The organism is Ilumatobacter sp. (assembly GCF_046290335.1).
GTDB lineage: Bacteria > Actinomycetota > Acidimicrobiia > Acidimicrobiales > Ilumatobacteraceae > Ilumatobacter_A.
The window spans coordinates 57,672-114,422 of record NZ_JBKAGH010000003.1 but is presented as its reverse complement, the minus strand read 5'-3'; the positions used below and the strand labels follow the sequence as shown (position 1 = coordinate 114,422).

The 56,751-nt window shown below is 67.6% G+C and carries 54 protein-coding genes, 3 tRNA genes and 1 other RNA gene (1 of these 58 cut by a window edge); 28 read left to right on the top strand and 30 right to left on the bottom strand.

Annotated elements, in window-relative coordinates:
* A complete protein-coding gene (locus tag ACE37B_RS13105) occupies window positions 1-1,053 on the top strand; it encodes an aspartate-semialdehyde dehydrogenase (protein ID WP_409923771.1) in 1,053 nt (350 codons plus the stop codon).
* A gap of 18 nt (window positions 1,054-1,071) precedes the next feature.
* Here ACE37B_RS13105 and ACE37B_RS13100 read toward each other — a convergent pair whose 3' ends face one another.
* Window positions 1,072-1,350 carry a MazG nucleotide pyrophosphohydrolase domain-containing protein gene (locus ACE37B_RS13100; RefSeq protein WP_409923770.1) on the bottom strand — a complete coding sequence of 93 codons (279 nt, stop codon included), beginning with the start codon at window positions 1,348-1,350 and terminating at the stop codon, window positions 1,072-1,074.
* 100 nt (window positions 1,351-1,450) lie between these two features.
* On the opposite strand from ACE37B_RS13100, the gene ACE37B_RS13095 reads away from it, so the two are divergent.
* Window positions 1,451-2,293, top strand: a complete 843-nt coding sequence (locus tag ACE37B_RS13095; protein WP_409923769.1) for an SDR family NAD(P)-dependent oxidoreductase — start codon at window positions 1,451-1,453, stop codon at window positions 2,291-2,293.
* Between the two features lie 9 nt (window positions 2,294-2,302).
* Here the strand turns inward: ACE37B_RS13095 and ACE37B_RS13090 are convergent, their stop codons facing one another.
* Window positions 2,303-3,400 (bottom strand): aldo/keto reductase, encoded by a 1,098-nt coding sequence (locus ACE37B_RS13090; RefSeq protein WP_409923768.1) that lies wholly within the window; start codon window positions 3,398-3,400, stop codon window positions 2,303-2,305.
* A 56-nt stretch (window positions 3,401-3,456) separates the two neighbouring features.
* Between ACE37B_RS13090 and ACE37B_RS13085 the strand changes: the two genes are divergently transcribed.
* Window positions 3,457-3,882 carry a MerR family transcriptional regulator gene (locus ACE37B_RS13085; RefSeq protein WP_409923767.1) on the top strand — a complete coding sequence of 142 codons (426 nt, stop codon included), beginning with the start codon at window positions 3,457-3,459 and terminating at the stop codon, window positions 3,880-3,882.
* Window positions 3,883-3,920: 38 nt separating this feature from the next.
* On the opposite strand, the gene ACE37B_RS13080 is transcribed toward ACE37B_RS13085, so the two are convergent.
* Complete coding sequence (locus ACE37B_RS13080) at window positions 3,921-5,003, bottom strand: NAD(P)-dependent alcohol dehydrogenase (RefSeq protein ID WP_409923766.1); 1,083 nt, start codon at window positions 5,001-5,003, stop codon at window positions 3,921-3,923.
* Between the two features lie 109 nt (window positions 5,004-5,112).
* Between ACE37B_RS13080 and ACE37B_RS13075 the strand changes: the two genes are divergently transcribed.
* The gene (locus ACE37B_RS13075; RefSeq protein ID WP_409923765.1) at window positions 5,113-5,802 is read left to right on the top strand and encodes a TetR/AcrR family transcriptional regulator; all 690 of its coding nucleotides are present in this window, start codon (window positions 5,113-5,115) and stop codon (window positions 5,800-5,802) included.
* Here the strand turns inward: ACE37B_RS13075 and ACE37B_RS13070 are convergent.
* From ACE37B_RS13070 to ACE37B_RS13050, 5 genes are all read right to left on the bottom strand, one after another.
* A complete protein-coding gene (locus tag ACE37B_RS13070; protein ID WP_409923764.1) occupies window positions 5,777-7,372 on the bottom strand; it encodes a PH domain-containing protein in 1,596 nt (531 codons plus the stop codon). The two genes, ACE37B_RS13075 and ACE37B_RS13070, sit on opposite strands and share 26 nt — an antisense overlap.
* A complete protein-coding gene (locus ACE37B_RS13065) occupies window positions 7,359-7,802 on the bottom strand; it encodes a PH domain-containing protein (protein WP_409923763.1) in 444 nt (147 codons plus the stop codon). Before ACE37B_RS13065 ends, ACE37B_RS13070 begins: the two co-directional genes overlap by 14 nt.
* A 119-nt stretch (window positions 7,803-7,921) precedes the next feature.
* Window positions 7,922-8,644 (bottom strand): hypothetical protein, encoded by a 723-nt coding sequence (locus ACE37B_RS13060; protein WP_409923762.1) that lies wholly within the window; start codon window positions 8,642-8,644, stop codon window positions 7,922-7,924.
* Between the two features lie 145 nt (window positions 8,645-8,789).
* Window positions 8,790-8,866: transfer RNA gene (locus tag ACE37B_RS13055), tRNA-Pro, on the bottom strand.
* Between the two features lie 14 nt (window positions 8,867-8,880).
* Window positions 8,881-9,366 carry a response regulator gene (locus ACE37B_RS13050; RefSeq protein WP_409923761.1) on the bottom strand — a complete coding sequence of 162 codons (486 nt, stop codon included), beginning with the start codon at window positions 9,364-9,366 and terminating at the stop codon, window positions 8,881-8,883.
* 344 nt (window positions 9,367-9,710) lie between these two features.
* Here ACE37B_RS13050 and ACE37B_RS13045 point away from each other — a divergent pair, with 344 nt between their 5' ends.
* The 13 genes from ACE37B_RS13045 (at window position 9,711) to ACE37B_RS12985 (ending at window position 21,003) form a co-directional block, all read left to right on the top strand.
* Window positions 9,711-10,373: a prepilin peptidase gene (locus ACE37B_RS13045; RefSeq protein WP_409923760.1), complete on the top strand. Its 663-nt coding sequence runs from the start codon at window positions 9,711-9,713 to the stop codon at window positions 10,371-10,373.
* On the top strand, window positions 10,370-11,020 hold the full coding sequence (locus tag ACE37B_RS13040) for an SAF domain-containing protein (protein ID WP_409923759.1): 651 nt from the start codon (window positions 10,370-10,372) through the stop codon (window positions 11,018-11,020). Before ACE37B_RS13045 ends, ACE37B_RS13040 begins: the two co-directional genes overlap by 4 nt.
* Before the next feature lies 1 nt (window position 11,021).
* Window positions 11,022-11,834, top strand: a complete 813-nt coding sequence (locus ACE37B_RS13035; protein WP_409923758.1) for a hypothetical protein — start codon at window positions 11,022-11,024, stop codon at window positions 11,832-11,834.
* Window positions 11,831-13,228: a CpaF family protein gene (locus tag ACE37B_RS13030; RefSeq protein ID WP_409923757.1), complete on the top strand. Its 1,398-nt coding sequence runs from the start codon at window positions 11,831-11,833 to the stop codon at window positions 13,226-13,228. The genes ACE37B_RS13035 and ACE37B_RS13030 overlap by 4 nt, the downstream gene beginning before the upstream one ends.
* Window positions 13,225-14,100 (top strand): type II secretion system F family protein, encoded by an 876-nt coding sequence (locus tag ACE37B_RS13025; protein ID WP_409923756.1) that lies wholly within the window; start codon window positions 13,225-13,227, stop codon window positions 14,098-14,100. Before ACE37B_RS13030 ends, ACE37B_RS13025 begins: the two co-directional genes overlap by 4 nt.
* Window positions 14,097-14,984: a type II secretion system F family protein gene (locus tag ACE37B_RS13020; RefSeq protein ID WP_409923755.1), complete on the top strand. Its 888-nt coding sequence runs from the start codon at window positions 14,097-14,099 to the stop codon at window positions 14,982-14,984. Before ACE37B_RS13025 ends, ACE37B_RS13020 begins: the two co-directional genes overlap by 4 nt.
* A 53-nt stretch (window positions 14,985-15,037) precedes the next feature.
* A complete protein-coding gene (locus ACE37B_RS13015) occupies window positions 15,038-15,298 on the top strand; it encodes a hypothetical protein (protein WP_409923754.1) in 261 nt (86 codons plus the stop codon).
* Window positions 15,299-15,334: 36 nt separating this feature from the next.
* Entirely contained in the window at window positions 15,335-15,760 is a 426-nt protein-coding gene (locus tag ACE37B_RS13010) for a TadE/TadG family type IV pilus assembly protein (RefSeq protein WP_409923753.1), read from the top strand.
* Window positions 15,757-16,266 carry a hypothetical protein gene (locus tag ACE37B_RS13005; protein WP_409923752.1) on the top strand — a complete coding sequence of 170 codons (510 nt, stop codon included), beginning with the start codon at window positions 15,757-15,759 and terminating at the stop codon, window positions 16,264-16,266. The genes ACE37B_RS13010 and ACE37B_RS13005 overlap by 4 nt, the downstream gene beginning before the upstream one ends.
* Complete coding sequence (locus tag ACE37B_RS13000) at window positions 16,263-16,667, top strand: hypothetical protein (protein WP_409923751.1); 405 nt, start codon at window positions 16,263-16,265, stop codon at window positions 16,665-16,667. The genes ACE37B_RS13005 and ACE37B_RS13000 overlap by 4 nt, the downstream gene beginning before the upstream one ends.
* A gap of 156 nt (window positions 16,668-16,823) precedes the next feature.
* Window positions 16,824-20,195, top strand: coding sequence for a LysM peptidoglycan-binding domain-containing protein (locus ACE37B_RS12995; RefSeq protein ID WP_409923750.1), 3,372 nt, complete (start codon window positions 16,824-16,826; stop codon window positions 20,193-20,195).
* Window positions 20,196-20,307: 112 nt separating this feature from the next.
* The gene (locus tag ACE37B_RS12990; protein WP_409923749.1) at window positions 20,308-20,697 is read left to right on the top strand and encodes a hypothetical protein; all 390 of its coding nucleotides are present in this window, start codon (window positions 20,308-20,310) and stop codon (window positions 20,695-20,697) included.
* A 93-nt stretch (window positions 20,698-20,790) separates the two neighbouring features.
* Window positions 20,791-21,003: a hypothetical protein gene (locus tag ACE37B_RS12985; protein WP_409923748.1), complete on the top strand. Its 213-nt coding sequence runs from the start codon at window positions 20,791-20,793 to the stop codon at window positions 21,001-21,003.
* Here the strand turns inward: ACE37B_RS12985 and ACE37B_RS12980 are convergent, their stop codons facing one another.
* Together ACE37B_RS12980 and ACE37B_RS12975 are read right to left on the bottom strand one after the other, a co-directional pair.
* The gene (locus tag ACE37B_RS12980) at window positions 21,004-21,372 is read right to left on the bottom strand and encodes a type II secretion system protein (protein ID WP_409923747.1); all 369 of its coding nucleotides are present in this window, start codon (window positions 21,370-21,372) and stop codon (window positions 21,004-21,006) included.
* A gap of 195 nt (window positions 21,373-21,567) precedes the next feature.
* Entirely contained in the window at window positions 21,568-21,939 is a 372-nt protein-coding gene (locus ACE37B_RS12975) for a type II secretion system protein (protein ID WP_409923746.1), read from the bottom strand.
* Between the two features lie 303 nt (window positions 21,940-22,242).
* On the opposite strand from ACE37B_RS12975, the gene ACE37B_RS12970 reads away from it, so the two are divergent.
* Window positions 22,243-22,803 (top strand): hypothetical protein, encoded by a 561-nt coding sequence (locus tag ACE37B_RS12970; RefSeq protein WP_409923745.1) that lies wholly within the window; start codon window positions 22,243-22,245, stop codon window positions 22,801-22,803.
* Between the two features lie 45 nt (window positions 22,804-22,848).
* Here ACE37B_RS12970 and ACE37B_RS12965 read toward each other — a convergent pair whose 3' ends face one another.
* The 3 genes from ACE37B_RS12965 to ACE37B_RS12955 form a co-directional block, all read right to left on the bottom strand.
* On the bottom strand, window positions 22,849-23,613 hold the full coding sequence (locus ACE37B_RS12965; protein WP_409923744.1) for an SDR family NAD(P)-dependent oxidoreductase: 765 nt from the start codon (window positions 23,611-23,613) through the stop codon (window positions 22,849-22,851).
* 160 nt (window positions 23,614-23,773) lie between these two features.
* Entirely contained in the window at window positions 23,774-24,493 is a 720-nt protein-coding gene (locus tag ACE37B_RS12960) for a DUF429 domain-containing protein (RefSeq protein ID WP_409923743.1), read from the bottom strand.
* A gap of 138 nt (window positions 24,494-24,631) precedes the next feature.
* Window positions 24,632-25,801 (bottom strand): type IV pilus twitching motility protein PilT, encoded by a 1,170-nt coding sequence (locus tag ACE37B_RS12955; protein WP_409923742.1) that lies wholly within the window; start codon window positions 25,799-25,801, stop codon window positions 24,632-24,634.
* A 39-nt stretch (window positions 25,802-25,840) separates the two neighbouring features.
* On the opposite strand from ACE37B_RS12955, the gene ACE37B_RS12950 reads away from it, so the two are divergent.
* Window positions 25,841-26,680, top strand: a complete 840-nt coding sequence (locus ACE37B_RS12950) for a prepilin peptidase (RefSeq protein WP_409923741.1) — start codon at window positions 25,841-25,843, stop codon at window positions 26,678-26,680.
* 17 nt (window positions 26,681-26,697) lie between these two features.
* Here the strand turns inward: ACE37B_RS12950 and ACE37B_RS12945 are convergent, their stop codons facing one another.
* The 4 genes from ACE37B_RS12945 to ACE37B_RS12930 all read right to left on the bottom strand — a co-directional run bounded on the left by ACE37B_RS12945 (window position 26,698) and on the right by ACE37B_RS12930 (window position 31,475).
* Entirely contained in the window at window positions 26,698-27,909 is a 1,212-nt protein-coding gene (locus tag ACE37B_RS12945; RefSeq protein ID WP_409923740.1) for a type II secretion system F family protein, read from the bottom strand.
* Window positions 27,910-28,102: 193 nt separating this feature from the next.
* Window positions 28,103-29,878 carry a GspE/PulE family protein gene (locus ACE37B_RS12940; protein ID WP_409923739.1) on the bottom strand — a complete coding sequence of 592 codons (1,776 nt, stop codon included), beginning with the start codon at window positions 29,876-29,878 and terminating at the stop codon, window positions 28,103-28,105.
* 47 nt (window positions 29,879-29,925) lie between these two features.
* Complete coding sequence (locus ACE37B_RS12935; protein WP_409923738.1) at window positions 29,926-31,350, bottom strand: hypothetical protein; 1,425 nt, start codon at window positions 31,348-31,350, stop codon at window positions 29,926-29,928.
* Window positions 31,347-31,475, bottom strand: a complete 129-nt coding sequence (locus tag ACE37B_RS12930) for a hypothetical protein (RefSeq protein ID WP_409923737.1) — start codon at window positions 31,473-31,475, stop codon at window positions 31,347-31,349. The genes ACE37B_RS12935 and ACE37B_RS12930 overlap by 4 nt, the downstream gene beginning before the upstream one ends.
* A gap of 378 nt (window positions 31,476-31,853) precedes the next feature.
* Between ACE37B_RS12930 and ACE37B_RS12925 the strand changes: the two genes are divergently transcribed.
* Window positions 31,854-32,717 (top strand): 5'-3' exonuclease H3TH domain-containing protein, encoded by an 864-nt coding sequence (locus tag ACE37B_RS12925; RefSeq protein ID WP_409923736.1) that lies wholly within the window; start codon window positions 31,854-31,856, stop codon window positions 32,715-32,717.
* A 71-nt stretch (window positions 32,718-32,788) separates the two neighbouring features.
* Here the strand turns inward: ACE37B_RS12925 and ffs are convergent.
* An RNA gene (ffs, locus tag ACE37B_RS12920) (signal recognition particle sRNA small type) lies at window positions 32,789-32,887 on the bottom strand.
* A 73-nt stretch (window positions 32,888-32,960) separates the two neighbouring features.
* Between ffs and ACE37B_RS12915 the strand changes: the two genes are divergently transcribed.
* Window positions 32,961-33,048, top strand: a tRNA-Ser gene (locus tag ACE37B_RS12915).
* Between the two features lies 1 nt (window position 33,049).
* Window positions 33,050-33,529, top strand: a complete 480-nt coding sequence (tadA, locus tag ACE37B_RS12910) for a tRNA adenosine(34) deaminase TadA (RefSeq protein ID WP_409923735.1) — start codon at window positions 33,050-33,052, stop codon at window positions 33,527-33,529.
* A gap of 22 nt (window positions 33,530-33,551) precedes the next feature.
* On the opposite strand, the gene ACE37B_RS12905 is transcribed toward tadA, so the two are convergent.
* From ACE37B_RS12905 to ACE37B_RS12895, 3 genes are read right to left on the bottom strand one after another with little or no spacing between them, the layout of a single operon-like run.
* Window positions 33,552-35,216: a hypothetical protein gene (locus ACE37B_RS12905; RefSeq protein WP_409923734.1), complete on the bottom strand. Its 1,665-nt coding sequence runs from the start codon at window positions 35,214-35,216 to the stop codon at window positions 33,552-33,554.
* A gap of 1 nt (window position 35,217) precedes the next feature.
* The gene (locus tag ACE37B_RS12900; protein WP_409923733.1) at window positions 35,218-35,802 is read right to left on the bottom strand and encodes a GTP-binding protein; all 585 of its coding nucleotides are present in this window, start codon (window positions 35,800-35,802) and stop codon (window positions 35,218-35,220) included.
* On the bottom strand, window positions 35,799-36,323 hold the full coding sequence (locus ACE37B_RS12895; RefSeq protein ID WP_409923732.1) for a roadblock/LC7 domain-containing protein: 525 nt from the start codon (window positions 36,321-36,323) through the stop codon (window positions 35,799-35,801). The genes ACE37B_RS12900 and ACE37B_RS12895 overlap by 4 nt, the downstream gene beginning before the upstream one ends.
* Window positions 36,324-36,454: 131 nt before the next feature.
* On the opposite strand from ACE37B_RS12895, the gene ACE37B_RS12890 reads away from it, so the two are divergent.
* Window positions 36,455-36,545, top strand: a tRNA-Ser gene (locus tag ACE37B_RS12890).
* Window positions 36,546-36,618: 73 nt separating this feature from the next.
* On the opposite strand, the gene ACE37B_RS12885 is transcribed toward ACE37B_RS12890, so the two are convergent.
* The 6 genes from ACE37B_RS12885 to ACE37B_RS12860 all read right to left on the bottom strand — a co-directional run bounded on the left by ACE37B_RS12885 (window position 36,619) and on the right by ACE37B_RS12860 (window position 48,886).
* Window positions 36,619-44,451: a fibronectin type III domain-containing protein gene (locus ACE37B_RS12885; protein ID WP_409923731.1), complete on the bottom strand. Its 7,833-nt coding sequence runs from the start codon at window positions 44,449-44,451 to the stop codon at window positions 36,619-36,621.
* A gap of 115 nt (window positions 44,452-44,566) precedes the next feature.
* The gene (locus ACE37B_RS12880) at window positions 44,567-45,736 is read right to left on the bottom strand and encodes a L,D-transpeptidase family protein (protein WP_409923730.1); all 1,170 of its coding nucleotides are present in this window, start codon (window positions 45,734-45,736) and stop codon (window positions 44,567-44,569) included.
* Window positions 45,737-46,006: 270 nt separating this feature from the next.
* Window positions 46,007-46,360: a rhodanese-like domain-containing protein gene (locus ACE37B_RS12875; protein ID WP_409923729.1), complete on the bottom strand. Its 354-nt coding sequence runs from the start codon at window positions 46,358-46,360 to the stop codon at window positions 46,007-46,009.
* A 151-nt stretch (window positions 46,361-46,511) separates the two neighbouring features.
* Window positions 46,512-47,894 (bottom strand): MBL fold metallo-hydrolase, encoded by a 1,383-nt coding sequence (locus tag ACE37B_RS12870; RefSeq protein WP_409923728.1) that lies wholly within the window; start codon window positions 47,892-47,894, stop codon window positions 46,512-46,514.
* Window positions 47,895-47,993: 99 nt separating this feature from the next.
* Window positions 47,994-48,296, bottom strand: coding sequence for a rhodanese-like domain-containing protein (locus ACE37B_RS12865; RefSeq protein WP_409924336.1), 303 nt, complete (start codon window positions 48,294-48,296; stop codon window positions 47,994-47,996).
* 2 nt (window positions 48,297-48,298) lie between these two features.
* On the bottom strand, window positions 48,299-48,886 hold the full coding sequence (locus ACE37B_RS12860) for a rhodanese-like domain-containing protein (RefSeq protein ID WP_409923727.1): 588 nt from the start codon (window positions 48,884-48,886) through the stop codon (window positions 48,299-48,301).
* 130 nt (window positions 48,887-49,016) lie between these two features.
* Here ACE37B_RS12860 and ACE37B_RS12855 point away from each other — a divergent pair, with 130 nt between their 5' ends.
* From ACE37B_RS12855 to ACE37B_RS12845, 3 genes are all read left to right on the top strand, one after another.
* Window positions 49,017-49,262, top strand: coding sequence for a metal-sensitive transcriptional regulator (locus tag ACE37B_RS12855; RefSeq protein ID WP_409923726.1), 246 nt, complete (start codon window positions 49,017-49,019; stop codon window positions 49,260-49,262).
* Between the two features lie 157 nt (window positions 49,263-49,419).
* Window positions 49,420-50,172, top strand: a complete 753-nt coding sequence (locus ACE37B_RS12850) for a GntR family transcriptional regulator (protein ID WP_409923725.1) — start codon at window positions 49,420-49,422, stop codon at window positions 50,170-50,172.
* Window positions 50,169-50,603 carry a YidH family protein gene (locus ACE37B_RS12845; protein ID WP_409923724.1) on the top strand — a complete coding sequence of 145 codons (435 nt, stop codon included), beginning with the start codon at window positions 50,169-50,171 and terminating at the stop codon, window positions 50,601-50,603. Before ACE37B_RS12850 ends, ACE37B_RS12845 begins: the two co-directional genes overlap by 4 nt.
* Before the next feature lie 23 nt (window positions 50,604-50,626).
* Here the strand turns inward: ACE37B_RS12845 and ACE37B_RS12840 are convergent, their stop codons facing one another.
* Window positions 50,627-51,268 carry a carbonic anhydrase gene (locus ACE37B_RS12840; protein WP_409923723.1) on the bottom strand — a complete coding sequence of 214 codons (642 nt, stop codon included), beginning with the start codon at window positions 51,266-51,268 and terminating at the stop codon, window positions 50,627-50,629.
* Window positions 51,261-53,081: a SulP family inorganic anion transporter gene (locus tag ACE37B_RS12835; protein WP_409923722.1), complete on the bottom strand. Its 1,821-nt coding sequence runs from the start codon at window positions 53,079-53,081 to the stop codon at window positions 51,261-51,263. The genes ACE37B_RS12840 and ACE37B_RS12835 overlap by 8 nt, the downstream gene beginning before the upstream one ends.
* Window positions 53,082-53,175: 94 nt before the next feature.
* On the opposite strand from ACE37B_RS12835, the gene ACE37B_RS12830 reads away from it, so the two are divergent.
* Window positions 53,176-53,583, top strand: coding sequence for a DUF202 domain-containing protein (locus ACE37B_RS12830; RefSeq protein WP_409923721.1), 408 nt, complete (start codon window positions 53,176-53,178; stop codon window positions 53,581-53,583).
* Window positions 53,584-53,637: 54 nt separating this feature from the next.
* On the opposite strand, the gene ACE37B_RS12825 is transcribed toward ACE37B_RS12830, so the two are convergent.
* Entirely contained in the window at window positions 53,638-55,227 is a 1,590-nt protein-coding gene (locus tag ACE37B_RS12825; protein WP_409923720.1) for an alpha/beta fold hydrolase, read from the bottom strand.
* Between the two features lie 150 nt (window positions 55,228-55,377).
* On the opposite strand from ACE37B_RS12825, the gene ACE37B_RS12820 reads away from it, so the two are divergent.
* Window positions 55,378-56,751, top strand: the 5' portion of a protein-coding gene (locus tag ACE37B_RS12820; RefSeq protein ID WP_409923719.1) for an ABC transporter ATP-binding protein. It continues 492 nt past the right edge of the window; the window shows 1,374 of its 1,866 coding nt (coding positions 1-1,374); it begins with the start codon at window positions 55,378-55,380; its stop codon lies off the right edge, out of view.

The window sequence follows — 56,751 nt, the reverse complement described above, 5'->3', positions numbered from 1 at the left end:
ATGAGCAACGGGTCGTCGTCGGGATTGCGGGTTGGAGTCGTCGGTGCCACCGGTCAGGTGGGCAGCGTGATGCGGCGGCTCCTCGCCGAACGGAACTTCCCGGTCGCTGAGCTGCGCTTCTTCGCGTCGGCTCGATCGGCCGGGAGCACGCTGGCGTGGGGCGACGGCGAGATCGTGGTCGAAGACGCCGAAACGGCCGATCCGTCAGGACTCGACATCGCGCTGTTCTCCGCTGGCGCCACGTCGTCGAGGGCGTTCGCTGCCAAGTTCGCCGACGCCGGCGCCATCGTGATCGACAACTCCTCGGCGTTCCGCATGGATCCCGACGTGCCGCTGATCGTCCCCGAAGTCAACGGACATCTCGCGATGCAGGCGCCCAAGGGCATCATCGCGAACCCGAACTGCACGACCATGGCGATCATGCCGGTGCTGAAGCCGCTCCACGATGAAGCCCAACTCACCCGTCTGATCGCGTCGACCTACCAGGCGACCTCGGGCGCCGGACTCGCCGGGGTCGAAGAACTCCACGAGCAGACCCGCAAGATCGTCGACCACGCCGACCAACTCACCCACGACGGCTCCGCGATCGAGTTTCCCGCACCCGCCAAATTCGCTCGGCCGATCGCGTTCAATGCGCTCCCGATGTGCGGCTCGGTCGTCGACGACGGTTCGTTCGAGACCGACGAAGAAAAGAAGCTGCGCAACGAGAGCCGCAAGATCCTCGACATCCCCGATCTGCTGGTGTCAGGAACGTGCGTGCGCGTCCCGGTGTTCACCGGTCACTCGTTGTCGGTCAACGCCGAGTTCGCGCGTGCGATCTCCGTCGAGCGAGCGATCGAGTTGCTCGCCGACGCGCCGGGCGTCGAGCTCTCCGAGATCCCCACGCCGCTGCAGGCCGCGGGGCAGGACCCGAGCTACGTCGGTCGGATTCGTGCCGACGAAGGTGCGCCCGACGGACGCGGGCTCGCGCTGTTCGTCAGCAACGACAACCTGCGCAAGGGCGCCGCGCTCAACGCTTTGCAGATCGCCGAACTGATCGCTGCCAGCCGCTGACGGTCGCCGGCAGGCAGATCAACAGGCGCAAGGAATCGCTTCGCACTTCGGGCAGCCCCGCGCGAATCGCTGGATCGCCTCGTTGAGATCGATGCCCTGCTGATTGGCGAGCGTCGCGACCCACGCGACGACATCGCCGAACTCGTGCAGCTGCTGCTCACGCGAGCCCTTGCGTACCGCCTGTGCCAGCTCGCCGACCTCTTCGGCCAGCCACGCAACCGTCGCCGCCACCCCCCGCTCGTGATCCCTCGTGCCATAGGTCCGCTCGATGACGTCCTGCAGCTCCGCGAAATCCACCCTCTCGATCGTACGCGTCGATCCGGCATCAGGCACCACATCGGCGCGGTGGTGGTCGGCCGATGTGGGCCGTGACGGTGACGTCGTCAAGACTCGGCGGATGAACGAACTGAGCGGCAAGACCGCAGTCATCACCGGTGGGGCGAGCGGGATCGGACTCGCGATGGCGCACCGATTCGCTGCGGCAGGAATGCGCATCGTGCTGGGCGACGTCGAAGTCGGTCCGCTCGATGCCGCTGTCGCGTCGCTTGCCGACTCCGGTGCGTCGGTGATCGGCATGCCCTGCGATGTCTCGCTGCTCGATGACGTCCGGCGACTCGAAACGCTCGCTCGCGAGACCTTCGGCAACGTCCACGTGTTGTGCAACAACGCCGGTGTCGGCTCCGGCGGGCAGGTGGCCGAGCCCGACGACCTCGAGATGTGGAAGTGGGTCATCGACGTCAACCTGTGGGGGGTCATCTACGGCTGCAAGGTGTTCCTCTCCGCCATGATCGAACACGGCGAGGGTGGCCACGTCGTCAACACCGCGTCGATGGCCGGACACGCGTCGGCGCCGCTCATGGGCCCGTACAACGTGTCGAAGTACGGCGTGGTGGCGCTGTCGGAAACGCTCTCCAAGGAGATGCAGATGACCGGAACGGGCATCGGCGTGTCGGTGCTGTGCCCGGCCTTCGTGCAGACCGCGATCGGATCGAGCCACCGCAACCTGCCCGAGTCGTTGCGCCCCGACGGCGAGCCGGCGGTGCCGAGCGACACCCAGTCGCTGGTCGCCAAGTTGATCGCCGCTGGTCTCCCTCCGTCACAGGTGGCCGACGCCGTGCACGACGCCGTCGTCTCCGACACGTTCTGGATCCTGACCCACGACGAGTCGAAGCCCGCGATCACCGAGCGAGCTCGACAGATCGTGGAGGGCGTCAATCCGACGGCGACCGGCTTCGCCTGAGCGCCGCCGTCAGGGGGCGATGCGGTGGGTGCCGAGGTCGTGCCAGATCGTCGCCTCGGTGAACTGCTCGATCATCGTGTACGGATAGGTGGGCACGCCCGGCGCGCTCACCTGCGCCAACCGATCGAGGTCGTCACCCGACAGATCGAGCGTCGTGGCGTCGAGGACCTCGGTGAGTTGCCCGACGGTACGGGCACCGAGCAGCACCGACGCCACGCCCGGCCGACGCAGCAACCACGCGATCGCGACGTCGGCCATCGATCGCTCGTTGCGCTCGGCGACGGCGCGCACCACGTCGAGCACGTCCCAGGTCGTGTCGATGTTGCGCGTGTCGTAGGCCTCGACGCCACGGTCCGGGTCGTCGCCCAGCCGAGTGGCGCCGGTCGGACGCGCGTCGCGCCGGTACTTCCCGGTCAGCCAGCCACCGCCGAGCGGCGACCACGGCGTCATCGCCAGGCGCTCGGCGAGCGCGCACGGCAGCACCTCGATCTCGATCGTGCGATCGAGCAGGTTATACTGCGGCTGGATGACCGTGGGGACGACGTGACCACCGAGTCGGGCGGTGGTCATGATCGTGGCGAGCTGCCAGCCGGTGACGTTCGACCAACCGAGCGAGTGGATCTTGCCCTTGCGGACCTCGGCGCTCAGCGCGTCGAGCGTCTCCTCCACCGGCGTGACGTCGTCCCAGCCGTGGACGAAGTAGAGGTCGATGGCGTCGACCCCGAGCCGATCAAGCGACGCGTCGATCGAACGGACGAGTGCCCGTCGCGACGCGCCAGCCGACCCGGACGGCGGAGCGAATCGACCCTTCGTCGAGATGACGACGTCGTCGGGTCGCCGCTGATCGAGCCAACGGCCGACGATGCGCTCCGACTCGCCCTGGCCGTAGACGTCGGCGGTGTCGATGAACGTGCCGCCCGCCTGGTGGAACCGATCGAGCTGCTCGTGCGCGTCGGTTTCGTCGGTTTCGGCGCCGAAGGTCATCGTTCCGAGTGCGAGTCGCGACACGATCGGTCCGGAGGGCCCGAGTTGCGCTGACGGCATCGTCGCGCTCGGCACTGCCTCGGTGTTCGTCGTCGGGACGGTGGGTTCGGAATCGTCGGTCATGGCCACAGTCAACATCCTGGAGTGCACTCCAGGGCAACCCCCTACAGTGAGAAATCGTGAGCACGACGACCTCGTACACGATCGCCGCAGCCGCCGACGCGACGTCGACGACGGTCGACACGTTGCGCTACTACGAACGCGTCGGGGTGATGCCGCCGGTTCGTCGTGACGGCGGCGGTCGGCGGATCTACGACGACGACGATCTCGGTTGGATCCGATTCGTACGTCGTCTCCGGGCCACCGGCATGCCGCTCGAACGCGTCGCCGACTACACCCGAATGGTCCGAGCCGGCGAGGGCACGGTGCAGCAACGGCGCACGATGCTGGAAGAACATCGCGACACGATCGATCGAGCGATCGCCGAACTCGAGGTCGCCCGCCGAGCACTGACGTCGAAGATCGAGCACTACGCCGCTGCCGAACGCGGTGAGCAACTCGATTGCGACGACGTCCGACTCGACACAGCGACGACCATCTCCTGAGCAATCGGAGACCATGACGCCGGTCGGATCGTCGGCGATCAGGTGGGAACGACCACGATCTTCGCCCGGGCGTGACCGGTGCCGATCTCGGCGATCCCTGCGGCGACCTCGTCGAGCCCGATGACACGGTCGATGACCGGCGCGATCGATCCGTCGGCGAGCCAGTCGCCGAGCGTGGTGAGGTCGTCGTCGTTCGGGGACGCGGTGAACTGGTGGAACGACGGCTCGGCGAAGCGAAACCTCAGTGCAGTCGCCACGATGAACGGGACCGGACCGAGCCACCGATTCTCCTTGGGACCGCTGACCGCGACATAGCGGGCTCCCGACCGCAGCACCGACACGCATTCCTTCGCCGTGCGGTTGCCGACGTTGTCGAGCATCACGTCGAAGCGCTCGCCCCCGTCGACGACATCCTCGTGCTCGTAGTCGATGACGGTGTCGGCGCCGATCGCTCGGACCATCTCGACGTTGCGGCCGCTGCACACGGCGGTCACTTCGGCACCGAGGGCCTTGGCGATCTGGACGGCGAAGGTTCCCACGCCCCCGGCCGCGCCGTTGACGAGCACGTGGTCGCCCGTCTGCACGGCGCCGTGTGTTCGCAGGCCCTGCAGCGCGGTGAGTCCGGCGACCGGCGTCGCCCCCGCCGACTCGGACGACACCTGGCTCGCGATCGCCACGAGATGTTCGGCACGGACAGTCACGTAGGGAGCGCACCCGCCGCCGTTGGTTTCGCCGAACACCCGGTCGCCCGCCCGCAATCGCGTCACGTCCGCACCGATGGCGACGACCGTTCCGGCGACGTCGGCGCCGGGGATGGTTCGCTTCGGTCGACGGAACCCGTTCATGAGGCGCAGGAGGTACGGCGTGCCGGTGACGAAGTGCCAGTCGAGCGCGTTGAGCGACGTGGCCTCGACACGCACGAGCACGTCACCGGGACCCGGCTCGGGCACGGGCACCTCGGCGACCTCGAGCACGTCGGCGTCGCCGTAGCGCCGGCCGACCGCCGCTCGCATCGTCGTCGGGACGCCGGCGGTGTTGGTTTCGGTGGCGGTGGTCGTGGCGGTGGGTTCGATCTGCATGAAGGCTCCTGCGTGTGGCAGCGGTTCGGTCGGAAGCGTCAAACGTACATTGTACGTACGTGACGGCAGTCTGATACGTACGGCGTACGTTGTCAAGGGCTACGGTGGTGGCGAGCCTCCGAGACCGACGTGAGACCGACGTGAGACCGACGTGACACCACCGAACCAGACGCCAGATCACGCCGCGAACCAGACCGCGAACCCGGTACGGCGACCACCGCTCGACGCCGCCCAGATCGTGGCCGCCGGCATCGAACTCGCCGACGACGAGGGGGTCGACGCGCTGACGATGCGCCGACTCGCCGAACGACTCGGGTTCAAGGTCATGGCCCTCTACAACCACGTCGCGAACAAGGACGAGCTCCTCACGCTCATGGTCGATGCGGTCGCCGGATCCATCGAGGCGCCGCCCGAGGTGCGTTCACTCGCCGCCGTTCGCGCTCACGCGGTGGCGACCCGCGCCACCTTCGTCCGACACCCGTGGGCGCCGGCGCTGTGGCAGCGTTACCTGCCTGGCCCGAATCGAATCGACCACATGGAGCTCCTGCTCCGCCACTTCGACGAGAGCGGGCTCCCTCCCGACGTCGCTCACCTCGGGTTCCACGCCGTGACCAACCACGTGCTCGGCTACACGCTGCAGGAACTCTCGATGGGAGTCCACGCCGACGACCCCGACGCCCCGGCGATCGTCGAGCGCTTCCTCGCCTCGCTGTCACCGAGCGCCCACCCGCACACCATCGCCCACGTCCACCAGCACATCGACGGACACACCGGCAGCAGCTTCGAGATCGTCCTCGACCTCATTCTCGACGGACTCAGCACCCTCCCCGACCATCCGTGACCGCGCCGCCCGTGCCACTCGGTTCGCTCGGTCCCCGGTCGAGACGGAGCGGGGTACGGAGCAGGTCGGTCAGCGCCGTGGCGTCGGAGATCGAGACGTCGAGCAGCTCGACGCCACCGACCGAACCGGCGACATCGAGGCGGACGGTGGCGAGACCCAACCGGCGTTGGAACGGGTTCTGCAGGATGCCGACGCTCTGCACGCGTCGGATCGGTACCACCGTTCGCCGCCAGGCGATCACCCCGCGCTCGGTGACGATCGCCGTCGCGTTCCAGCCCGAACGCAGCCGGCGACCGGCGAGCCACCCCAGCAACATCGAGCCGAGCAGGCCGACCGCCGCTGCGACCACACCCGCCCACACGCCGGCGATGAACAGCCCGACGAGCGCAGCGACCGGCACCCCACGGATGACGTAGCGGACGACGGAACGCCGCACCGCAGCGGGAGGGTGGCGATGCGTGTCGGCGACGTCGACACCGCGGAGCAGTTCGGGCACCATCGCGTCGAGCTCGGCCCGATCGCCGATCGGGATCGACGTCGACGACTCGCCTTGTGCTGCGCCTCCACCCAAGTCGGCCGTGCGGACGTCGAGCGCTGCAAGACGAAGACGGCGCCGGATCACGTGCGCAGCGAGCACGACGTACTGCACACGATCCCGCGGGATGGTCACGGTGCGCTGATCGAGCAGGCCACGCCGTACGACGAGGTCGTCGTCGACCTCCTCCACCGTGAGGTCGTAGTGGCTGATCACCGTGCCGACCGCAGCGACGACGAGACCGACCACCAGCAACGCGGCGACCAGCAAGACCGGTGACGAGGCGGCGATGACGGAGCGCGCCCTGTCGGTGGAGTCGAAGGCGAAATCACTGTCGTTGGCGAACTGGACGAACGCGGCGACGGCGACGAACGGCGCGACCCACAGCGAGCGGCTCGTGAGTCCGGCGATGATCAACTGCTTGGTCGTCAGACGCAGCAGTGGCGGTCGAGGCGGCCGAGGAGGAGGCAACGGCCGGGGCGGAGGGGGAATCACCGCGCCGGAGGCGGTGAGGACCTGAGCGCGGGGAGCGGCGACGGCGGCCACGTCAGAGATCTGCGTCTGGCGTGTCCGCCACCGCTCGAGCGTCGCAGCCAGTTCGACGGCGTCAGGATCCGACAGCGCGTCGAGCTCGACTTGCGAGTCGGCGCCTCCGCCCGCGAGCCCGATGCGAACCACGGCCAATCCGGTGACGCGGTGTCGGAGTTGACGACGCACCTCGACTTGTTGCACCCGCTGCGGCGGCACCACCTGGACGTTGCGCCACACGATCCCCGAACGAACCGTGAGACCGTCGGACCCGATGCCGTACGTCGTTCGGAGCCACACCAGCGAGCGCCAGACGACGAGGCCCACGACCAACGCCGCCATCGGCAACCACGCGCCCCGGGCGATCGACAGCAGCGCGACGGGCCACGCTCGAGCCGCGAAGAACAGACCCGACACCAGTGGGCTGAGCGGGTGTAGTCGCCGAGGAACGACACTCGGGACCGTGTCGATCTCGCCGTCGGCGCCGTGCGCGTCAGGCACCGTCATCTCGACCGGCGCGCTGCATGAGGAGGCGCCGGAGATCCTCGACTTCGGCGTGCGACAGCCCCGGAATCGACGCATCCGTCGTCGCCGCCGCCGACCGCAGTTGCACGCTCGACATCTCGAACCAACGTTCCAGCGGGCCCTGTCCGACATCAACTTGCTGCAGCCGGTGGTACGGCATCGCGGACGCCTGCTTCCAGAACACACCGTGGTGGAGTTCGATCCCCTCCAGCGTGAGCCGATACCGCCACGCTCGATACGCGGCGCGCACGTACCAGGTGCGCGCTGCGACGCTGACCGCGACCAGGCCGATGGGCGTCCACGGCAGACCGAACGGCACCGAGGCCTCAGAGTTCGCCTGGATCATCACCGCAACGAACGTGAGCACGGCGATCAACACCAGGTCGGACACGACCCCGCCGATCCACCACACGACCCGGACCTTCGGGTGTAACCGACGCTCAGCTGAGCCGGCTGCCACGGGAGGAGCGAACACCACCCGTCGAGTCTGCCCGAACCGACGACGAGGACCACCGCGGGTCGGCGGGCTGGTCAGCTGCAGCCGATGTCGAACTCGATGGGAACGGACTCACCGAACTGCACCGCGACGTAGTTGTCGTCGGTGGCCTCGCCGCTGCCGCGCAGCCCGCTGCCGGTGAACTCCCAGTCCAACTCGAGGCCGAGGTCGATGACGTCACCGCCGTACGCGGACCACGCCGGCTGATCCTCGACGGATTCGAAGCGTCCGGTCTGGCCCACGTTGACCGACACGGTCATGTCCACCAGTTCGTCGGTGCCGTCCGGGAAGAGGAACTCGAGTTGCGACTCGTCCACGAACTCGGCCATGTCCTCCCTCGTCGTGATGCTGTAGCTGGCGTCGACCCAGGCCATCGAACCGTCGGATCCGGTGGCCGGCCCGTCGAGCGTGAAGTCGCCTGGGAAGACGAAACACACGTCGGCCTCGACGGTGTAGGTGACCTCGGCCACGGTGATCGTGCCGCCGCCATCACCTCCGAAACTGCTGGCGAAATCATCGAGGTCCGCGGTCAACTCGTCCAAGTCCAGGTTCTCGAGATCGTCCAGGTCCAGGTTCTCGAGATCGTCGAGGTCGATGCCTGCGTCATCGAGTGCCTGGTTCACGTCGTCGGGAATCGCGGCGGGGTCGTCGGCACCTGGCGCGCCGAGCGGCCCGGAACCGCCGTCGTCATCACCCCCGCAGGCAGCGACCAGGGCAGCGATCGACACGGACACGGCAAAGATCTTGGAGCGGCGCATGACGTTCAGGGTAGGAAATCTCTCGAGATCGTCGCCGGCCTTTTCGCCGAATCGAGGTCCGGCCCGGTCCGACACGTCGCAGACGCTCGGCGGGCGGCCCGAAAACGGCGAAACCCCCAGGTCACGACGGTGACCTGGGGGTTCGTGGTCGGGGTGACAAGATTTGAACTTGCGACCTCCACGTCCCGAACGTGGCGCGCTACCAAGCTGCGCTACACCCCGTAGCGTCGCCGATGTTATCCAGCGTCGACGGTTTCTTCCTCCGACGACGTCACATCGTCCGCGGATTCCTGATCGGTCAGCGGGATCATCGCCTCGACGGGTGCGGCGTCGGACGGCACGCCCTCGGTGTAGGTGCCGCCACCGACGATCGCCTTCGCCGCTCGCTTGAGCCGCAACGCATCGAGCGGCTTGATCAGCCAGCCTTCGGCACCGCAGCGACGGGCGAGGTGCAGGTCGGCGCGACGATCGACCAGCATCAACACCGGGACGTGCGGCAAGGCGCCCGCCGACTCGTCGAGGCGCAGCGACATCGTGATCGCCATGCCACCCATCGAGCCCACCTGCAGATCGAAGATCGCCAGATCCGGCGTGCGCGCCTCGATCTGATCGGTCACGACGCGGCCGTCACGGCACACCGTGAACGTGTCGTCGGGCCCGCCGAGTGCGTTGGTCACTTCGTCGACGATCCAGTCGGCGTCGGTGGCAAGGAGAATGTGCACGACGCAACGCTACCCGACTGCCCCTGATCACTCCCCGACCGTCCGCGCACGGCCTCGAGCGATCAGGCTTCCCGTCCTGGCCGTTCGCTACGCACGGGGTCGTCATGGAGCAACGTCCGACCCGCGCGATCAGCAGCATCCACCCCGATCGCACCCACCCCGATCGCACCCACCCCGATCGCAACCGACAGATCGCCGCGCCGCGGCCGTCGCCACCCCGCTCGAGCAAACTGCCCCTCGACACGCCAGAACCGACGCAACTAGTCTCTCGTGTCTCGCTGGGGAGCGAGGTGCTGCTGGGGGGCGGAGCTATGGCGGACACATCGCTGTGCACAGTCGAGAACGTGGGGGCCGAACCACCCGCCGCGCCTGGCACTCGCCCGACGTATCGCACCGCAGTGACACGCAGCACCCAGGCGCTCCTGGTCGCCGCGATGGGTGTCGCCATGGTCTGCGTCATCGCCGTCGCGACGCAGCAGGTCCCCATCGCTGCGGCCGTCGGCGTCGTCGCGTTGATCCCCCCGGCGCTCGTCGACGTCCAGGTGCGTCGGCTTCCCAACCGGATGGTCCTCGTCGCCGCCCTCGCGCTGATCATCACTCTGGCGATCGAGTGCGCCGTCGGATCGGTGGCTGACCCGGCATCGGCGACCAGCGACGCTGCGCTCGGCGCCGCACTGCTCACCGCACCGCTGCTGGCGATGCACCTCGTCTCACCGTCGTCGATGGGCTTCGGCGACGTCAAGGCCGCTGTGGTGCTCGGCGCCGCGATCGGACTCGTCCACCCTCAACTCGCGCTCGTGTCCCTGCTGGTGGCCTCGGCATCGACCGCAGTCGTCGGCTTGGCGGGTCGGCGTCGTCACCTTCCCTTCGGACCCGGACTCGTCGCCGGCGCAGCCCTGACCCTCGCGCTGTCGGGATGGCCCGCCCTGCGTTTCGACACGACCCCGCCGAGTCCGTCGACGAACCTCGAGATCACCGGACTCGGCGAGAGCAAGGCGGACACGTGAGCGAGTCGACTACCCGGACCACCGGCTTCCGACCGACGGCGCGCCGTCGGAACCGCATCGCGGCCGGTGTGGCACTCGGCGCGATCGCCATCGGCGGCAACGTGCTCGTCTACTCCTCGCTCGACGATGCCGAACCAGTCGTGCAGGCGGTTCGTGACATCCCTGCCGGCACCGAGATCACTCCCGGCATGCTCCGCAGTGTCGACGCCGACCTCGACGATTCGATCGACGCGATCCCGGCAAACCAACTCGAGGCGATCTCGGGGCGCTTCGCAAAGGTCCGCATCGTCTCCGGATCGCTGGTGAGCGCCAACTCGCTGCAGTCCGATCCGCTGGTGAGCGCCGGTCGATCCGTCGTTGCACTCCAAGTGAGTCGCGGCGCGTTGCCCATCGGCCTGCGCGAACGGTCACGGGTGCAACTCGTCGTGCCGCCCACCACGTCTGCGACGTCCGTCGACGGGCAGCCGACGGTCGTCGAGGGGCGCACCGTCGGCCTGCCCATCGATGCCAACTCGGCACTCGGCACCGTGTCGTTGTCGGTCGAAGTCGGTGCCCTCGACGCGCCGGCGATCGCCGCCGCCGACGACGTGCGCGTCGTGCTCCTCGAACAGCAGCCCGACCCTGCGTTCGAGTCGGAGGGTGGGTGAGATGACGGGGCTCGCCGTCGTCGGTGACGTGACGACCACGACGACGCTCGCCATCGCGGCATCGTGGCCCTCGTCGAACCCGACGCGGCAGTCCGCGATCGGCGTCGACGCCCCGACGGACATCGCGGTCGTCGAAGCCGATCCGACCGGTGGGTCGGTCGCGGCCTGGCTCGACATGCCGGTGAGCCCGTCGTTGTCCGCTGCGGTCACGGCGCTGCATCACGCTCGTTCCACCGGCGCGTCGGCCGGTCAGCTGTGGTCGACGGTGCAGCCGTTCATCCGAGCCGCACCGTCCGGCCCTCGGGTCTTGCCGGCACCGATTCGCTCGCTCGAGGCACGTCGTTCGATCAGCGAAGCGGCGACCACGCTGTTCCCGCTGCTCCACGCGACCGACACGATCATCGCCTTGTTCGACGTCGGCCGCATCGACGCCTTCGCGCCCGCCCCGACCTTGCGCTCGTCCGCCTGCACGGTCGTGGTCCACCGCCAAGAGTCGGCGTCCGCTGCGGCCGAAGCCGTACGTCTCGAGCGGCTGGCCGAGACGATGGCGGCGCTGCACAATGCCGGGCATCGGACGCTGCTCACCGTCGTGGGCGACACCCCGTTCGACGTTGCCGAGATCGTCGAGTTCGCTGCACCGGGCACACCGGCGGCACGACTGCCGGTCGACCCTCTCGCCGCTGCGGTGCTGGCCGGTCGGCGCGGCGTCTCGGAGCGACGCTTGCATCGCTTGCCACTGATGCGCGCTGCCGCCCACCTCGCTCACGCACTCGCGAGCGTCGCGTCCGACTCGATGGCGAAGGCAGCGACGTGAGGGTCGATGGCGCAACGCAGCGCACGAGGCCCGACCTCGACCCGACGGTACGACTGGTCACCGATCGCGTGGCCGTGCGCTTGATCGACGCGGTCGAACGCGACGAAGAACAGCCGCAAGCGTCGGGGCGGGTCCGACTCGCCCAGGACGAGCGACGCCAGCAGGTACTCGTCGGCGCCTGGATCGGCGACGAGGTAGCCGTCGTCAACGAGGACCGGCTGCGCTCGGGTCTCGGCCCGCTCGATGCGTTCGCCGAGGAGCTGCTGCGCACACGCGTCGTCGCCGAACTGACCGGTTCCGGCCCACTGGAGCCGTACCTGAACGACCCCGGCGTGGAGGAGATCGACGTCAACAGCGCATCGTCGACGTGGGTGACCTACGCCGACGGCCGCAAAGTCGACGTCGGCGCCCTCTGGGCGTCGGCGGCCGACCTCACCGCGTTCCAGAAGCGGCTCGCGCTACGGATGCGCGGCACCGGCGAGGGCCGGCTCGACACGTCGTCGCCGATGCTCACCATGCAGTCGAACGACGGCTCGCGCATCGTCATGGTGCTCGGCGGTACGACCGAACACGGCATCTCGACCCACCCTCGTCTCGCGATCCGCCGATTCGTCGTGCGCCATATGGGCTTGAGCGGTCTCGCCGACCTCGGACTGTTTCCGCAGTCGCTCACGCGCCAACTCAGCGCGCTCGTTCGGTGCGGCTTCACGATGCTCGTGTCCGGGCCGCCGGGTGCCGGCAAGACCACGCTGCTCACCGAACTGCTCGGCGAAGTGTCGCCGCTCGAACGGATCATCACCGTCGAGAAGAACCTGCTCGAACTGCGCCTGGAAGACGATCCTCGGCACCCGGACGCGCCAGCGTTGTTCACGCGCCACGCCAATGCGGAAGGGGAAGGCGAGATCACCACCCGTCAGCTCGTCGAGCTCACCCGCCGCCTCAACCCCGACCGCGTGGTCGTCGGGGAGCTGGTGGAAGACGAAGCCCTCGACATGTTGGATGTCGCGTCGATGTGCAAGCGCGGCTCGCTTGCGACGATCCACGCGCACACCCCCGACATCGTGTTGCAGCGCCTCGCCTACTACGTGTCGAAGTCCAACACGAGCCTTCCCGAGTTCGCCGTGTGGAGTCTCATCGCGCAAACCGTCGACTTCGTCGTGCACGTCGACCTCGTGCGCAACGCCGCGAGCGAGCAGGCTCCAGTCCGTCGCGTCACGTCGATCATCGAGGTCGGCGGGCTCGGCGAGGCGGGCGGCGTGTCGAGCACCGAAGTGTGGGGACTCGACGACATGGGCGAACTCGCGCAGGTGGCACCGCTGTCGCCGCGGCACCTGGCCCGCTTACGCCTGTCGGGATACTCCCCGGACGACTTCGCCGTGAACGGAGCCCGATGAGCGCCCCGATGCTGCTGCTCGTCGCGTCGACCGCCGCTGCTGTGCTCGCCACCTCGATCCTCCTGTCTGCGACCTCGCGGTCAACGCTCACCGCGCCCGACCCCCGAACGCCGCCCCGCGCACTCGATCCCGGCCTGCCGGCACGGGCGACGGGGGCCGCATCCGTCGTGCTGCTCGTGGTGGCGGTATCGGGATGGATCGTCCCGGCGATGATCCTCGGCGTGGCGTCGTGGCTGAGTGTTCGCGGCTGGCAGCGACGCGACCGGCGAGGAATCGGCGACGTCGAACGTACCGACGCGTTGGCGTCGTGGATCGAGAACCTGCGCGACGTGCTGCTCGCCGGCGACCAACCGATCGGAGCGATCGCCGCCACCGTGCCGACCGCACCGCCGCCGATCCGCCCGGCGGTGCGACGGCTGTCGACGTCGCTCGGTCACCAGGATCCCGACACAGCGTTCCGGCGTTTCGCCGACGAACTCGACGATCCGCTCGGCGACCTCGTCGCCGCCGGGCTACTCATCGCCGTGCACCGTGGAGCCCGCACGGTCGCCGTCCTCACCGCGCTCGCCGAGCAGGCCCGCAACCAAGCCGACCGACGCCGGATCGTCGACGCCGAACGCGCCCCGCTGCAACGCGAAGTGTTTCTGCTCTCCGGGATCATGGCGTCGCTCGTGATCGGCCTGCTCGTGTTCGGGCGGGCCGACTATCTCGCGCCGTACGACACCGGCGGCGGGCAGTTCTTCCTCGGCGTGGTGCTCGCGGTCTACGCCGTTCTCCTGCTGCGCGTCCAGCGGCTGGCGCGCTTTCCACGGCCGAGCCGTTTTCTGACCTCGACGTCAGCCAGGTCTCCGAGCAGCGAGGCGATCGCGTGAGATCGACCGGCCTCGTCGTCGCGTGTGGACTCGCTGCGGTGGTGGCGCTCGCGCTCGTCGTTACCGGATGGCGCCAGCCGCGACCCACCGTCGGGCAGGCGATGCGTCGCCTTCATCGCACACCGGTCGCTCTGGCGTCACCCGACGCGCATGACCGAGGGGTCGCTGGCCGGCTCGGGGCGCTGCCCGGCGTCGGACCACTCCTCGAGCGTTGCCTTCCGTCGACGACCGCGCTGCGCCTCATCGGCCGGGCTCCCGACACGCACGTCGGCTACCTCGTCGCCGCGGCACTCGCCGGGCTGGTCGTGCCGTCGTCGATCATCGCGGTGCTGAGCTTGGGTGGCGGTGTCGCCTTCGGTGTCGTCGTGCCGGCCGCGCTCTCGATCGCCGCGGTGTTCCTCGCTCCGACGATCGTGCACCTCGCGGCGATCTCGGCTGCCGACGACGTACGCATCGATCTGCGACACCAACTCTCCGCTTACCTCGACATGGTCACGATGCTGCTCGCCGGCAACACCGGCCACGAGGGCGCGCTCGATCAGGCGGCGAGTGCCGGCGACGGGTTGCTGTTCCGCGAGCTCCGTCGGCGTATGCGCGAGGTCGCGACCACCGGCGACAGCTTGGTGCGCGCGCTGTCACTCGTCGCCGCCGACTACGAACTCGCCGAGCTCGAACAGGTCGCATCGGCAACGGCGCTGTCGGCCGCAGAGGGCGCACCAGTCGCCCGAACGCTGGCCGCGAAGTGCTCGACGCTTCGTTCCACCCTCGCCGCCGACCAGGAGGCGCGAGCCCGCGTCCGCAACGACAAGGTCACCCCGCCGCTCGTCGGGATGGCGCTGTTGTTCATGGCACTGATCATCTACCCCGCCCTCGACCTCGGCTGACTCCGGCCCACAGCACCGACCCACGACACCGACCCACGACAGGAAGGCCCACCATGCACGACTCGCACCTCGCGATCCTTTCGATGATGCACGTCATCGTCGCCAAGCTGCGCGACCTCGGACCACCGTCCGACGACCTCGACGTCGGCGATGATCCTCGCCTCGACGCACGGCGCGATCGTGGCGCCGTGTCGATCGAAACCGTGCTCTGGTACGCCGCGGCGGCCGTCAGCGTCGCGGTCGTCGCCGCGATCATCTGGAGCCAGATCCGCACGACGGCCAGCACGAGCGTCAACACACCGTCCGCGCCCTGACAGCGGCCCCGACCCGAACGACCCCGTCGCCCTGCGATGCGCTGCCTCGACCACACCGTCGACATCGGGCGTGATCGGGCGCGGACGACGGCGGTTCGTGGTCGTGACGACCAGGGGTCGACATCGCTGACGGTCGCGCTGCTCACGCCGCTGTTCGTGGTGCTGATGTTCGCAGCGGTGCAGGCGGCGCTGTGGGGCCACGCTCGCACCGAGGCTCGCGTCGCCGCGAAGTCGGTAGCTGCGCAGGTCGCCCGTCAGAACGCGTCGCCTGGCGACGCGCAGGCGACCGCCGTCGCCAACCTCGCCGACTCCGGCCTCCGTGACGTCACCGTGTCGATCTCCCGCAACGAGGGTGTCGTCGTCGTCACCGTGTCCGGCGATGCACCCGGAATCCTGCTCGGCACCTCGCGGCCGGTGCGCGTGACCGAAGCCGTCCCGATCGAGGAGATCACGCCCCGATGATCGACGTCGATCACATCGACGCGCACCCGCTCGACGCGCGAGCCCGACGCGGTCGGCGCGCGCAACAGAGCGGGTCGACTGCGCGGCGATGGCGAGGCACGTCCGGAGCGAGCGATGCCCTCGGACTTGCGCTCATCGCCCCGGCGGCGATCGGCCTCGCGCTGGTGATCCTCTTCCTGAGCCGACAGGTCGACAGCCGAGCGACGGCGCAGAGCGCTGCGGAGGCAGCCGCCCAAGCCGCTGCGCAAGAACGCTCGCCCGCAGCCGCCGTCGCCGCCGCTCGATCGGTCACCGACGCAATGCTGATCGACGACACGACCTGCGACAACCCCTCGGTCCGGGTCGACGTGTCGGCCTTCGCCGCCCCGGTCGAGCCGTTCGTCAGCGTCGAGGTGTCGTGCAGCACCTCGCTCGCCGGCCTCGAGCCGATCGGCGCGTCCGCTCCGGCTGCGCACACCTACGTCGCGTACGCGACGGTCGACCCACTTCGAGGAGTCCGACCGTGATCGCACTGCGCGACGAACGCGGGACCGGGCTCGTCGCCGGCATCGCGATCATGTTCTCGATGACGTTCCTGAGCCTCGTCTGGCTCGCTCGAGACGTCGATCGGGGGATCTCCAACGAGTCTGCTGCGCAGTCGATCGCCTTCCAGGCAGCTCGGTCGGCAGCGCAGTCCGCGTCGATCGCCGACCTGCGGTCGGGGGTGATCGTGATCGATCCGGCCGCAGCGAACGGCGCGGCGAACTCGACGGCGACGCGACTGTTCGGCTCGTACGGCGTCACCGGCTCGGTGACGCGCTTCGGTATCGACCGAGACGGCACACGGGTGACCGTCGAGGTCACGATCGTCGACGGATCGACCGAGGTGCGCGGCACCGGCATCGTCACGGCGGTCCGAGTCGAATGACGCACGTGACGTTCCCCTTTCGGCGCGCGGGCACGCACGGAGTGAGGAGCGCGTCGACATGGCGCGCTGGGATGCAGGGCAGGGCGTACGACGGGACCGGGCGGGACCGCGCGCGGCTCAGAGTCGAGCGTGTGAATCGAGCGAGGAGGTGACGAGGTGAGCGCGATGACGACGTCGGGTCGAATGGCCAAGGGGCTCACGTCGATCGCGCTCGCGGTCGGACTGCTCGTCGCGGTTCCGACCGGACTCGGTGCGATCTCACGACGCCGCTTCGGGTCGATCAATCCGCTCGACGGCGTCGCGCCGCCCTGGCGGTGGAGCGGCCGACAGATCATCGATGCCGCCCGCCGCCCGCTCGACGACGACGCCGTGGTGGAGTTCTTCATCCGAGCCGCGCTCGCGGTGGTATGGATCGCCATCGTCGTCATCGCCGTGACGTCGATCGTCGAGATCGTCCACATGATCCGCCATCGCGGTCTTCCGGCGCCGCGTGTGCGGGGCATCGCGTGGGCGCAACCGTTGGCACGGACGATCGCCTCGGGATTGATCGCGCTGGGATCGTTCGCGTCCGCGAGCCCGTCGGTCGCTGCGTTCGTCGATGGTGGCGACGACACGACGCCGCGTCACGTGCTCGCCGCACTCGACGACCCGAACAGCGGCGCCACGATCGATCACGACGGCGACGCGTGGCCGCGTCGGCCTGCGCCGGCGCGACAGACGCTCGGTGCCGACCGCGAACGCGTCGACACCTCGACCGAGCAGCACGAGCCGGCCTCGCCGACTCGCGAGTACGTCGTGCAGCGCGGCGACTCGATCTGGGCGATCGCCGAGCAACTCGTGGGCGGCCCCAGCGATCCGGCACGAACGATGGAGGTTGCCGATGCGATCCTCGATCTCAACCTCGGCCGCGTCATGTCGGACGGCCAGCGATTCTCGAACCCTGCGCTCATCCGCGACGGCTGGACGCTCGACCTGCCGACCACCTCGACCGACCCCGCCGGTGATCTCTCGATCGACGACCCACCCGTCGCGGACGACGTCGACACCGCCCGAGCGGAGCCCGACGGAGCCGGCACCTACATCGTCGTTCCCGGCGACACGTTGTCGAGCATCGCCGCATCCGAACTCGGTGACGCCGACGCATGGCCGGACATCGTCGCCGCGAACGCCGGTCGCGAGGTCGACGACGACACGACCCTCGACGATCCGAACCTGATCCTTCCCGGGTGGGCACTCGCACTGCCCGATCTCGCCGAGTCGCCGGAACTCGATGTGATCGACGACCCGATCCATCCGCCATTCGTCCCCTCCACCGAGTTCACCCCGTCCGACGACTCGACGCCCGCTGACGAGCCCACCAACGATTCACCCCCAGACACCGACGCGGTGGCAACCGACACCGCCGTCGACGACAGCGATGCGGATGTCGAGCGGCCCGAGGATGCCGTCGCGACACCGACACCACATCTCGACGAACCGCTGACCAGCACACTGCCCACGACGACCGCGCCAACCGCCGCCAGCACCACGACGACGCCGGCCTCCACGAGCAGCACCTCCACCACCACCACCACCACCACCAGCACCAGCACCAGCACCAGCACCAGCACCAGCACCAGCACCAGCACCACCGTCGCACCGGTGACCGGCGACGGCGATGCCGGCAGCGTCGCACCGCCCGAGAGCCCCGCCGCGCCGTCACCGATCCGACTCGAACACGCCGGGCTCGTCGCGGTCGGCATCCTGGCGCTGGCTGCGGTCCGGCGACGCCAGCGGCTGCGCGCCGCACTTCCCCACGCGCGCATACCGGCACCGCCTCCCGATGTCGCCGCCACCAGGCGTCGGCTGCGATCGGTGGAGCCCGGCGAGGGTGCCGCTCGTCTCGACATCGCGTTGCGCGCGGCCGCACGTCACCTCGCCGAGACCGGCGCACGGGTCGGCCTGGTTCGGCTCGGCCACGATGGTCGAGTTGCGCTTCGTCTGACCGCAGATGCGGTCCTGCCGGCACCGTGGACCGGAACCGGCTGCGACTGGGAACTCGCCGGCTCGATTCCGATCGAGCTGCTCGCCGACGACGCGCGACGCGCTGGCGCGCCCTGCGTTGCACTCGCCTACATCGGCATCGACGACGAAGACGACGACGTGCTGATCGATCTCGAAGCGGCCGGCGTGTTCGCAGTCGAAGCTCGACCCGGCCAGGCCGACGATGTCGTGCGAGCGCTGGCGGCAGGGGTGGCGTCGTCGCTGCACGCCGAGGTCGCCCACCTGGTCACCGCCGGTCTGGGCACCGACTGTCTCCTCGGGCACCCGAACCGGCACGGAGCACCATCGGTGACGGCGGCGTTGGAGCTGGCTCGCTCGCTCGCAGCGTCGACGAACGATCCCGACCGGTCGACGTTCGACCTGCGAGCGCTACGAACCAGCGGTGAGGTCTGGGAGCCGGCGATCGTGCTCCTGGGTTCGTCGGACGGCGACGCAGAGCCCGACTCCAGGAAGGTCGCGGTCAGCGCGCCGACGGATTGCGCCGTGGCTGTCGTCGCGACCACCACACCTCGGGGTCTCGCACACGCCGGTGCTCGGCTGATCGCACATGCCGACCGGTGGGAGTTGATCGCGTTCGGCGAGGGGTCCGCCATCACGCCGCTCGGTGTGTCGAGCGACGACATCGAAGCCGTCAACGACGTGCTGATCGACGCGTCGACACCGATCGACCAGACCTCGATTCCCACCGATCTCGGGTCCGACGAGCACACCGTCGACGAACCGTACGTGTCACCACCGCACGAGATCATCGTTCGCGTTCTGGGCAGTATCGAGATCACGACACCAGCTGGGGATCGTGCGTCGTTCGAACGGTCGAAGACGGTCGAGCTCATCGCCTGGCTCGCCACGCATCGGCACCGTTCGACCCGCACGGCTGCTCGGACGGCGCTGTGGGAACTCGACGTCCGCGACGCGACGTTCGCCAACGTCGTGTCGGAGGCGCGGCGGGGCCTGGCCCGACTCGTCGATCCACCCGATGGGGAGGAGTGGGTCGCCAGGACGTTGAACGACACCCTGCCGCTGCACGACCTCGTCGTGACCGACGCCGATTTGGTCGCGGGGCGTCTCGCGCACGCGCGCTTGGCGGCGCCGTCCCACGCGATCGACCTGTTGCGGCCGGCGGTCGAGGCGATCCGCGATCTCCCGTTCGCCGGCACGAGCTATCTGTGGCCGGATGCCGATGGGCTCACGTCCGATCTCGTCGTACTGACCACGACCGTCGCCGCCGAGTTGGCCGGACACGCCTTGTCGATCGGCGACACCGACACGGTGTTCTGGGCCACGGGTCGAGGGCTGCGAGTGCTGCCCGGACACGAGGAGCTCGTGGCATTGCGGATGCGGGCCCACGCCCGGACGGGCGACCTCGCCGGGGTACGCCAGGAATGGGCGAGCTACGAACGCGTGATCATCGCCGACGCCTGGTCGGACGGAGAGCCCGCCCCCAAGCTCCTTGCGCTGCGCCGCGAACTCCTCGCCCCGTCCTGACCGAGGCGTATCGACCCGGGCGTAACGGTTTGTGTCTGACACAAACCGTTACGCCTGCGAAACGTTCGGACAACTGGACCCGCTGGGCGGCATCACCCGCAAGAATGCGGCGATGCGATCCGTGCGACTCCCCCTTCGCTCCGCTTCTCGGCGACGCGTCCTCCCCGTGCTCGTGGCCAGCGCCGTCGTGCTGGCGGCCTGCGGTGGTGGCGCTGCCGACGACGAGAGCTCGCTGCCTGCCGCCGACGCAGGCGACACGGCCAGCCAACCTGCGAGCGACGATGCTACGGCCGCCGATGCCGCAGTGGCCGATGGTCCGGTGGCGCTCACGGGTGTGCAGGTCGACCTCGTCGGCCCGGACGTGGTGCCGGCAGCGGAGATCGCCACGAACATGTTGCCGAGCGTCGTGCTCGACGACATCTCCACCGGCCGCAAGGTCAACTTCCGCAACCTGGTCCCGCAGGACAAACCGATCCTGCTGTGGATGTACGCACCGCATTGATCGGTCTGCCGTCGGGAAGCTCCCGACGTCGAGCAGTTCGCTCGAGATCACGCAGACGACCTCATCGTGGTAGGCCTCGGAACCCAAGACAGCTTGGGTGACGCCGAAGACTTCGTCGACGACCACGGCACCGACTCGTTCACCATGTTGTGGGACGAATCGTTCGAGACCTGGATCGAGATCGGCATCACGTCACAGCCGTCCGCCGTGCTGCTGGCTGCCGATGGCACGCCGATCACCGGATGGATCGGACCATTCCCCGAGGACGAGGTGCTTCGGCTCGCTGCGGAGTCGACCGGCGCCTGATCAGGCGCACATCTCGCCAGCGGTCACGGTGATCACACCGTCGACGGCGACATCGAAGTTGACCGACGGGCCGGTGAAGTAGCCGAGGTCGGAGAGTGTCTGCTCGAAGCGGTCGGCCCCGACCCCGGTCGGCGCGATGTCTTCGCGCTGCTCTTGGGCGAAGTAGCTCTCGACTGCGGTCAGGATGACACGCCGCTCGAGGTCGCAGGCGCTGTCTTCGGCTTGGCCCGTCGAGCCGCGCACGGCGAAGACCGTGACCGTGGCGAGGATGCCGAGGATGACGACCACGATCAAGATCTCGACCAGCGTGAAGCCGCGGGTCCGAAGCTGATCGGCGCGGCCGATGTTGTTGCTGGTCGTTTCGTTCACGGATGACGTATCGACACGAATCCACCCCGACTTGACAGAAAACCGAAGCACCTCGACGGCACCTATGTGGCGTCAACGTGGTGTCTGACACCAGATTGACGGCCCGATCGAGGTGGCCCGGGAACGCGAAAGGAGCCCCGCCCGAAGGCGAGGCTCCTCTCGATTGTTCAGGTAGCTGAGCTACTGATCAGGAGATCAGAAGCCTTCGCAAGCTCCACCGGCTGCGGCGGTCACGGGGACGTACGTGGCAGCGCCGATATCGTCGGCATTGCCAGCGATTCCGTCAGGGCCGTCGACGCTGACGAAGGTCCAGTTGTCGCTGTCCGGAGCGTCACGCAGGTACGCGGGCACCAGCGCTGCTTCGTTCGGCGGATCGACGAATTCCTGGGCGTAGTAGGCCTCGATGGCCGAGTCGAGGGTACGAGCCTCGATGGCGCAGGCGTTGTCCTGACCCTGGCTGGTGATGCCTCGGACCGCGAACACCGTGACGGTGGCGAGGATGCCGAGGATGACGATGACGATGAGGAGCTCGACGAGTGTGAAGCCCTTGTCCTGGTTCTTTTTCATGATTCTGCGTTTTCCTTCCGCTGTTGAATCTTGGGATTGTGGTTTCACGCTCCGTGACAGGTTGCTCCCGTAGCGCAGTTGAGATTTCGGTCCGTTTTCTTCCCGACTTGAGTGACAAATCGAACTTTTTCCGGAGAGACGAAAACTCCCAGCTCACGGCCGTGCCGGTGACGGTTCCCGAAACGCGCTCAAGAAGGTGTCTCGCGCGTCCGATGACCAAGTACAGGCGCCTGCGGGCTCTGCATCATCGGCGACACATCCGAGATCCACCGGGTCTCGCTCAGTACAGCGGGGACGCGATACATGTTCGGCAAAATCAAAGACACCGACGAGACCGACACCGATCTCACGGTCGAGCAGTTCTTCGGTGACGAAGCTGCCGCTGCGGAAACGGTCCGCGTCGACGAACTCCATCACCGGGTCACCCAGGTGGAAGCGCAGATCAGCAGCCAGTTCACATCGATGGCCGCCTACGCCCAGATCGCACAGGAACAGATCGAGACCGCCCGCTCCGAAGCCAAGCACGCCACCGAGCGCACCGAACGTCGCGTCACCGAACTCATCGAACGCGAACGCGCCGACCGCATCGAAGCGATGCACGGACAGACCGGCGTGTCGGGCTGGACCGCCCCCGAAGTCGAGAGCCGACTCGACCAACTCGAACTCGCCGTCCACCAGATCCAGCATGGCCTCAACGAGTGCCTCGCTCGCCAGAAGGCGCTCGCCGACGCCATCACTGCGCTGTTCGAGCCGCAGCGTCAGGCAGCGCCCGCGCCCGCGCCGGCGCCGGTCGCTCAGAGCGCCGGCGGATTCTTTCCGCCGCCCGCCAGCTCCCAGCCGATCAGCGACCTGTCGATGGTCTGACCCGTCGACCGACGCTCAGGTCGGCTCAGGTCGGCTCAGGTCGGCTCAGGTCGGCAGTTTGCTCATCGCGAAGCGGATCGCGCGTCGCGGCATCACGGTCAGCATCGCGGCGCCGACCTTGTTCTGTGCACCCGGCACGATGATCGCCGTGTTGGCATCGATGCCTCGCAGTCCGGCTCGTGCGACCTCTTCGGCCGACTGCCACATCATCGCCGGCAACTTCGACGTGTCGTAGTCGGCGCGAGTCTGGAACTCGGTGCGGGTGAAGCCCGGACACAGCGCCGAGACGTGCACGCCCGTCTGCTTCAGATCGGTGTGCAACGACTCGGTGAACGTCGTGACGAAGGCCTTGGTCGCCGCGTAGGTCGCGACGTCGGGATTCGACATGAACCCGGCCAGCGACGACACGTTCAAGATGCCGCCCCGGCCGGCGGCAGCCATCCGTCTTGCTGCGATCAACGACAGTCGATGCAGCGCGCCGACATTGACGTCGACGACCGACGTTTCCCGCTCGACGTCGAGTTCGTGCGCCGGTCCGGTGAATCCGAAGCCGGCGTTGTTGATCACCAGGTCGATCGGCTTGACGGTGTCACGGACGCGGTCTTCGACGTATGACAACTCGGTCGGGTCCGCGAGGTCGGCTCGCAGCACCTCGCACTCGACATCGACGTCGGCAGCCAGCTCGTTCAGGCGCTCTTCGGTGCGGGCGACCAGCACCAGCTTCGTTCCGTCGGCGGCGAGTTGTCGGGCCATCTCCCGCCCGATCCCCGACGACGCTCCCGTCACCAATGCTCGTTCCCATCGACTCATGCCACCACTCTCGCACGCCACCACCGTCCCCGCCACCGTGCGATGAGCTTCATCCGGTAGCGAGCGGACGATCCTCACTGGACTGGGGTGACGTCACCTCGCGATGAGCTTTATCCGGTGGCGAGCGGACGATCCTCACCGGAACGATCGGGAAGGCTCGTCAGCGGACGAGTTCCATGCGCATGCCCTCGGAATCCCATGTCGGGTCCAGCGGGAACCGCGAGATCGCTCGACCGGAGCCGCGCCGGGCCGTCCACAGCAGAGCACCCGCGTTGAGTAGGTGCACCGGGTGGGAACCTTTCGGTGGCGTGCGCGTGACGACGTCGTCGACGCCCGGCAACTGCTGCCGGATGAGTTCGAGCCGCTCGAGGCGACCCTCTTCGTGATACGGCGAGGTCTTCAGCGGCGTCTCCTCGTTCATCTGCGTGAACGAGACGTCCGGGTGGGCTGAGAAGAACCGACGAGAGTGGTACGGCGCGAGTTCCATCGCTGCTTCCCGCAGCCAACGGAAGCGGCGCTTGTCGTGCCCGTTCATCCATGGTTCGAGCTTCGACGCAGCCAGGCCGGTCGTCTCGGCGAGCGCCTGACGACTCGGGGTCCCGTAGATCGCGGCGGCGCGGGGCCACCCGACGAACTGACGAGCCTCGATCTCGCACTGGCGGAACTCACCCTTCGGCTCGTCTCGCAGTCCCATCGGCGCGTTGATCGCTGCCGCGTCGAACGTCGGTCGGAAGTCGAGCACGTCGAACAGGCGCGACACCACGAAGGCTTCCTCCGCAGCGACGGTGATGCCGGCCATGCGAGCAGGAAGGATCAACCAGCCGCCCGGGCACGGTACGACCCCAGCCAGATTCTTGTAGGGCAGTTGTTTGACGGCCATGTGTGCTTCCTCGTTGCTCTGTCGGCGTTGCGGTGTCGGCGAACCCTGCGGCGTTCCGGTGTAGGTGTCGGCGTCTCGGTGTCGGACGGAACCGTTCGAGTGTTTCGGTGTCGGACGGGACCGTTGGAGTGTTTCGGGTCAGCCCGATACGCCGACCGGCTGGCCGGCGTACGTGCCGGACCCGGAGGAGCCGGCCTGACCGGTCGCCATCGTGGCCTGCGCCTGGAGCTGTGCACGCGCAGTGGCGAGCTGCGCCTGGATCTCTTTCGGGTAGGCGCTCGACTCCATCGCTGTTTCCAGCGAGATCAGTCCGGCGGCGACGAGACGAGCCAAGTCCATCTCGATGGTCTGCATTCCTTCCGCGCCGCCGGTGGCGATCATGTTGCGCATCTGACGCGACTTGCCTTCACGGATCAGGTTGCGGATCGCCTCGTTCGCGACCATCACTTCGTAGCCCGCGACTCGGCCGCCACCGATCGACGGCAGCAGACGCTGAGAGATGACGCCCTGCAGCGCACCGGCGAGCATGATCTGGATCTGGTCACGGCGTTCGGCCGGGAACACGTCGATGATGCGGTCGAGTGCCTGTGCCGCATCGTTGGTGTGCAGGGTGGCGAACACGAGGTGGCCGGTTTCGGCGAGTGACAGTGAGATCTCCATCGACTGGAGGTCGCGCATCTCGCCCAGGAGGACGACGTCGGGGTCTTCACGCAATGCGCTCTTCAACCCGTCGCTGAACGATCGCACGTCGGTACCGACCTCGCGTTGGTTGATCATCGCCATCTTGTGGTGGTGGAGGTACTCCACCGGATCCTCGATGGTGAGGATGTGCAACGGCTTGGTCTCGTTGATCCGGTCGATCATCGCGGCGAGGGTGGTCGACTTGCCCGAACCTGTCGGGCCCACGACCAACACGATGCCGTACGGCCGGTTGAGCAGCGTGTTGCACGCCGGTGGCGCACCGAGTTCTTCGAGCGAACGCACGCGGAACGGCACGACACGCAAGGCGAGCGCCAGCGAACCGCGCTGGCTGAACGCGTTGGCACGGAATCGCCCGACCTGCGGCACACCGAACGAGAAGTCGACCTGACGGTTGCGTTCGAGTTCGTCTTTCTGCTCGGAGTCGAGCAGCGACATGACCATCCGGTCGATCTCCTCAGAGGTCAGTACCGGAACATTCTCGAAGCCGACGAGCGTGCCGTCGCGACGCACGGTCGCCGGGCGCCCGACGGTGAGGTGCAGGTCGGAGGCGCCAGCCTGCACGGTAGCGGTCGCCAAGGCGACGAGCATCGGATCTGGTTCTTGCATGGTGGTCTAACCTCCCGCACGTGCCGGGAGGACCCCGGCGTGGAACTGGTCCGGGTCGAGCCCGGCGATTGGGTGAAGATGGATCTGTCGTTGTTGCTTGCGTTGATGATCGTGTTGGGGCTGCTGATCGGCTCGTTCCTGACCGTGGTCGTGGATCGAGTACCGCGAGGCGGCTCGGTGATGGCACCGCCGAGCGCGTGTGGGAACTGCGATCTCCGACTGGGCCCGCTCGACCTCGTCCCGGTGTTCAGCTGGCTCGTGCTGCGCGGCAAGTGCCGACGCTGCAAGAACCCCATCGGTATCGAACCGATCGTCATCGAACTCGCGACCGCCGCGCTGTTCGTCGTGTTCGCGCTGAAGTTCAACGACGATCTCGTCGCTGCCCTGCCCGCGTACTGCATCTTCGCTGCGGCGCTGGTCGCGCTCAGCTGGATCGACATCCGTGAGCAGCGACTGCCCCGCGAGATCACCTTCACGGCACTCCTGCTCGGTGCGCCAGCACTCGCGATCGCCGCGATCGTGATCGACGAACCGGAGCGCATCTGGATGTCGGCGCTCGGCGCGGCGATCGCACTCGCGCTGATCGCGGGGATCTACTACGCCGCCAACTGGCGCTACGGCAAGGACGTCGCGTTCGGTTTCGGCGACGTGATCCTGTCGCCGCTGCTCGGCCTGTTCATGGGTTGGCTCAACCCCGGCATCGTGGCGCCCGGATTGTTCTTCGGCTTCATCCTCGGAACGCTCGGCGCGATCCCGGCGATGGTTGCCAGGAAGGCGACCGGGAAGACGGCGTTGCCGTTCGGCCCCTTCCTCGCTGCCGGCGCCGTGATCGCCGTGTTCGTCGGACAACATTTCGTCGACCTCGTCCTCGCTCGCTGATCACACCGACGGGCGGATCAGGCGTCGTCTTTCAGGCCGCCGAGCACGCCGTACATCGCCGAGACGAGCGCGAGGGCCACGAAGCCCACGATCACGCCGACGAACACGATCATGATCGGTTCGAACATGGTGGTGAACTTCTTGATCCGGCTCTCGAGCTCACGGTCGAAGTAGATCGATGCCACTTCGAGCTGCGCGTCCAGGGTGCCGGTCTCTTCGCCGACCTTGAACATCTGCTTGGCCGCACCGGGGAACAGTTCGGTCGCGATGAGGGGCCCGGCGAAGCCTTTGCCCTCGAGCATTTCGGCTCGGGCGACATCGAGGCGTTCTCGGTACACGACGTTGGACGTCGCGTCGGTGGTCGTCTTCAACCCCTCGGGAAGCGGCACGCCGGCAGCGACCATGGCGCCCAGAATGCGGCAGAATCGTTCGAGGATGGCGTAGTCGATGATGCCGCCGACGACCGGCAGCTTCAGCACGAGTCGGTCTTTCCAGATCCGTCCCGTCGGATGCTTCGCCAAGAACATGAACGAGGCGAACACCAGGAGGAAGAACCCGGCCGTCACGAACCACAGGTCGGTGAAGAATCGAGAGACGAACAGCATCATCCGCGTCGGGAGCGGGAGGTCGGCGCCGAGTTCTTCGAACAGCGGCTTGAACTGCGGCAGCACGTAGCCGGCGAGGATCAGCACGGTGCCGAATGCCATCACCATGACGACCATCGGATACGAGAGCGCACCGACGACCTTCGATCGGGTGTCGAGCTCACGCTCCAGGTACTCGGCGAGGCTCTCGAGCGCGGTGTCGAGCTGACCGGTCAGCTCAGCCGACTGCAGGATGCCGACGTAGTACTCCGGGAAAACCTCGGGGTGACCGGCGGCAGCGGCCGAGAGCAAGCCGCCGTTGCGGAGGTCATCGATGAGCTGCGTGAGCGCGCGTCGCAGCGCGACGTCTTCGGTCTCGTCACCGATCGTGACGAGCGCGTCGGTGAGCGGGATGCCGGCCTTGACGAACACGGCCAGCTGACGCGTGAAGTGCATCAGCTCCTTCTTCTTGACCTTCTCCTTGGTGAGCTCGAAGTCGAGCATCCCGCGGGATTCTTCGATCTTCGTCGGGAACAGGTTCTGCTCGACGAGCAACGCCCGCGCGGCACCGATGGTCTCGGCTTTGGTGACCCCCTCGATCGGGGCACCCTGCGGGTCGATTGCGGCATATGCGAACTTGGGCATCGGGTGTTTCCTCTGTTCAGAGAGAGTTCAAGATTCTGTTCAGACCTTCATCGGCATCTTCGGACGCCGACATGAGCGCCAATTGCACGAGATTTCGGCAAGATCGACCGCCGCCATCGCCACGAGCGACCGTCGACATCACGGCCAGCGACCTTCCACGTCGACGACGTGACGAAGACCAACAGCTGAGATGTCAGTGTGCGAAGAGCGTGCGAACGACTTCGGGGACGGTGGTGACGTCGTCCTCGACGAGTTGCATGGCCTCGCGCAACATCGTGCGCATGCCCTGAGCGACGGCGAGACGACGGAGTTCTTCCGTGGTCGCCCAGCCGACGATCAGGCGTCGGATCTCGGGAGTGATGCGGAGCAACTCGTAGACGCCGATGCGGTCGCGGTAGCCGGTGCCGGAGCAGTAGCTGCAACCTTCACCCTGGAAGAACTGCGTCTTTTCGCTGCCACCAGAGTGCTGACGGAAGACGGCGAGTTCTTCTGCGCCCGGTTCGTAGGGGACCTTGCAGTTGTCGCACATCTTGCGGATGAGTCGCTGCGAGACGACGCCGACGATGGCCGACGCGACGAGGAACGCCTCGATGCCCATGTCGAGTAGACGGTGCAGGGCAGCGACGGCATCGGTGCCGTGCAGGGACGACAGCACGAAGTGACCGGTGAGCGCGGACTGGATCGCGATGCGGGCGGTGTCGGCATCTCGGATCTCACCGACGAGGATCACGTCGGGGTCCTGCCGGAGGAGGGCTTTCAGGCCGGTGGCGAATGTGAGCCCGGCCTTTTCGTTCGTCTGCACCTGGTTGATGCCGGGGAACACGTACTCGACGGGGTCCTCGACCGTGGTGACGTTCTTGCCGGTCGAGTTGATCTCGAGCAGCGTCGCGTACAGCGTCGTCGTCTTGCCGGCGCCGGTCGGACCAGCGCAGATGACCATGCCGAACGGGGCATGCACGAGCTTGCCGTACGTGTGGTACATCTCTTTCGGCATGCCGAGCTCGCCGAGGCCGACCATCGACTTCGACTTGTCGAGCAGACGCATGACGATCTTCTCGCCGAACACGGTCGCCACGGAGGCAACACGGACGTCGATCTCCTTGCCGTCGACCTTGGTCGAGAACTGGCCGTCTTGGGGCGCACGCTTCTCGACGATGTTCATCTCCGACATGATCTTCAGTCGAGAGGTCAGGGCGTTGTGTGCGGACAGCGGAAGGCTGAACGCTTCGACGAGGTGACCGTCGACGCGGAACCGGATGCGCAGACGATCGTCGAGCGGTTCGATGTGGATGTCCGAGGTGCGGTCGCGCAACGCCTGGCTGACGATCTTGGCGACGAGTTGGACGACGGGTGACTGGTCGTCGAGGTTGACCTCGCCACCCTTCTTCTCCGCGGCCTGGCGCTGTTCGTCTTCACCAGCGAACGTCGCGACGAGCGAGTCGAGATTCGACGAGCTGCGGAACATCTGCTCGATGAACGACGTGACGGTCTTGTGGTCGGACGCCCGCCATGCGAGTCGCGTACCAGCCACTGCGGCTTCGACCTGCTGGCGACGCCATGGCGACGGATCGGTGGCGTAGACGACGAGCCCTTCGGGGCTCTCCGAGATCGGAATGAGCTTGTGATCGCGGCAGACCTGTTCGGGGAGCTTCTTCGCGATCTCTTCGTCGAGTGCACCGACGTTCGAGTCCCCGACCGGAACCTGACAGGCTGCAGCGACGGCGTGCGCGAGTTCGTTGCGGCCGACTGCATGACGGGTGAGCGCGTAGTTGCTGAACTCGATCAGGTCACCGTTGGCTTCCTGCAACAGCGTCGCGAGACGTTCGCCGTCGAGATAGCCGGCTTGAACGAGCGCCTGACCGGTTGCCATGCACTGCTCGGCCGACTCCCCCGTCTTCGGGCGATCGGCGAGCGCGACGCCGCCAGCTTCGGGTGCTGCTTCTTCGGCTTTTTTTCGTCCGAGTGCCATCGTGGAATTCCGTTTCGCTTTGGCGGATGAGGGGGTCGTGAGTTGGTTCAGCTACTCGACAACGAGGAGTCCGAAACCGGAGGCTGGAGTGACGGCGACGACGCCATGCTCGACGTCGCGTTGGTGGTCGCGTTGGTGGTCGCGTCAGGCGTCGCTGGGTCCGGGCCAGCGCTGGGAGGGGCGAGCGGGCTCGACGCCGATGAAGCGAGTGACGTCAACGACGGCATCGACACCTCGGACGCCAGCGCCTCGCCGCTCGATGGGGTGGAGTACTGATCGTCGTTCGACGACATGGCGCTCCCGAACATCGACGCCGCGCTGCTGGTCTCCGTGATCAACGAGGAGTCCAGCTCGTCACGACGCACGAACTGATCGGGGTCCAGCATGAGCACCGCTCGTTCGACCTCTTCGAGTCGTTCGAGCTGGACGGCGGTCTCGACATCCATGTTCTGATCCTGCACCGTGGTCTCGAGTTCGGTGAGTCGCACGGCGGTCTTGTCGACGGTTTCGCCGATCTCGACCTTGAAGCGATCCATCTCGATGCGTACGAGTTCGGCTTGACCGAGGGCCGATTGGATGCTGTCCTTCATCTCGTCGATCGCCTCGGCGTCGACGTTGCCGAGATCCTCACGGATCTTGGCGAACTGGCCTTCGACCTCGGCGAACTTGCTGTCGGCCTTGGCGATGCGATCACTCAACGTGACGACGGCGTCGTCGAGGCCTGCGCTGACGCGGCCGACGTGAGCGTCGATGTCGGCGACGCGCTGGCCGACCTGTTCGTTGATCCGGCTTTCGAGGCCGACGAGTCGCTCGTTGGTCCGGTCTTCACTGGCGTCGACGCGAGCGCTGACGATGTTGGCGACTTCGTTCTGCTGGCGAGCGGCGACTGCCGACAGTTCGTCGAGTCGCATCACCATCGCCGCATGACGCTCGTCGAACGTCGACAGGAGATCGCGGGTGGTCTGGTCGAGTCGAGCGTCGATCGCCTGCGTGACGGAGTTCATGTGGCCGACCATCTGGCTGGCTTGCTCGTCGAACTTGCGGAGGCTGCCACCGAGTGTCTGCACCTCGGAGTCGAGCTTGTCTTGTCGATGTTCGAGCTGCTTGATGATGGGTCGAGCAGCGGACTCGACGGCCGACGAGATGCCGACGTTGGCTTCGTCGACGACACGGCCGAGCCGGGTGTTCATCTCGTCGTGACGGCGCTTCGTCTTCTCGCTGAACTCGTTGAGCCGCTCTTCCAGCGCCCGCTGGAGGTCGGTCTGAAACTTGGAACTGGCCCCGTGCGACGTCTCGAGCGCGCCGGCGAGCGATCGAACCTGGTGCTCGAGCTGCGCGCGTGCTTGCGCTCCTGCGGCGAGTTCCTCACGGATCTGACGCACGGCGGCGTCGACTTCGCTGCTGAATCGCGACAGCTCCTGCTGGACCGCAGCGACGATGTTCGACTGCATCTGTTCGAGCTGATCGCTCATCGCTGCCCCTTCTGGTCCTGGTGCTGGATCCGGATCTGATACCGGTGTTGGTCCTGGTACGGACGCTGACGGTCGCCGTGCTGACGTTCGCAGTGCTGCGTTGAGAGTTCGACGTGGTTGGTCATGATGCTGGTGCCGTTTCCCGTGGCGGTCTGGGTGTCCAGGGATGTATCGACCCCGTGTCTCGCGATCTTGAGGAATTGCTGACGGTTCGCCAACAGCTCTCCGGATCGGGACGCGCTCGCCCTCGACTCGCAGCGCCGCCCAGGTTTCGCGTCTGTCTGCACCGTTCTGCATCACTCGGCTTCGCTCTATTGCCTCTCTCACCACCTGACGGGCTCTCGTGTTCAGATCGCGTTCGATCCAGATCGACCGTCCGTGACGACGGGTTCCGCGCCCGACAACCAGCAGCAGCATCTCCTCGCCACCGGCGCCTCCCTGGGCGCGGGAGGATCCCTGCATCGGCATGACGGCGAACGGTGGGTGCGGCGTAGTGTGCGGGCATGCGCGTCCACCTCGTTGATGGCACCTACGAGCTCTTCCGGCAGCACTTCGGTTCGGCGTCACGGCACGGCAACAGCCATCCGATGGCGGCCGCCGCTGGCGTGGTCACCTCCACCTTGGCCTTGGTTGCCGACGGTGCTACGCACGTCGCGATCGCGTCGGATCACACGATCGAGAGCTTCCGCAACGACCTGTACGCGGGGTACAAGGACGGCGCCGACATGGACCCCGCGATCCTCGACCAGATCCCGGTGATGGAGGAGGCGCTCAGTGCCGCCGGTTTCACGGTGTGGCCGATGGTGACCCATGAAGCCGACGATGCGCTCGCCGCCGCTGCCGCCATCGCCGCTGCCGACGATCGGGTCGAACAGGTCCTGATCGTGACCGCCGACAAAGACTTGGGGCAGTGCGTGATCGGCGAGCGGGTCGTGCAGTTCGATCGCCGCAAGCGCGAGATCGTTGACGAAGCCGGCGTGATCGCGAAGTTCGGCGTCGGCCCCGCGTCGATCCCGGACTACCTGGGCCTGGTCGGCGACACCGCCGACGGATTCCCCGGTCTACCCGGTTGGGGCGCCAAGAGCGCGGCGCTCGTGCTCGGCCGATACGGCCACCTCGAGCAGATCCCGGCAGCGCCGGGCCAGTGGGATGTGCCGGGCTTGCGGGGTGCGGCGAAGTTGGCGGCGACTCTGCAGGAGCGCTTCGACGATGCGGTGTTGTTCCGCCGAATCGCCACGGTCGATCCGACCGTCGACGTCGGAACGGTCGACGATTGGAAGTGGGACGGGCCGACGGCTGCCTTCGCCGAGATCTGTGAACGGATCGGCGCCCCAGGCCTCGTCGACCACGCCAACGACCTCGCGTAACGACTGGTGCCGACCTCGGGCATCACGCAGGGTCACTCACCAAGGGTTGCCGGGCGCCTGTCGAGTGAAGTGGCGACCAGGCGATCTGCGGCACACGAGCGATGCCGATGAAGGCTGCTACCTTCCGGTCCTGACCTGGTTCACGGGCGCCCATTGCACAGGACCCGGTCACCACCTCACCCGACAGGCGAACCTGTCGGCGTCAGCAAGCGTACCGCACGATACGATGCGAGACGCATACCTGGAGGGGTGCGAGAGCGGCCGAATCGGCACGCTTGGAAAGCGTGTGAAGGGCAACCTTCCGAGGGTTCGAATCCCTCTCCCTCCGCCAGATGGTCACCGACCGTGAACCGACTGACATCGCCGACGCGCTTCGCGAGTGGATGGCGGTCGCCATCGACGAAGCACGCGTCGCGCTCGACCACGACGACGTGCCGGTCGGTGCTGTCGTGGTTCGAAACGGCGAAATCATCGCTCGACGCCACAACGAACGCGAGCTCACCGGCGACCCGACCGCACACGCGGAAGTGCTGGCACTCCGCGACGCTGCTGCTGCAGTGGGACACTGGCGGCTCGACGACTGCACGCTGATCGTCACGCTCGAACCGTGCGCTATGTGCGCAGGAGCGATGGTCAATGCGCGACTCGGGTCACTCGTGTTCGGAGCCTCCGACCCCAAAGCGGGTGCTGCGGTCAGCCACTTCCGTCTGCTCGACGGGGCACCGCTGAACCATGTGGTCACGATGACGGGCGGTGTCGACGCCGAGATCTGCGGCGAGTTGCTCCGCGAGTTCTTCCGCGCTCGGCGGTGACGAGCAGCGCTCGGAGGCGTCGTCAGTCGCCGCGACGAAGGCTGCCGATGAGTCGGCGGAGCGCACCTTTTCGAGTCGACGAGTCGGCGTCTTCTTCGTCGAGGAACACGACCGACGCTTGGCCCGGCTCGGGCGCCGGCGCAGGAACGGCAGCAGCCGGCTCGGCGGCTACCTGCTCGGCGGCCAATCGCTCGTACACCGACTCGGCGCTCATGTCGGCCGTCGGCGGTGCGAACGACCCAGCGGCCGTAGCGACGGTGGCGGGCTCGACAGCAGGTGCGATGTCGACGGGTGGTGCGGCGCTCGGGGTCGGGGCCGTGTCGGCGGGCTGTTCGTCGCTCGGTGCCGGAGCCGGTGCGACGGACGATGGAGTGGGCTCGATCGGTTCCGCTGAGCGTTCGATCATCGGCTGAGCCGCGTCGGTCTCGGTCGATTCACCGAGCGTGGGGAGGCGGAGTTCGGGCAGCGTGATCGGAGCGAGGTCGATCTGCGGGAGCGGCCGCGGTTGTGTCGCTGCCTGCTCGATCGCCTGCAGTGCACGGCGCACCGCGTCGGCCACATCGTCGGGCACGTCCGCACCCGGCCCGGGCGGGGTGTCGATTCGCAACTGCGGCATCGCGAACGACACGTTCGCGTCATCCGAGACCTCAGCGCGAGTCTCCGCGCCGGGCTCGACACGAATGGCGTCGACCGCAGCCACCTCGGTTTCGTCGGCCGTCGCCGAGACCTCGACGGTGGTCGTCGGCATCAGCGGCGTGACACGACGAGGTGCCGGTGCTGCGAGTTCCTCGCTGCCGTCGGGCCAGACGATCTGGAAGTCGTCGAGCCACGCGTCGGCATCGTCGGCAGAGCCGTCTGGCGCCGAGCTTGCTGCGTCCGGTCCCATGTCGGTCGAGACATCACCGGCACCGATACCGGCATCGAGATCCGCGCTCGGGTCGACGGGTTCGGCATCGCGCAAGGCGTCGGCAGGCGGGACGGCGTCGGCGAGCCGACCGAGAGCTGGAGGTGCAGCAGCGTGGGCGTGCCCTGGTGGGGCGAGCCCACCGGCATCGGGCTGGTCCCACTCGATACGAACTCCGGACGTCGGCGCCGGCAGGCCGGGCAGGTCGTCGATGACCGACCGGTCCACCTGTGCGACATCGCTCACCGGACGAGACAGGCTCACGTCGATCGGTGCGACAAACCAACGGTGGACGCCCGACTGGTGGTGGCGGTAGGGATTGACCTCGACGGCAGCGACGACCTCGGCGGCCAACTCGGCGACCAGTGCTTCCGTCGACGACTCGACGACCACCATCACCGCATCGCGATCGACATCGGGATCGCGATCGAAGAGGCGACCGAGGTGCTCGGCGCCACCGACGCGAACGACGCCGCGCTCGAGTTGCTGCGGCGTGACGACCCCGGCGGCCAACAGACGTTCACCGAGCGGTGTGTCGCCATGGCGTTCTGCGAAGTAGACCGAACCGCCGTCGACGAAGACAGCGATGGCCGGAGCGGTCGCGAAGCGGAGTTCGCCGGTGAAGGCGCGTTCGCGGGCGATGTTGAGTGTGCGCCACGCGGGCTGGGGCGAGGCGACGGTCGATACCGCGTACTCGGCCAACGACACCTCCGGGGGCAGCGTCGGTCCCGGATTGGGCACACCGCTGGTTCTTGCCGAGGTCGAGGTCATCCACTGGCTCATCTCACGCCACCTCCGCCGGAGTCCGCTCTTCGTCGGCGACATCGAGGTGCTCGTCGGCTTCGAGCGCGTCGAGCAGCGTCAGTAGGATCTCGACGATCACCTTGCGACCCGATTCCGGGTCGACGAGCTGACACGGCACGACAGCTTCGGTGCCTTTGGCGCCGAGGGACCGCGCCATCTTCTCCGCCATCTCCTGATCGTCGCAGCGGTTGACGGCGACGACGGCGGGCACGCGCAGGTCGGCGAGCAGCGAACGCAGTTCGACGCCCGCCGAGGGATGGGTGTCGCGAGCTTGCGCGTCGATCACGAACGCGACGACGTCCACGTCACCTTTCAAGATGTTGGTCATGAAGCGGAAGCGAGCTTGACCCGGCGTTCCGAACAGCAGCAGGCGCACGGCGCCGTCGTCGAGCGAGTACGTGCCGAAGTCCATCGCGACCGTCGTGTGCGACTTGACGTCGGACTCGTCGCCGCTGGTGATCACGTCGGTCGACACGACCTCCGTCTGCGACACCGACTGGATGAGCGACGTCTTGCCGGCCGCGAACGGACCCGTGACCAGGATCTTGAAGGTCTGTTCGTTCATCGCAGATCGTCGGCGAGCAGTCGTGCGCGAGCGCGGACGAAGCCGCGCAGGCGAGCTTGGTCGACGGTCGACAGTGTGAGCATGGCGATGACACGGTCGTGGCCCACCGGCCAGAGCAGCAGGAGCCCACCGTCGTGGTCGACGACGAGTTGGCGCAGTTCGGTGCCCTCGCCCATCTTCACGAGCTGATGCGCCAGGCCGATCGCAGCGGCGAGCATGGCGGCGTGCGACGCCTCGTTCGGCATCGTTTCGGATCGGGCGAGCGCGAACCCGTCGACCGATGCGAGCAACGCGCCGCGAGCACCGGGGACGACCTCGATCATCTCGTCGAGCACTTCGGCTGCCGTCGTCGGGGTGCGTCGAGGCTGATAGCTGGCCGTCGGCGGCGGCGGCGGAGCGAACCCGGGCGTCGGCGCGGGAGCGTTCCAGGTGCCCGTCGGCGTCGCCGCTTGGCCGTGTTCCACGGCGCGTTCGTTCATGGTCGGGGCTCCGGAGCTGGGAGAGGTGTCGACCAGATTCATACATCCGATCATCGGCCGTGTCACGCGGAACCTTGAACCTTTCGTGAGAAACGGCAGCCACGTCGACCCCAGCTGGGCGGACGTTGCCGTCGGGGGTTCGCTCGCGTCGTTTCGTCGCTATCGTGGTCAACGGAAGGCTGCCAGAGCGGACGAATGGGACAGTCTCGAAAACTGTTGAGGTCTTCTGGGCCTCCGTGGGTTCGAATCCCACGCCTTCCGCCAGTACCTCGAAGGGCGTCCACGGAACTCCGTGGGCGCCCTTCGACGTTGTCGGCGCCATCACGGCGCCAGCACCTCACGAAGAGAGGTACACGCCCTGGACGTCGACGACGAGATGGGCTTCCTGTGACGTGAAGGCGCACACCTTGCCGCCCTCGCCGAGCTTCACGGTGACCAGGTTGCTGCGGGTGATGCCGGTGCCGTAGTTGACGCTCGCGGCCACCGGCTGTGGCAGACCGCACGGGTACAGCGTGACGAAGCCGGTGGCAGCGGGAGCCACCGCAGCGACGTTGAGCGTGACCGCACCGCCCGCTTCGACCGACGAGAAGTCGAGTTCGATCTTCTCGCCGGCCTCGAGCGCCTGACCCGACGACCGCGTGTCGAGCAAACGTCCGGCCACGAGTGACTGGAAGTTGGACTCGGTCCCGGCACTCGCCACACCGTTCAGGTCGACGACCACGTCGGTGTCGACCGAGGTGTGGATACACACCGTGCCATCCTCGGAGATCTTCGTGAGGGCGCTGTTGCCGATCGTCTGACCGGCGGCGTAGTTGAGGTTCGATGCCAGCGGCAGCGACTCGCCACACGCGTAGACCGTCAGGAATCCGGTCGCTGCCGGGCGCACCGCAGCGACGTACAACGCCGCAGCGGTCGCATCGGACGGCGCCAAGCCATCGCCGACGATGTCGACCACCAGCGTCTCGCCAGCGGCGAGTCGGGTCGTCGACCGCGTGTCGGTCAACCGGACCGGGGCCACCGCGTTCAGCGGATCACCGGACGCTTCGGCGTAGTAGCCGCCGAGGTCGACGACCACATGCGTCGTCGAGCGGCTGTAGATGCAGAGTTCCTCACCGACGCCGTACGGAGCGATCACGAGGTTCGCGACCGTCTCGCCGGCTCGATAGTTGAGCACCGCCGCCTCCTGACGCTCGCTGGCGCATGGGTACACCGAGATGTAGCCAGACGCGTGCGGCTTCGTCACGGCGAGGTTGAAGACCACGGCCGTCGCATCAGCCGCCAGCAACGTCTCGTCGATCGTGAGGCGATACGACTCGCCCGCCTGCACCTTCGTGCCAGCTCCGGTTCGGGTGTCGAGCACTCGAACCGGATCGATCGACGTGACGTGGTTGGTCGCCTGGCTCACATCGTCGGAGTCGTCGCCACTCGGCGTGGTCCAGCCGGCCGAACCCGACCAGTCGACGAACAGTCCGGCGGATTCCGAGATGGGGTCGCCATCGGGATCCACGCCGAGCACGACGATCTGGTGGCTCCCGGCCGGAACCTTCGCCGGCAGGTTCACGGTCGCGGAGAACGAACCGTTTGCGTCCACTCGGAACGTGCCGAGCACGATCGGGTCACTGCGCAACTCGACCGTGACGGTCGAGAACGGCTTCAGGCCATCACCGCTCACCTGCACCGGCGCGTTGGCCACGGGGCCACCGACGTCGATGCCGATACTGACGTTCAACTCCGGGTCCGGGTCCGGGTCCGGTTCGGGGTCCGGGTCGGGGTCCGGGTCCGGGTCGGGTGCCGGGGCCACGGTGAAGGATTGGTCGAGCGTGTCGGCGGCGAGCACGTTCGTGTTCCCCGCCTGGTCGGCCTGCACGACACAGGTACCCGCACCGACCAGCGACACCGTGCCCGCTGCGAGCGTGCAGACGGTCCCGGCACCGAGACCGAGGCGGTAGGTCGGAGTCAGGCCCTGACTCGACACGGCGACCGGCGTGTAGGTATCACCCACCGTCGGCGATGACGGAGGCGTCGACGTGAAAGTCAGCGTCTGCGTCGCCGGAGAGATGGTGACGAGCATGTCGCCGAAGATCGCCATGGTCGCGTAGTTCGCGGCGTCGGCTCCCGTGAGCACGTCTTCACCCGGCACCGACTCCAGCGAGACCGGTCGGTCGACTCCGGCGTCGGGACCGTCGATGGTCCCGATGGTCGCCGCAGTGTTGGCGGCGACGTCGTCGCCGTCGACGAAACCGTCGGCCGTGAACGTGAGCTCGACGACATCGGTGCCGTCGTAGTCACGGTCGAGCGCGTCGATCGTGTTCGTGACCATCTTCGGCGTGATCGCGATCTCGACGACCTCCGAACCGCCGATCTCCGCGCCCACGGCGTTCGTCGTGACCTGATAGTCGCCGACGTCGGTGGGAGCGGTCGTGCTCTCTGGATACTCGGTGCCGTCGATGCCGACGAACGTCCGCTCGAGCGCCAGCCCGATCGGCGTGGTCTCGCTGATCACCTCGACCGGCGACCCGGTGTACTCGTAGGAGAGTTCGGTCGTGCTGATGAGCGCCTCCGTCGAGAAGTCTCGTGTCGCTCCGTAGGCCACGCTGCCGAGATTGTCGTCGGCGAGCACCCTCACGAAGTACTCGGTGCCCGGATCCAGCCCGGTCACGTCGGCCGTCACCGCGGTGAGGCCGATGCCGGTGACCGCGGCTGGCGTCGCTGCCAGCAACTCGGCGTCGACGGTACCGAGCAGTGCTTCGGTCGGCGCGTACTCGAAGTACACGTCTGACCCGAGGCCGTTGGCGTCGGCGTCGCCGTGGAACGTCGCCGAGGTGGCGTCGATCGCCGCCACCGCTTCGGTGACCGCCACCGGCGGCGTGACGATCTCGAAGCCGCCGACACCGGTTGCGGACACCGCCGCGACTCGCACGGCATACCGTGCGCTCGACGATGGCACCGTGAACGTCGCCGTGGTCGAGGCCGATCCGGACGACGCGGTCGTCCACGTCGAGCCGTCGGCGGTGTACTGGACCAGGTAGCTGTCGATGGGTGACGTGTTCGCCGCCCCGGCCGTCCAGTCGATCTCGATCTCGGCGCCCGTCCGGACGACCGCGTCGATGGTCGGGTGCGAGGGAACCAGCCCCCCGACGATGCCGGTCGTGCGCGGCGTCGAGCGTGGGCCCGTGCCGGCCGCATTCGTCGCTTCGATCGTGAAGTAGTAGGTACCGGCGGTCAGGCCCGTCACCGTGTGCGACGTGCCGGCCACCGAGTAGGACTGGACGATCGAACCGGCGATCGCTCCCGACCAACGGATCAGGTTGTAGGAGGTGATCGGGCTGCCGTTGCTGTTGCCTTCGTCCCAGTCGAGCGTGACGCTGTTCGCAGTCGGGGATGCCCGGAAGCCGGTGACCGCTCCCGGGAGACCGAACGGTGTGGCCTCGACGGTGTTGGATGCGGCTCCACCACCGACGATGTTGACGGCGCGAAGTTCGACGTCGTACGCCTGTCCGTTGGTGAGACCGGTGATCGAGATCGGCGACGAGCTCGACGACGCGGTCGTCCAGGTGCCACCGTCGAGGCGGTACTGGTAGCCGGTCACGGAGGAGCCACCGTTGCTGGCGGGCGCCGTGAAGGCGACGCTGAGGAAGCTGCCGCCAGGCGTGATCCCGGTGATCGTCGGCGCGCTCGGCGCGCTGAGGGGTGTGGCGCCCGACAGCGACGACCACGAGCCGATACCGGCCGGGTTCACCGCTGCCACACGGAACACGTACGCCGTCGTGTCGACCAAACCGGTGACCGTGGCGGTCGTCGAGGTGGAGGTGCCGTCGGCGAAGGTGAGGAACGGACCGCTCGGGCTCGTCGCGTACTGGACCACGTAGTCGGTGATCGGTTGGCCACCGTCGGACACGGGGGCGGACCACGTCAGCACCGCCGACTGCGGACCGGATGCGGCGGCGAACGCCACCGGAGCGCCGGGAGCGGACGACGGCGTCGCCGTGACCGGATCCGACGCCGGACCGACGCCGGCTGCGCTCGTCGCGCGGATCCGGATCTCGTAGGCCGTCGCGAACTCGAGTCCGCTGATCGTGAACGGGTTGGCGCCCGAGCCGGTCGAGACCCAGTCACCTCCGTCGAGTTGGTACTCGTAGTCGGAGATCGCGGCACCGCCGAGGTCGTCGACGTCGGCAGTGATCGTCAGTGCGGTCTGGGTCGGCTTGACCGAACCGATCGACACCTCCGGCACGGCCAACGGTGTGACGGCCTGTCGGGGCGCGCTCGCCGGGCCCGAGCCCGTGGCGTTCTCGGCCGAGACGTCGACGTAGACGGTCACACCGTTGGTGAGACCGACGACGTCACAGCCGGTCAGATCGGTCGTGCTGCAGGATGCGATGGGCGAGCCACCGGCAGCCTGGGCGTACACCGATATCGTGTAGGACTCGACGGCGGCGCCGCCGTCGTCGAGCGGAGCGGCCCACGTTGCGGTCGCTGTTCCCGGCCCACCGGTGGCGACGACCGAACCCGGCGCACCGGGAAGGGCGCTCGGCGTTGCGGACACGGGGTCCGTCGGGTCGCCGTCGCCGATGGCGTTGACGACACGGACGCGCACGTCGTAGGACGTACCGTTGTCGAGGCCCGTGATCGTGAGCGGGCTGCTCAGCGAGCCGGCGGGCACCCACGCACCACCGTCGAGTTGGTACTCGATCGCGGTGATCGGGGAGCCGCCATCGGCACCGAGAGAGAAGGTGAGCGTCAGCGCCTCGTCGGCCGGCGAGATCGTCAGGCCGGACGGTGCGTCGGGCGCGCCGCGCGGGGCGACCACCTCGCTGGCACTCGCGGGTCCGGCACCCGCAGCGTTGACCGCTCGGAGCTGGACGGCGTACAGCGTGCCGTTGACGATCGGGGTCGCAGCGACACCGGAGACGACGGTCACGTCGATCGGCGACGTCGTGGCGGCCGCAGCGCTCCACGTGACACCGCCGTCGGTCGAGTACTCGTAGCTGGTGATGGCGTTGCCGCCGTCGGAGGCCGGGGCGTCGAAGGCGACGGCCAGGGTTGCGTCACCGGCGACGATCGAGGTGATGTCGGGCGCACCGGGAAGCGTGAACAGGGAGAACGGCGCGGCGGCGGTGGGATCGCTGGCGCCCCACATGCCGTTCTCGGAACGCATGTACAACTCGTAGTCGCCGTTGGCGAGTCCGTCGATGTCGAAGACCGTGTCGAGGGTTCCGATGTTGGTCCAAGTACCGCCGGCACCCAGACGGTATTCGTACTGCATGATCGGGGAGCCGCCGTTGGAACCCTGCGTGAAGTGCACCGTCACCCCACCGTCACGGCGCTCGATGAGATCGATCACCGGCGTGTCGGGCGACGAGGTCGGGAATCCATCCACGACTGCCGAGGCCGCGCCCGCACCGGCAGCGTTGACGGCGCGGATCTGCACCGGGTACGTCAGGCCTCCGGTCAGCGGCGTGCCGTCGGACGACAGCCCGGTGATGACGAGCGGCGACGAGGTCGACGTCACGTCACGTGTGCGCCACGTGGCGCCGTTGTCGGTCGAGTACTCGTAGTCGAGGATCGCACTGCCACCGTCGGACGACGGAGCGGTGAAGTCGACCGACAGTTCGCCGTCGGTGACCGGCAAGGGGGTACCGACGATCTCGGGCTCGGTCGGCGTGGTCCGCGGGGTCGCGGTGTCGACGGCGGCGACGCTGGCGCCGGCGCCGTTCACGGCGCGCAAGCCGACGGAGTACTCCGTGCCGTTGGTCAGGCCAGGGATCCGGAACGGGCTCTCGACCGACACCACCGACGTCCACGAACCGCCGTCGAGCGCATACTCGTACGACGTGATCGGCGAGCCACCGTTGGTGGGCGTGTCGTATTCGACGAGGATCGAGCGGTCGCCCGGAACCAGCGTCATCGACGGCACGGCGGGCACGCCGTTGGCGATGACCGTCGACGTGTTCGAGTTCGCGCTGGCACCTGCGGCGTTGAGCGCACGCACGACGATGTCGTACGACTGGCCGCCGCTGAGACCGGAGATCTCGAGCGGGCTGACGACGCTGGCAGGTGCTCGCGTCGTCCAGTTCTCGCCACCGTCGATGGAGTACTCGACGTTGGTCAACGGGCTTCCGCCGTCGGAGCCGACGTCGAACTCGACGTCGGCCGAACCGGCGTCGAGTGCGAGCGCGGAGATCGCCGGTGCCGACGGCACCGTACGCGGTGTGCCGGCCTCCGGGTCGGACGGCGAACTGACGCCCGCGGCGTTCGTCACTCGCACGACGACGTCGTAGCTCGTGCCGTTGGTGAGGCCATCGATCGTGAACGACGAATTGCCGCTCCCGGTCGAACGCCAGGCGTCGGCGTCCACCTGGTACTCGACCAGGGTGAGGTCGCTGCCACCGTCGAATCCGGTGACGTCGACGTCGAGCGCGCCGTCGGCCGGGGCCAGCGACAGCGACGGCGTACCGGGAACGGTGTAGGGGGTGACCTCGACGGTCGGGGACCAGGCGCTCTGACCCGCAGCGTTCACCGCAGCGACCCGAACGGCGTACGTGGTGCCGTTGTCGAGGCCGCTGATCGGCGTCGAGGTCGTGTTCTCGTCACCGGTGTAGGCGGACGTGAACTCGCCCGCCGGCTGCGGGGCCGTCTCCACGACGTAGCCGGTGACCGGCGAGCCGTTGTCGACCGTCGGTGCGAGCCAGTCGACCTCGATCGACCCGTCGGCGCCGACACCTCGCAAGCCAGTCGGTGCATCGGGGACGTCGCTCGGCGTCGCCGAGACCGCTGGAGCGGACGCTGGGCCGACACCGATCACGTTCAACGCACGGATCTCGACCGCGTAGGTCTGGCCGTTGGTGAGACCGGTGATGGTCAGGCGGGTGTCCGTCACGGAACCGGCGACCCACTCACCGTTGTCGAGACGGTACTCGTAGCCGCTGATCGGCGCGTCGGACGGCGCCGGGGTGAAGTCGACGTGGATCGTGCCACCGGCCGTCTCGGTACCGGTGACCGTCGGGGTGCCCGGCACGTCGCTCGGCACCGTAGCGAGCGCCGTCGTGGCGAACGCGCCGACGCCCTGGTCGTTCTCTGCGGCGACCCGGAAGAAGTAATTCGTGCCGTTCGTCAGCCCCGTCACCTGCGCGGACGTCTCGGTGGAGACGCCGTCGACGAAGGGGGTCCACGGACCGCCCGAGTTCGTCGCGTACTCGATCAGGTAGTCCTCGATGTCGGAGGCACCGGAGGAACCCGGTGCGTTCCACGCGAGCGCCACGGCGTCGGTCTGGGCGGTTGCGCTGAGATTGGTCGGTGTACCCGGGGCGCCGTTGTCGTAGATGATCGTGACCGAACCGTTGGCGCTGTTTCCGCTGTAGTAGGCGTAGCTGTCGATCAACCCGGGGAGCCCCGCGGTCGAGTTGAGGCCGGGCGCACCACCGAAGCCGAACCACTCGGTCGCGGTCGCACCGCCGTACTGGACGTCGCCGCGATCGCCGCCCTGGGCGCCGCCGCCGCCGGCGCCGGAAGCGCCACCGTCGCAGCTGCCGCCGCACGCATCGGACGTGTTGTAGCCGGGACGGCCGGTCGTCGACGTCGCGTCCGGACGAGGAACGTGACGATCTTCGGAGACACGCCCGATCAAGACGGAGAACTGCCCGTTGCCACCGTTGCCGCCTGCACCACCGGCGACGACGTCGACACCGTCGATCTGGAGCACCGTCGCAGCACCGGAGCCACCACCGGCGCCCGAGGAGCCTGCCCATCCGGAGATGCCGCCGACTGCGCCGTCGTAGCCGGCGAGCGGATTCTGACCGCCTGCGCCGCCCGGCGCGGACCCGCCGCCGCTGCCTTGACCGCCGCCGCCACCGACGGCGACCGTGATGATCTGTCCGGGTGTCACCTCGATGGTGCCCGTGACCACGCCCTGGTATCCGCCGAAGTTCGGCGTCGGGAAGTCGACTCCGCCTCGGCCCCCCTGCCCGCCCTGGAGCGTCACGGTGATCGAGGTGACGCCTGACGGCACGGTGAACGTCTGTGTCGTTCCCGTGTAGCCGAACGTCTCGGTGACCGTGGTGGTCGCCGCGACCGGGCTCGCGCCGGCCGTGATGGTCGCCGCGATCGCGAGGACCGCCGCGAGGAGAATCGTCAAGAACCGGCGTGGAGGCGCCACTGATGGTGCAGGCATAGCGACGGACCGTGCGGCCATGGCATGCCCGCGCCCGAGGCTGCGACCCCCTTTTCGTCTCCCGTCTCTGCGTCACCCATCTCTGCGTCGCCCGTCCGGCGGGGCGGGCGCGCGCTCAGCCTTGGTAGGCGCCCTGCACGCTTACGGTGAGGTTGATCGCGCGCTGGCTCCAGGTCGGTGCCGTGTCGAACTGCAGTCCGAGCCACGCGACGAGCAGATCCTGGTGCTCGACCGACAACCGCGCGCAGCCTTTGGATTGCGGGCTCGTCGGCACGTTGTTGGCGCCGTGGATCGCCTGGCCACCGTCGAAGTAGATCGGCTTGTACATGTTGCCGTTGAGCGGGTTGTCGATCGACACCGGGAACTCGCTCGAGTCGTGCCACCCACCCGTGTCGGCAGCCGGGTCGAACCGGAACGCCCGAGAGCGCTCGCTGGTCCGCGTTTCGTGACCGGGCTCACCCGTCGAGGTGGGGAACCCGAACACCAACTCGTCGACCGCGCCAGCGAAGATGAACTGACACGTCTGGTCGATGAGGAGCCACTGATCCTGGTCGACGGTCGCCATCGGTGGCGGCGGCAACTCGTCGGCGGCGAGCAAGATCTGCTCCTCCTCACTTCCCGCGGCCATCTCGGCCGTGCTCACCTCGAGCCCGAGCGCCAGCCGCGCCGCGCACAGACGTTGCCGGGTGACCGGTCCGGCGATCCCGTCGACGGCGAGTTCGCGTGCGCCGAGTTCGGCGAAGAGGAGGTTCAGCTTCATCTGCTGGACCTGCACGTTGGTGATGATCGCCGCCGACACGATCTCCTCCGATGGATCGACTCGCTCCGAGCCGGTGACGTCGTCGACGCCGTTGCCCGGACAGATGTCGAGCGTGTCGCCCGGGGTGAGACGCTCGTCGACCAGACCGTTCTCCGCGCGCAGCGACACACGGTTGATCGTCTCGCCGTCGTCGATGCGCTCGACGATGCCGACCAGGGTGTCGTTCACCTCGATCTCGATGACGCAGTCGTCGTTGTAGAACCGCGAGGCGGGCTCGGTGGTGGTCGTGCTGGCCGGCGCGACGCTGGTCGTGGGCGGCGCATCCGGCGAGCTCGACGACATGGCCGTCTCGTCGGACACCTCGACAGCGGCGCTGGCCGGTGCCGTGTCAGTGGCTTCAGCGGTGGATCCCGTCGCATCGGATCCCGAGTCACCGGAGCTCGCGACCTGCGCGGCGCACGAGGAGAGCAGCAGGGCTGACGCGGCAAGCGCAGCATGGGTGCGTCGGCGCTGCGGTCGTCTCATCCCGACGACGGTAGCGAGCCTCCGCCGCGCCCACCGGGCTCTTCGACGTGTTTCACCGGGAGTTTCGCTCCCTCAGCGACGAAGGAGCTTCGACATCAACGGTGGACGAGATGCAGCCGCGTCGCAGGCGCAACGATCGGCGACGGGCACATCACCGAGCACCTGCTCGACGTGGGCGCCGCACCCCTTCCATGATGGCTTCTGGCAATTCGGACAGGTGACTCGACGGCACATGGGGATCTCCTCGATTCGTGTGAAGGGTGAACAGCGTCAGTTCGACGCGAGTTCGCGGTAGGCGTTGAGGCCGCCGTCGATGTAGGCGGCGTTCACGTAGCCCATCGACTTGAGCGACGCTGCCGACAACGCGCCGCGGTTGACGGCGTTGCAGTAGCAGAGAATGGTGGTGTCGAGATCGGGGATCATCCCTTCGACGAGCATTTCGAGCTTGCCGCGGCTGAGGTGCTGCGAACCGGCGACGTGGCCGGCTTCGTGTTCGTCGGGATCACGGATGTCGAGGGTGACGGCACCTTGTGCGACGAGGTCGTCGACGTCGGCGGCAGGCACGCCCCGCACCTGGTCCTGGGCGACGTCGGCGAGGTGCTGGAACTTTTCGGAATAGGCCATGAGGCGCTCGATTCTTGAAACGGTGCAAGGGAAACGGTGCAACGGAAACGGTGCAACGGAAACGGTGAAACGGTGATGGGGGCTGCTGTCGGTGCCGTCCAGGGAGTTGACGGCACCGACAGCAGAGATCGTGCCGCAGAGGTCGGTCGGGTCAGACCACTGCGGGTTGAGCGTCGATCCAGGCGCCGTAGCCACCGAGGATGTCGGAGACGTCCTCGAAGCCGGCCTGGCGGAGCAGGCTCGCAGCCACCGATGAGCGGTAGCCGCCGGCGCAGTACACGACGGTCGGAGCCGACGGGTCGAGTTCGCCGAGACGGGTCGGGAGCTGTCCGACCGCGATGTCGACGGCACCGTCGATCGTGCCGAGCGCGACTTCGCCGGGGTTGCGGATGTCGACGAGTTGCAAGCCCTCGATCTGGTCGCGGCGACCGTCGAACTCCATTGCGGTGAGCCGGGACGCCTGACGGACGCGACCCGGGTTGTCGGCCATCACGGCGAGTGGATGCTGGAGGAATCCGACGACCCGGTCGAACCCGATGCGGGCGAGACGGTTCTTCGCTTCGAGCTCGAAGCCGTCGTCGGCAACGAGCACGATGTCGACGTCGGAGGGGACGATCGACCCGGCGAACTCGGCGTAGCGACCGTTGAGGCCGACGTTGATCGAGCCTGCGAGGTGGCCGCGAGCGAAGTCTTCGGGGTCACGCCCGTCGACCACGAGCGCACCGTCGGCAACGAGGCGGTCGAATGCCGCGAGGTCGAGGGCCGTCGGCATCGCGGTCTCGTCGAGCAGTTCACGATCCTTGCGGTTGAGGATCGCATCGAAGACGAAATAGCTCGGAGCGGGCGGCTGACCTTCGGTGACGAGATCGAAGAACTCCTGCTTGCTGCCCGCACGGAGCGCGTAGTTGGTCTCGCGCTGCACGCCGATCGTCGACCAGGTGTCGGTCGACAGGTTCTTGCCACACGCCGACCCGGCACCGTGACCGGGGTAGACGCGCGTGCTGTCGGGCAACGTCATCAGCTTGCCGTGCAGGCTGTCGTACAGCTTGTCGGCCAACTCCTCTTTGGTGAAGCCGATCGACGCGAGCAGGTCGGGCCGACCCACGTCGCCGATGAACAACGTGTCGCCGGTGAGCACGCCGTAGGGCTCGTCGTCGTCGGCGTGTTCCCACACCACGACGCTCAGCGACTCCGGCGTGTGCCCCGGCGTGTGCAAGAACTCGAGCACGACGTCACCGAGCACGAGGCGCTCGCCGTCTTCGAGCGGACGCGTGGCGAACTCCGGCGTGGCGATCGACGAGTAGCCGATCTCGGCACCGGTCGCCTCGGCGAGCTCGAGGTGACCCGACAGGAAGTCGGCGTGGAAGTGCGTCTCGACGACGAGTTCGATCGTCAGCCCCGCTGCGGCAGCGTCTCGGACGTATTCGTCGACGTCGCGTCGGGGGTCGACGACCACGGCACGGCCGGTGGTCTCGTCACCGATCAGGTAGGAGGCTTGCGAGAGGCAGTCGAGGTAGTACTGGGTGAACTTCACGGGAAGGTCCTTTCAGGGAGTGACCGAAGGAGCGGTCACGATCGGGTGAGAATATGTACGGTCATTATACCCCTAGGGGTATCGAACGTCAACCCCTCGTCACGGCGACTGCTCGTCGTGGTAGGCGAGCATTCCGCCAACCAGATTCACGACGTCGGTGAAGCCGACGCCGGTGAGAAACTCGGCGGCCTGGCCACTGCGACCACCGCTGCGACACAGCAGGACGACGCGGCGGTCGCGGTCGAGTTCCTCGAGACGGCCAGGGACCTGACCGAGTGGGATGTTGACCGCACCGGGAATCGTTCCCTCGGCGACCTCGTAGGGCTCACGCACGTCGATGAACTGCGTGGTGTCGTCCACGACGCTCGCGTACTCGTTGACGGGATGGTTGGTCACGGGCATCATCAGGCCGCCTTCCGGAGCTGGTCGAGCACACCATCGATGTCGCAGTTGTTCGACTTGTTGTAGGGGAGCTTGGCGAGGGCGTTGCCCATCGCGCAGGTGTTGGTCACCGCGGAGAACGTGAGCCCCGCAGCGACACCGCCCGCAAGCCACTTGGCCTTCGGCACGAAGATGCTCACCAGGATGCCGACGAGCGAGATCGACCCGGCGACGAAACGCACCTGACGATCCATTGCCCACTTGGTGCTGTTGCTGCGGACGACGTCGCCACCCGTCGATTCCCAGGCGTCCATGCCGCCGTCGAGCAGGTGGAGGTGCTGCTTGCCGGCGCCGGTCAGCTTCGAGTGCGCCTGCCCGGCGCGGGCGCCCGACTTGCACACCAACACGACCGGATGGTCGACATCGGCCAGATCGGCGACATGCTCGGCGAGGGTGTCGAGCGGGACGTTGTAGGCGCCGGGGATGTGCACCGAGTCGAATTCGCCTCCGGTCCGCACGTCGAGGATGCGCAACGCCGGATCCTCGCGCATCAGTTCGCGCAGTTGTCGAGCATCGATGGTGTCGGTGGCGGGAAGGGTGGCGTTGGTCATGTTCGTCTCCGTGGGTCTGAGGGTGGGTGATGCCGCTCCGACGAACCGTCGCCGCAGCATCTTGACTTAGAACGAATATACGTACAAAGTCGAGTGAACCACAACATACCCCGCCCGGTATTCTGTTCCCATGCGATTTCCCGATGAAGTCAGTTCCGACGTGTACAAGCGTCTTCGCCGCCTCGAAGGCCAAGTACGCGGCCTCCAGCGCATGATCACCGATGGCGAGGAATGCCGCGACATCGTCACGCAACTCGCCGCAGCACAAGGAGCGCTCGACCGCATCGGCTTCAAACTCATCGCTGCAGCACTCACCGACCCTGATGCTCGGCCCGATGTCGACGAACTGGAGCGCCTGTTCCTGAAGCTCAGCTGACCCGGGCGAATCCATCGAATCGATCCGGTCCCGATCCGTCACCGGACTCCGGTTCCACCAGCTACCGCGACCGGATCTTTGGGCTATACCGTCTGGTTGTACGGATGTACTCATGAACACGACGACCCGGTCGCGCCACGCGGCGAGGAGAGCACGAATGACACTCGACAGATCGAGCCCGATGCCGCTGTGGGCGCAACTCGAGGCGCTCCTCAAACGGCGACTCGAGTCGGGCGAGTTCAACGAGCGGTTTCCGACCGACACCGAACTCGTGAATGAATATGGCGTGAGTCGCCACACCGTTCGCGAAGCGATCCGCCACCTCAACCGGACCGGCATTCTCCGACGGGAACGCGGACGCGGAACCGTCGTCAACCGGGCCGAGTTCGAACAACCCCTCGGGGCGCTCTACAGCCTGTTCCAGTCGATCGAATCGTCGGGCGTCGAACAACGCAGTGAGGTGCTCGCGCTGCGCGAGGAGACCAACGACCTCGCAGCCGAGCAACTCGGGCTCGCCACCGACACACCACTCGTGTTCCTCGAACGAATTCGATGTGCCGGCGGAGAACCCTTGGCGATCGACCGCACCTGGGTGCCCGCCTCGATCGGCGCGCCGCTCCTCGCGAGCAACTTCGAACGCACTGCGCTGTACGACGAGATGGAGCGGCTGTGCGGCGTGCGTCCGAACGCCGGCTGGGAACGGATCGCCCCGCTCGTTCCGACGCCGAGCGAGCGTGACGTCCTCCAGTTGCGGCGAGGACAGGCCGCGTTCTTCATCGAGCGGCTGAGCACCGCGGGCGGCGCACCGATCGAATGGCGCACGACCACCGTGCGCGGCGATCGCTATCGGTTCGTCTCGGAGTTCGAGGCAGGGAGTGCCCCGGCACTGGTCGCGGCAGCTCGCGAATGAACGGCGAACCAAACGACCAGCCAAACGACCAGCCAACCAGCGAACCAGTCCAGGGCCGCCTCCGGCGTCAACGCCAACGGCTGTTCCCAGGCGATCCCACCACCGTCGGCACCGACCCCGACTACCGTTTCACGCTGGCGAACGAGCGGACGTTCCTCGCCTGGATCCGAACGTCGCTCGCCCTGGCCGCCGGCGGCCTCGGCGCGTTGACCGTACTCAACGACTTCCGTGGCGAAGAGGTCCTCGGCATCAGCCTGCTCGTCCTCAGCTTTCTGACGGCGGCGACGGCATATCGACGCTGGTCGCTGAACGAAAAAGCGATGCGGCTCGACGAACCCCTACCGTCGTCACGGCTACCGCTGGCGATGGCCGTCGGCGTGTCGATCGTGGCGCTGGTCGCCGCGATCGTGTTCGTCATCGACGCCGCGTGAATCCGACCGCTCGACACCCAGGGTCAGGCACCAGGTGTTGAACCCAGAGCGTCGAGTCCCGTGTCGACGCCCAGCGTGCCGGCGGCCAACGCATCAGCGGCCAACGCGTCGGCGGTCGATGCATCAGCTGTCACCGTGCGGAGCCGGCCGGTGACGAGATCGTGGAGTGCGCCGCGCACCTCCACCGCCCCCGAAGTGATCGCCTGGCCGACGGGCCCATCATGCGCGGAGAGTTCGTCCATCGTGTTCAACACGTTGAGCGCCGCCAGGTCGTCGACTGCCACGCCCGGATACCGGCGAGCGATCTCACAGATCGGCGCAACGATCGGAGCGAGGTGCCCACCGCATGTACCGGATGCAGCTGCGGTGACCGCCCCGCAACTCGTGTGCCCGAGTACGACGACGAGGTCGACACCGAGTTCGGACACCGCGTAGTCGAGGCTGGCCAATGCAGCCGGGCACGCCGTGTTCCCGGCGATGCGGATCACGAAGAGGTTGCCCGCTGGCTGATCGAACACGACCGACGGCGGCACACGAGCATCGGAGCACGCAAGGATCGCCGCCTTCGGTGCGTGACGCGGAGGCAGTTCGGCGTGTGCGGCAAGAGTCGTCGCCTCGACGCGCTGGTGACCCTCGGCGAGCGCGGTCCACGACGACTCAGACATGAGCGTGCGTCTCCTCGGTTGCCCCGCCGGGTTCGCCGAGCGGCTGCTGGTTCGTGCCATCTGCTGGGTCGGTGTGCTTCGTCGGCTCCGACGTGGGTCGCTCGTCGATCCCCGACCGTCGCTGGTCGAGCGGCCCACCTGCGCCACGCCGGATCGCCGCAACGGCGTCGTTGGTCGATGTGTGGACTCGATCGCCGAGCTCCTGCCAGAGCCCAGCATTGTGGAGCACATCTCGGACCGGCCCCTTCACATCGGCCAGGTGCAGCGCCACGTTGCGATCGGCGACCTCGATGAACACTTCGTGCAGCATCTCTGCGCCGGTCGCGTCCATGTCGTTGATCCCCGAGGCGTCGAGAATCAATGCTCGCGGGGCATCGCTGACGGCGTCCGCGTGCTCGATGACGAGCTTCTTGACGTTCGTCGCGTTGACGAACGACAGCGCCGCGTCGATACGCACGATGCGGATCCCGTGGACGGTGTGCGCCTCGGGGAAGCGCTCGACGTTGCGATAACTGGTGGTGCCGTCGACGTGGCCGAGCACCGCGCTGTGCGGCATCGACATGCGGGCGAAGACGACCAGCATCGAGGCGACGACGGCGACCAGAATGCCGAGCTCGATACCCAGCACCAGGGTGGCGACGAATGCGACGCCCAAGGCGATCAGATCACTCCGTTTCACCCGGGCGATGTGGCGCATCTCGCGGACGTCGACCAATCCGATGACCGCCATGATGATGATCGCCCCGAGCGCCGCGTTGGGCAGCGAGCTGAACAGCGGCGTGAGGAAGGCGAGTGTCAGCAGGACCACGCCGGCGGTGATGATCGACGCAAAGGGTGTGCGAGCACCGGCGGTGGCATTGACCGCGGTGCGCGAGAAGCCACCGGTGACCGGGTAGCCGCCGAAGAGGCCGGACGCCACGTTGGCGGCGCCGAGCCCGACCAGTTCGCTGTTGGGAACGAGTTCGTAGCGATTGCGACGGGCGTAGACCTTGGCCACCGCGACCGATTCCATGAACCCGACGATCGTGATGACGAACGCGGTGCCGACCAGGCTGCCGATGAGCGAGCCATCGAAGTCGGGGAGGCCGAATGCCGGCAGGTCGTCGGGGATGTCGCCGACGACGCCGACCCCGCGCGACTGCAGATCGAACAGCTCGACGGCCAGGATCGAACCGACGACGACGAGCAGGGCACTCGGCACGAGCGGCGCGTACTTCTTCAGCAGGAACAGTGCGGTCAGCGCGACCGCACCCAGGGCGAGTGTCGTGGCGTTGGTGTCGCCGAGGTTTCGGCCGACTTCGAGGACCGTCTCGTAGAAGTGATCTTTGCGCTCGGTCGAGATCCCGAAAAGGTGTTTGACCTGGGAGAACCCGATGATGATCGCTGCGGCGGCGGTGAAGCCGACCAGGACCGAGTGCGACAGGAAGTTGACGAGAAAGCCGAGCCGCCCGAGGCCGAGCACGATGTGGATGACGCCGACCATCAGCGCCAGCAGCGCCGCCGCACTGAGGTAGCCGGCGGTGCCCTCGTCGACGAGCGGCGCCAGCGCCGACGCGGTCAGCAGCGACACGATCGCCACCGGACCCACGGCGAGTTGGCGCGACGTACCGAACAGGGCGTAGATGATCACCGGGATCGTCGCAGCGTAGAGACCCACCTCGGGAGGCAATCCGGCCAGCAGGGCATACGCCATCGCCTGGGGCACGAGCATCGCGCCGACCGTGAGGCCGGCTGCGAGATCGCCTCGGATGTCCTCACGTCGGTAGCCGGGCCCCCACGACAGAATCGGGAGGAGTTGTCGAAGATCAGCCATAGGTCCGAATATACGTACTTTTTGCAGCGAGCACAACCCGGCGACCAATACCTCAGCGGGTATCCGGTACCGGGCAAGCAGGTATCCTCCCGACGTGCCTGGTTCAGCCCGTCGACTGCGCAACGGACTGCGTCCTGGACTCCGTGACGGACGAGCGTCGACGGCGATGCCACGACCCGATCGCGTCTTCGATCGCATGCTCCAGCACGAGCGCACGGCCCTCGCCTGGGAGCGCACGGCCATCGCAGCGATCGTCGCCGGCGCGCTGCTCGCCCGTCACGCCGTCGACGTGCACGTCGCTCTCGCCGCCGTCGGTATCGCGCAGCTCGCATCCGGTGCCGCACTCCTCGTGTGGGCGGGCTACCACTACGACGCGCTCCACGCCCCGCTTCGATCGGGGCAGAGCCCCGTGCACCCGCGCAGCGCTCGCCTCATGGGAATCACCACCATCGTCTTCACCGGCGCAGCGACCGTGATCGCGATCCTCGTCGCCGTACGTTGACGACCGCGTACGGCCGAACGCTTCTCCAGTTCCTCCACCCGCCCGTGCGGGCCGTCAGCTCGGGCAGCGGGCGTCGGTGCCGGGCACTTCCAGCCAGATCAGGTACTGATGCACCACGTCGTTGATGCATCCGCTCGACCGGTACGCCGTGTGCTGGTTGGCTTCGACCGTCACGAGGAAGCCCTCCTCGAGCTGCTCGGCCATCGCTCGGCTGCTGTCGAGGGGCGTGCTCGGGTCGCCGGTGGTTCCGATCACCATGATCGGCCCGGCGCGTTCGCCGGTGATCTCGGCGCGCGGGTCGGCCGACGGGGGGAAGAAGCCGCACGTGTACGAACCGGTCGTGTAGGGGAAGAGCCGGGGCGCAGCGTCGAGCAGCTCGGCCGCTTTGGCGTCGGCTTCGTCGGGAGAGAGTCGGTCGGCATCGTCGGCGCACGTGATCGCCTGGAACGACTCCAGCAGATTGGAGTACGTGCCCGTCGACGGATCGCGCTGGAAGTAGCCGTCGTGGAGCGCGAGCAGTCCGCCGCCATCGCCGTTGGCGGCGTCGGCGAGCGCCCGCTCGAGGGCCGGCCAGCGACGGTCGGTGTACATCGCCTGGATGACACCGTTGATCGCCACTTCGAGGTTGACCTCGGGCCGGCCTGCGACGGGGGCGGGTACGGGTGACTCGTCGATCGTGGACATGAGGTCGTCGAAGGCCGCTTCGGCGTCACCCTCGTTGTGGAACGCGCACGAGTCGTTGGCGCTGCACTCCGCGAGGAACGTGTTGAGTACCGTCTCGAAACCGATGCGCTGCTGTCGGAGCGGCTCGAGGCCGTCGGCGTCGGGGTGCGCTGCGCCGTCGAGGACAGCGGCGCGCACGGTGTCGGGGAACAGCGTCGCCCAGACCGCACCCAGTTCGCTGCCGTAGCTGTAGCCGAGATACGACGCCTGCTCCTCGCCCAGCGCCTGGCGGATCGCGTCCATGTCGCGCGCGGAGTTGTTGGTGCCGAGGTGCGCGAGCGCGTCACCGACCCGCTCGATGCACGCCTCGGCGAACTCCTGCGACAGCTCGATCAGCTCGTCGCGCTCGGCGTCGGTGTCGGGGGTGACGTCGCCGGTGGCGAAGAAACGGTCGTAGCCCTCGTCGTCGATGCAGTCGACGGAACCACCGCTCTCGCCAGTGCCGCGCGGATCCCACGTGACGATGTCGAATCGATCGATCAGCGGCTCCTCGAACCAACCGCGCACGTTCGCGGCCATCGAACTCGCCGGCACACCGGGCCCCCCGTTGTTGGAAAAGAGCACGCCGACGCGCTCAGACTCCGGTGCCTGGTGCCGAACCACTCGCAGGTCGATCGTGGCGCCTGACGGGTCGGCGTAGTCGAGGGGGACCGTCAGCAGGCCCGACTCCGCACCGTTGCCGATATCGGTCCACGCGATCGAGTACTCGAGTGGCTCGGGGGGCAAGGTGGTCGTCGTCGACGTCGGGGTGGGCTCGTCGGGTTCGTCCGGCAATGTCACCCGCGGGGGCTGGGTCGCTCGCGTCGCTGGTGGCGGCTCCGACTCGCCGTCGCCTCCCGAGCAGGCGCTGGCGACCAACACCATCGCGACGATCCCGGCCAGCAGCGCCCGCCCTCGACCACGTTGCGCTGTCGCCATCATCTTGTCGCCATCATCCTGTCGCCATCATCTTGTCTTCGTCATCCCGGCCATCATCTTGTCGCCATCATCTTGTCTTCGTCATCCCGGCCAAGCGTAGAGCGCTCGCGGCGGGACGGCGCCGCGTCGCCGACGTCGCCGTAACGTGGCCTCATGCGAATGTCCCCCCACTCGATGATGCCGGGCGACGCCGACTCGGTGAAAGGCGTCGAACTCGCCGACGGCACACTTCGGCGGGTCTGGCAGTTTGCTCGCCCGTATCGCGGCACGATCATCATCTTCCTCTCGTCGATCCTGATTGCGGCGCTCCTTGCGCTGGTCCCCCCGTTCGTCGTCCGGGAGATCCTCGACAACGCGATTCCGGATGACAACCGCACTCGGATCATCTGGCTCGCTGGCATCGCCGTGACGGCAGCGCTCGCCGACGCCGGACTCGCCATCGTGCAACGCTGGTGCTCGGCCCGTGTCGGCGAAGGATTGATCTACGATCTGCGCAGCTCGCTGTTCGCCAAGGTGCAGCGGATGCCGGTCGCATTCTTCACCCGCACACCGACGGGCTCCATCACCGCGCGCCTCAACAACGACGTGGTCGGCGCGCAGACCGCCGTCACCAGCACGCTCGGCAGCGTGGTGAGCAATGTCATCGTGCTCACGACGACCCTCGCCGCGATGCTGATGCTCGAGTGGCGTCTCACGCTCCTCACGCTCGTCGTGCTCCCGCTGTTCATCGTGCCGGCGCGTCGCGTCGGTAAGCGGTTGCAGAGCATCTCGCGCGAGCAGATGGGCCACAACGCGGCGATGAACACGCAGATGACCGAGCGCTTCAACGTCTCGGGCGCCACGCTCGTCAAGTTGTTCGGGTCGGGCCGACGCGAGCACGACGCGTTCACGTCGCGCGCTGCTGGCGTGCGTGACACCGGCATCCGGGCCGCGATGTACGGCCGAGTGTTCTTCGTCGCGCTCGGACTCGTCGGAGCGATCGGCACCGCGGCGATCTACGGGATCGGCGCGCTGATGGTCGTCGACGGCGACATCTCATCCGGCACCCTCGTCGCACTTGCGGCGCTCGTCACCCGCGTGTACCAACCCCTGACCGGTCTGACGAATGCCCGCGTCGACCTGATGACCTCGATGGTGAGCTTCGAGCGAGTGTTCGAGGTGCTCGACGCGCCCGAGGCAATCAAGGAAAAGCCCGGCGCGATCGACCTCGTCGGAGCTCGCGGCGCGGTCGAGTTCGACGATGTGGTGTTCCGGTATCCCCCGGCGAGCGATTCCGCGATCGCGTCGATGGAGCAGAACGCGGGTCTGGGCGTCGAGACCGATCCGGACGTCGACGTCCTGCGTGGCTTCGACCTGTCGGTCGCGCCCGGCGAGACCATTGCATTGGTCGGAGCATCGGGCGCCGGGAAGTCGACGACGGTCTCGCTGGTCCCACGGCTCTACGACGTCACGTCGGGTGCCGTGCGCATCGACGGCGTCGACGTGCGCGATCTGACGCTCGACACGCTGCGCCGTTCGATCGGCGTG

Bases quoted from the DNA above. Each gene is read 5' to 3' on its own strand.
- ACE37B_RS13105 (WP_409923771.1), top strand. From the start codon at position 1: ATGAGCAACGGGTCGTCGTCGGGATTGCGGGTTGGAGTCGTCGGTGCC.
- ACE37B_RS13095 (WP_409923769.1), top strand. From the start codon at position 1,451: ATGAACGAACTGAGCGGCAAGACCGCAGTCATCACCGGTGGGGCGAGC.
- ACE37B_RS13090 (WP_409923768.1), bottom strand. From the start codon at position 3,400: ATGACCGACGATTCCGAACCCACCGTCCCGACGACGAACACCGAGGCA.
- ACE37B_RS13070 (WP_409923764.1), bottom strand. From the start codon at position 7,372: ATGACGGTGCCTGACGCGCACGGCGCCGACGGCGAGATCGACACGGTC.
- ACE37B_RS13060 (WP_409923762.1), bottom strand. From the start codon at position 8,644: ATGCGCCGCTCCAAGATCTTTGCCGTGTCCGTGTCGATCGCTGCCCTG.
- ACE37B_RS13035 (WP_409923758.1), top strand. From the start codon at position 11,022: ATGACGGGGCTCGCCGTCGTCGGTGACGTGACGACCACGACGACGCTC.
- ACE37B_RS13025 (WP_409923756.1), top strand. From the start codon at position 13,225: ATGAGCGCCCCGATGCTGCTGCTCGTCGCGTCGACCGCCGCTGCTGTG.
- ACE37B_RS13015 (WP_409923754.1), top strand. From the start codon at position 15,038: ATGCACGACTCGCACCTCGCGATCCTTTCGATGATGCACGTCATCGTC.
- ACE37B_RS13010 (WP_409923753.1), top strand. From the start codon at position 15,335: ATGCGCTGCCTCGACCACACCGTCGACATCGGGCGTGATCGGGCGCGG.
- ACE37B_RS13005 (WP_409923752.1), top strand. From the start codon at position 15,757: ATGATCGACGTCGATCACATCGACGCGCACCCGCTCGACGCGCGAGCC.
- ACE37B_RS12990 (WP_409923749.1), top strand. From the start codon at position 20,308: ATGCGATCCGTGCGACTCCCCCTTCGCTCCGCTTCTCGGCGACGCGTC.
- ACE37B_RS12975 (WP_409923746.1), bottom strand. From the start codon at position 21,939: ATGAAAAAGAACCAGGACAAGGGCTTCACACTCGTCGAGCTCCTCATC.
- ACE37B_RS12970 (WP_409923745.1), top strand. From the start codon at position 22,243: ATGTTCGGCAAAATCAAAGACACCGACGAGACCGACACCGATCTCACG.
- ACE37B_RS12965 (WP_409923744.1), bottom strand. From the start codon at position 23,613: ATGAGTCGATGGGAACGAGCATTGGTGACGGGAGCGTCGTCGGGGATC.
- ACE37B_RS12960 (WP_409923743.1), bottom strand. From the start codon at position 24,493: ATGGCCGTCAAACAACTGCCCTACAAGAATCTGGCTGGGGTCGTACCG.
- ACE37B_RS12955 (WP_409923742.1), bottom strand. From the start codon at position 25,801: ATGCAAGAACCAGATCCGATGCTCGTCGCCTTGGCGACCGCTACCGTG.
- ACE37B_RS12945 (WP_409923740.1), bottom strand. From the start codon at position 27,909: ATGCCCAAGTTCGCATATGCCGCAATCGACCCGCAGGGTGCCCCGATC.
- ACE37B_RS12940 (WP_409923739.1), bottom strand. From the start codon at position 29,878: ATGGCACTCGGACGAAAAAAAGCCGAAGAAGCAGCACCCGAAGCTGGC.
- ACE37B_RS12935 (WP_409923738.1), bottom strand. From the start codon at position 31,350: ATGAGCGATCAGCTCGAACAGATGCAGTCGAACATCGTCGCTGCGGTC.
- ACE37B_RS12930 (WP_409923737.1), bottom strand. From the start codon at position 31,475: ATGACCAACCACGTCGAACTCTCAACGCAGCACTGCGAACGTCAGCAC.
- ACE37B_RS12925 (WP_409923736.1), top strand. From the start codon at position 31,854: ATGCGCGTCCACCTCGTTGATGGCACCTACGAGCTCTTCCGGCAGCAC.
- tadA (WP_409923735.1), top strand. From the start codon at position 33,050: ATGGTCACCGACCGTGAACCGACTGACATCGCCGACGCGCTTCGCGAG.
- ACE37B_RS12905 (WP_409923734.1), bottom strand. From the start codon at position 35,216: ATGAGCCAGTGGATGACCTCGACCTCGGCAAGAACCAGCGGTGTGCCC.
- ACE37B_RS12900 (WP_409923733.1), bottom strand. From the start codon at position 35,802: ATGAACGAACAGACCTTCAAGATCCTGGTCACGGGTCCGTTCGCGGCC.
- ACE37B_RS12895 (WP_409923732.1), bottom strand. From the start codon at position 36,323: ATGAATCTGGTCGACACCTCTCCCAGCTCCGGAGCCCCGACCATGAAC.
- ACE37B_RS12885 (WP_409923731.1), bottom strand. From the start codon at position 44,451: ATGCCTGCACCATCAGTGGCGCCTCCACGCCGGTTCTTGACGATTCTC.
- ACE37B_RS12880 (WP_409923730.1), bottom strand. From the start codon at position 45,736: ATGAGACGACCGCAGCGCCGACGCACCCATGCTGCGCTTGCCGCGTCA.
- ACE37B_RS12875 (WP_409923729.1), bottom strand. From the start codon at position 46,360: ATGGCCTATTCCGAAAAGTTCCAGCACCTCGCCGACGTCGCCCAGGAC.
- ACE37B_RS12865 (WP_409924336.1), bottom strand. From the start codon at position 48,296: ATGCCCGTGACCAACCATCCCGTCAACGAGTACGCGAGCGTCGTGGAC.
- ACE37B_RS12860 (WP_409923727.1), bottom strand. From the start codon at position 48,886: ATGACCAACGCCACCCTTCCCGCCACCGACACCATCGATGCTCGACAA.
- ACE37B_RS12855 (WP_409923726.1), top strand. From the start codon at position 49,017: ATGCGATTTCCCGATGAAGTCAGTTCCGACGTGTACAAGCGTCTTCGC.
- ACE37B_RS12850 (WP_409923725.1), top strand. From the start codon at position 49,420: ATGACACTCGACAGATCGAGCCCGATGCCGCTGTGGGCGCAACTCGAG.
- ACE37B_RS12845 (WP_409923724.1), top strand. From the start codon at position 50,169: ATGAACGGCGAACCAAACGACCAGCCAAACGACCAGCCAACCAGCGAA.
- ACE37B_RS12840 (WP_409923723.1), bottom strand. From the start codon at position 51,268: ATGTCTGAGTCGTCGTGGACCGCGCTCGCCGAGGGTCACCAGCGCGTC.
- ACE37B_RS12835 (WP_409923722.1), bottom strand. From the start codon at position 53,081: ATGGCTGATCTTCGACAACTCCTCCCGATTCTGTCGTGGGGGCCCGGC.
- ACE37B_RS12825 (WP_409923720.1), bottom strand. From the start codon at position 55,227: ATGATGGCGACAGCGCAACGTGGTCGAGGGCGGGCGCTGCTGGCCGGG.